At 66.5% G+C, this 55,751-nt stretch carries 51 protein-coding genes and 1 tRNA gene (2 of these 52 running past the window's edge); 38 read left to right on the forward strand and 14 right to left on the reverse strand.

Annotated features, from left to right (window positions below):
* From gcvA to NUV79_RS15145, 3 genes are all read left to right on the forward strand, one after another.
* On the forward strand, nucleotides 1–456 hold the final stretch of the coding sequence (gene gcvA / locus NUV79_RS15135) for a transcriptional regulator GcvA (protein ID WP_257733923.1). It extends 459 nt beyond the left edge of the window; 456 of the gene's 915 nt are visible here — the last part of the coding sequence; its start codon lies beyond the left edge, outside the window; its stop codon occupies nucleotides 454–456.
* 93 nt (nucleotides 457–549) lie between these two features.
* Nucleotides 550–1,773: an NAD(P)/FAD-dependent oxidoreductase gene (locus tag NUV79_RS15140; RefSeq protein WP_257733924.1), complete on the forward strand. Its 1,224-nt coding sequence runs from the start codon at nucleotides 550–552 to the stop codon at nucleotides 1,771–1,773.
* A gap of 79 nt (nucleotides 1,774–1,852) precedes the next feature.
* Complete coding sequence (locus NUV79_RS15145) at nucleotides 1,853–2,359, forward strand: DinB family protein (RefSeq protein ID WP_257733925.1); 507 nt, start codon at nucleotides 1,853–1,855, stop codon at nucleotides 2,357–2,359.
* On the opposite strand, the gene NUV79_RS15150 is transcribed toward NUV79_RS15145, so the two are convergent.
* Nucleotides 2,356–2,913 carry a GNAT family acetyltransferase gene (locus NUV79_RS15150; protein ID WP_257733926.1) on the reverse strand — a complete coding sequence of 186 codons (558 nt, stop codon included), beginning with the start codon at nucleotides 2,911–2,913 and terminating at the stop codon, nucleotides 2,356–2,358. The genes NUV79_RS15145 and NUV79_RS15150 overlap by 4 nt on opposite strands.
* A gap of 172 nt (nucleotides 2,914–3,085) precedes the next feature.
* Here NUV79_RS15150 and NUV79_RS15155 point away from each other — a divergent pair, with 172 nt between their 5' ends.
* The 5 genes from NUV79_RS15155 (at nucleotide 3,086) to NUV79_RS15175 (ending at nucleotide 9,048) form a co-directional block, all read left to right on the forward strand.
* The gene (locus NUV79_RS15155) at nucleotides 3,086–3,718 is read left to right on the forward strand and encodes a LysE family translocator (RefSeq protein ID WP_257733927.1); all 633 of its coding nucleotides are present in this window, start codon (nucleotides 3,086–3,088) and stop codon (nucleotides 3,716–3,718) included.
* Nucleotides 3,719–3,727: 9 nt separating this feature from the next.
* Entirely contained in the window at nucleotides 3,728–4,294 is a 567-nt protein-coding gene (locus NUV79_RS15160; protein WP_257733928.1) for a chromate transporter, read from the forward strand.
* Complete coding sequence (locus NUV79_RS15165) at nucleotides 4,294–4,833, forward strand: chromate transporter (RefSeq protein ID WP_257733929.1); 540 nt, start codon at nucleotides 4,294–4,296, stop codon at nucleotides 4,831–4,833. The genes NUV79_RS15160 and NUV79_RS15165 overlap by 1 nt, the downstream gene beginning before the upstream one ends.
* 116 nt (nucleotides 4,834–4,949) lie before the next feature.
* Nucleotides 4,950–7,718, forward strand: coding sequence for a tetratricopeptide repeat protein (locus NUV79_RS15170; protein WP_257733930.1), 2,769 nt, complete (start codon nucleotides 4,950–4,952; stop codon nucleotides 7,716–7,718).
* Nucleotides 7,719–7,839: 121 nt separating this feature from the next.
* Complete coding sequence (locus NUV79_RS15175; RefSeq protein ID WP_257733931.1) at nucleotides 7,840–9,048, forward strand: M20 family metallopeptidase; 1,209 nt, start codon at nucleotides 7,840–7,842, stop codon at nucleotides 9,046–9,048.
* Nucleotides 9,049–9,055: 7 nt separating this feature from the next.
* Here NUV79_RS15175 and NUV79_RS15180 read toward each other — a convergent pair whose 3' ends face one another.
* On the reverse strand, nucleotides 9,056–9,637 hold the full coding sequence (locus NUV79_RS15180) for a TetR/AcrR family transcriptional regulator (protein WP_257733932.1): 582 nt from the start codon (nucleotides 9,635–9,637) through the stop codon (nucleotides 9,056–9,058).
* 104 nt (nucleotides 9,638–9,741) lie between these two features.
* On the opposite strand from NUV79_RS15180, the gene NUV79_RS15185 reads away from it, so the two are divergent.
* Nucleotides 9,742–9,963, forward strand: coding sequence for a putative antibiotic biosynthesis monooxygenase (locus NUV79_RS15185; protein WP_257733933.1), 222 nt, complete (start codon nucleotides 9,742–9,744; stop codon nucleotides 9,961–9,963).
* A 23-nt stretch (nucleotides 9,964–9,986) separates the two neighbouring features.
* Here NUV79_RS15185 and NUV79_RS15190 read toward each other — a convergent pair whose 3' ends face one another.
* Nucleotides 9,987–11,828, reverse strand: a complete 1,842-nt coding sequence (locus tag NUV79_RS15190; protein WP_257733934.1) for a glycoside hydrolase family 15 protein — start codon at nucleotides 11,826–11,828, stop codon at nucleotides 9,987–9,989.
* Between the two features lie 6 nt (nucleotides 11,829–11,834).
* Entirely contained in the window at nucleotides 11,835–12,635 is an 801-nt protein-coding gene (gene otsB / locus NUV79_RS15195; RefSeq protein WP_257733935.1) for a trehalose-phosphatase, read from the reverse strand.
* Nucleotides 12,636–12,916: 281 nt separating this feature from the next.
* On the opposite strand from otsB, the gene NUV79_RS15200 reads away from it, so the two are divergent.
* The 6 genes from NUV79_RS15200 (at nucleotide 12,917) to NUV79_RS15225 (ending at nucleotide 20,677) form a co-directional block, all read left to right on the forward strand.
* Complete coding sequence (locus NUV79_RS15200) at nucleotides 12,917–14,482, forward strand: alpha,alpha-trehalose-phosphate synthase (UDP-forming) (protein WP_257733936.1); 1,566 nt, start codon at nucleotides 12,917–12,919, stop codon at nucleotides 14,480–14,482.
* Between the two features lie 183 nt (nucleotides 14,483–14,665).
* A complete protein-coding gene (gene ptsP / locus NUV79_RS15205; RefSeq protein ID WP_257733937.1) occupies nucleotides 14,666–16,933 on the forward strand; it encodes a phosphoenolpyruvate--protein phosphotransferase in 2,268 nt (755 codons plus the stop codon).
* A 56-nt stretch (nucleotides 16,934–16,989) separates the two neighbouring features.
* Nucleotides 16,990–18,075 (forward strand): peptide chain release factor 1, encoded by a 1,086-nt coding sequence (gene prfA, locus NUV79_RS15210; protein ID WP_257733938.1) that lies wholly within the window; start codon nucleotides 16,990–16,992, stop codon nucleotides 18,073–18,075.
* Between the two features lie 74 nt (nucleotides 18,076–18,149).
* Nucleotides 18,150–18,398 (forward strand): hypothetical protein, encoded by a 249-nt coding sequence (locus NUV79_RS15215; RefSeq protein WP_257733939.1) that lies wholly within the window; start codon nucleotides 18,150–18,152, stop codon nucleotides 18,396–18,398.
* Between the two features lie 35 nt (nucleotides 18,399–18,433).
* Nucleotides 18,434–19,273 carry a peptide chain release factor N(5)-glutamine methyltransferase gene (gene prmC / locus NUV79_RS15220; protein ID WP_257733940.1) on the forward strand — a complete coding sequence of 280 codons (840 nt, stop codon included), beginning with the start codon at nucleotides 18,434–18,436 and terminating at the stop codon, nucleotides 19,271–19,273.
* 405 nt (nucleotides 19,274–19,678) lie between these two features.
* Nucleotides 19,679–20,677 (forward strand): DUF4167 domain-containing protein, encoded by a 999-nt coding sequence (locus tag NUV79_RS15225; protein WP_257733941.1) that lies wholly within the window; start codon nucleotides 19,679–19,681, stop codon nucleotides 20,675–20,677.
* Between the two features lie 69 nt (nucleotides 20,678–20,746).
* On the opposite strand, the gene NUV79_RS15230 is transcribed toward NUV79_RS15225, so the two are convergent.
* Entirely contained in the window at nucleotides 20,747–21,532 is a 786-nt protein-coding gene (locus NUV79_RS15230) for an MOSC domain-containing protein (protein WP_257733942.1), read from the reverse strand.
* A gap of 139 nt (nucleotides 21,533–21,671) precedes the next feature.
* A complete protein-coding gene (locus tag NUV79_RS15235) occupies nucleotides 21,672–21,980 on the reverse strand; it encodes a DUF2293 domain-containing protein (RefSeq protein ID WP_047580851.1) in 309 nt (102 codons plus the stop codon).
* A gap of 175 nt (nucleotides 21,981–22,155) precedes the next feature.
* Between NUV79_RS15235 and clpB the strand changes: the two genes are divergently transcribed.
* On the forward strand, nucleotides 22,156–24,774 hold the full coding sequence (gene clpB / locus NUV79_RS15240) for an ATP-dependent chaperone ClpB (protein WP_257733943.1): 2,619 nt from the start codon (nucleotides 22,156–22,158) through the stop codon (nucleotides 24,772–24,774).
* Nucleotides 24,775–24,834: 60 nt separating this feature from the next.
* Here clpB and metW read toward each other — a convergent pair whose 3' ends face one another.
* Complete coding sequence (gene metW, locus NUV79_RS15245) at nucleotides 24,835–25,458, reverse strand: methionine biosynthesis protein MetW (RefSeq protein ID WP_257733944.1); 624 nt, start codon at nucleotides 25,456–25,458, stop codon at nucleotides 24,835–24,837.
* Between the two features lie 3 nt (nucleotides 25,459–25,461).
* Nucleotides 25,462–26,631: a homoserine O-acetyltransferase MetX gene (metX, locus tag NUV79_RS15250; RefSeq protein WP_257733945.1), complete on the reverse strand. Its 1,170-nt coding sequence runs from the start codon at nucleotides 26,629–26,631 to the stop codon at nucleotides 25,462–25,464.
* Nucleotides 26,632–26,800: 169 nt separating this feature from the next.
* On the opposite strand from metX, the gene NUV79_RS15255 reads away from it, so the two are divergent.
* The 4 genes from NUV79_RS15255 (at nucleotide 26,801) to NUV79_RS15270 (ending at nucleotide 29,863) form a co-directional block, all read left to right on the forward strand.
* A complete protein-coding gene (locus NUV79_RS15255) occupies nucleotides 26,801–27,634 on the forward strand; it encodes a chorismate mutase (RefSeq protein ID WP_257733946.1) in 834 nt (277 codons plus the stop codon).
* A gap of 33 nt (nucleotides 27,635–27,667) precedes the next feature.
* On the forward strand, nucleotides 27,668–28,768 hold the full coding sequence (gene hisC, locus NUV79_RS15260) for a histidinol-phosphate transaminase (RefSeq protein WP_257733985.1): 1,101 nt from the start codon (nucleotides 27,668–27,670) through the stop codon (nucleotides 28,766–28,768).
* Between the two features lie 5 nt (nucleotides 28,769–28,773).
* Nucleotides 28,774–29,712 carry a prephenate/arogenate dehydrogenase family protein gene (locus NUV79_RS15265; protein WP_257733947.1) on the forward strand — a complete coding sequence of 313 codons (939 nt, stop codon included), beginning with the start codon at nucleotides 28,774–28,776 and terminating at the stop codon, nucleotides 29,710–29,712.
* Nucleotides 29,713–29,787: 75 nt separating this feature from the next.
* A tRNA-Thr gene (locus NUV79_RS15270) sits at nucleotides 29,788–29,863 on the forward strand.
* 104 nt (nucleotides 29,864–29,967) lie between these two features.
* Here the strand turns inward: NUV79_RS15270 and NUV79_RS15275 are convergent.
* Nucleotides 29,968–30,231, reverse strand: coding sequence for a DksA/TraR family C4-type zinc finger protein (locus NUV79_RS15275; protein ID WP_257733948.1), 264 nt, complete (start codon nucleotides 30,229–30,231; stop codon nucleotides 29,968–29,970).
* A gap of 60 nt (nucleotides 30,232–30,291) precedes the next feature.
* Nucleotides 30,292–31,158: a DMT family transporter gene (locus tag NUV79_RS15280; RefSeq protein ID WP_257733949.1), complete on the reverse strand. Its 867-nt coding sequence runs from the start codon at nucleotides 31,156–31,158 to the stop codon at nucleotides 30,292–30,294.
* Between the two features lie 155 nt (nucleotides 31,159–31,313).
* Between NUV79_RS15280 and NUV79_RS15285 the strand changes: the two genes are divergently transcribed.
* Nucleotides 31,314–32,705 (forward strand): aminotransferase-like domain-containing protein, encoded by a 1,392-nt coding sequence (locus NUV79_RS15285; RefSeq protein WP_257733950.1) that lies wholly within the window; start codon nucleotides 31,314–31,316, stop codon nucleotides 32,703–32,705.
* A 106-nt stretch (nucleotides 32,706–32,811) separates the two neighbouring features.
* Nucleotides 32,812–33,750, forward strand: a complete 939-nt coding sequence (gene hemC, locus NUV79_RS15290) for a hydroxymethylbilane synthase (protein WP_257733951.1) — start codon at nucleotides 32,812–32,814, stop codon at nucleotides 33,748–33,750.
* Nucleotides 33,751–33,819: 69 nt separating this feature from the next.
* Here hemC and NUV79_RS15295 read toward each other — a convergent pair whose 3' ends face one another.
* Together NUV79_RS15295 and NUV79_RS15300 are read right to left on the reverse strand one after the other, a co-directional pair.
* Nucleotides 33,820–34,026: a hypothetical protein gene (locus NUV79_RS15295; protein ID WP_257733952.1), complete on the reverse strand. Its 207-nt coding sequence runs from the start codon at nucleotides 34,024–34,026 to the stop codon at nucleotides 33,820–33,822.
* An 82-nt stretch (nucleotides 34,027–34,108) separates the two neighbouring features.
* Nucleotides 34,109–35,131 carry a DNA topoisomerase IB gene (locus NUV79_RS15300; protein ID WP_257733953.1) on the reverse strand — a complete coding sequence of 341 codons (1,023 nt, stop codon included), beginning with the start codon at nucleotides 35,129–35,131 and terminating at the stop codon, nucleotides 34,109–34,111.
* 193 nt (nucleotides 35,132–35,324) lie between these two features.
* On the opposite strand from NUV79_RS15300, the gene NUV79_RS15305 reads away from it, so the two are divergent.
* The 6 genes from NUV79_RS15305 to NUV79_RS15330 all read left to right on the forward strand — a co-directional run bounded on the left by NUV79_RS15305 (nucleotide 35,325) and on the right by NUV79_RS15330 (nucleotide 43,049).
* Nucleotides 35,325–36,806, forward strand: coding sequence for a M81 family metallopeptidase (locus tag NUV79_RS15305; RefSeq protein WP_257733954.1), 1,482 nt, complete (start codon nucleotides 35,325–35,327; stop codon nucleotides 36,804–36,806).
* A 46-nt stretch (nucleotides 36,807–36,852) separates the two neighbouring features.
* Nucleotides 36,853–38,472 (forward strand): amidohydrolase, encoded by a 1,620-nt coding sequence (locus NUV79_RS15310; RefSeq protein WP_257733955.1) that lies wholly within the window; start codon nucleotides 36,853–36,855, stop codon nucleotides 38,470–38,472.
* Nucleotides 38,473–38,587: 115 nt separating this feature from the next.
* Nucleotides 38,588–40,174, forward strand: coding sequence for an ABC transporter substrate-binding protein (locus NUV79_RS15315; protein ID WP_257733986.1), 1,587 nt, complete (start codon nucleotides 38,588–38,590; stop codon nucleotides 40,172–40,174).
* Nucleotides 40,175–40,310: 136 nt separating this feature from the next.
* On the forward strand, nucleotides 40,311–41,246 hold the full coding sequence (locus NUV79_RS15320) for an ABC transporter permease (RefSeq protein WP_257733956.1): 936 nt from the start codon (nucleotides 40,311–40,313) through the stop codon (nucleotides 41,244–41,246).
* 13 nt (nucleotides 41,247–41,259) lie between these two features.
* Entirely contained in the window at nucleotides 41,260–42,081 is an 822-nt protein-coding gene (locus tag NUV79_RS15325; RefSeq protein WP_257733957.1) for an ABC transporter permease, read from the forward strand.
* Between the two features lie 11 nt (nucleotides 42,082–42,092).
* Nucleotides 42,093–43,049, forward strand: coding sequence for a succinylglutamate desuccinylase/aspartoacylase family protein (locus tag NUV79_RS15330; RefSeq protein ID WP_257733958.1), 957 nt, complete (start codon nucleotides 42,093–42,095; stop codon nucleotides 43,047–43,049).
* Between the two features lie 247 nt (nucleotides 43,050–43,296).
* On the opposite strand, the gene NUV79_RS15335 is transcribed toward NUV79_RS15330, so the two are convergent.
* Entirely contained in the window at nucleotides 43,297–44,475 is a 1,179-nt protein-coding gene (locus NUV79_RS15335) for a hypothetical protein (protein ID WP_257733959.1), read from the reverse strand.
* Nucleotides 44,476–44,733: 258 nt separating this feature from the next.
* Here NUV79_RS15335 and NUV79_RS15340 point away from each other — a divergent pair, with 258 nt between their 5' ends.
* The 5 genes from NUV79_RS15340 to NUV79_RS15360 all read left to right on the forward strand — a co-directional run bounded on the left by NUV79_RS15340 (nucleotide 44,734) and on the right by NUV79_RS15360 (nucleotide 49,515).
* Nucleotides 44,734–45,018: a hypothetical protein gene (locus NUV79_RS15340; RefSeq protein WP_257733960.1), complete on the forward strand. Its 285-nt coding sequence runs from the start codon at nucleotides 44,734–44,736 to the stop codon at nucleotides 45,016–45,018.
* A 157-nt stretch (nucleotides 45,019–45,175) separates the two neighbouring features.
* On the forward strand, nucleotides 45,176–46,309 hold the full coding sequence (locus NUV79_RS15345; RefSeq protein WP_257733961.1) for a GGDEF domain-containing protein: 1,134 nt from the start codon (nucleotides 45,176–45,178) through the stop codon (nucleotides 46,307–46,309).
* 99 nt (nucleotides 46,310–46,408) lie between these two features.
* Nucleotides 46,409–47,587, forward strand: a complete 1,179-nt coding sequence (locus NUV79_RS15350; protein WP_257733962.1) for an acyl-CoA dehydrogenase family protein — start codon at nucleotides 46,409–46,411, stop codon at nucleotides 47,585–47,587.
* Between the two features lie 158 nt (nucleotides 47,588–47,745).
* On the forward strand, nucleotides 47,746–48,345 hold the full coding sequence (locus NUV79_RS15355; protein WP_257733963.1) for a TetR/AcrR family transcriptional regulator: 600 nt from the start codon (nucleotides 47,746–47,748) through the stop codon (nucleotides 48,343–48,345).
* Nucleotides 48,346–48,471: 126 nt separating this feature from the next.
* A complete protein-coding gene (locus NUV79_RS15360; RefSeq protein WP_257733964.1) occupies nucleotides 48,472–49,515 on the forward strand; it encodes a histone deacetylase family protein in 1,044 nt (347 codons plus the stop codon).
* A gap of 364 nt (nucleotides 49,516–49,879) precedes the next feature.
* On the opposite strand, the gene NUV79_RS15365 is transcribed toward NUV79_RS15360, so the two are convergent.
* Entirely contained in the window at nucleotides 49,880–51,436 is a 1,557-nt protein-coding gene (locus tag NUV79_RS15365; protein WP_257733965.1) for an acetolactate synthase large subunit, read from the reverse strand.
* A 241-nt stretch (nucleotides 51,437–51,677) separates the two neighbouring features.
* Here NUV79_RS15365 and NUV79_RS15370 point away from each other — a divergent pair, with 241 nt between their 5' ends.
* The 5 genes from NUV79_RS15370 to NUV79_RS15390 all read left to right on the forward strand — a co-directional run.
* On the forward strand, nucleotides 51,678–52,637 hold the full coding sequence (locus NUV79_RS15370) for an ABC transporter substrate-binding protein (RefSeq protein ID WP_257733966.1): 960 nt from the start codon (nucleotides 51,678–51,680) through the stop codon (nucleotides 52,635–52,637).
* A 10-nt stretch (nucleotides 52,638–52,647) separates the two neighbouring features.
* On the forward strand, nucleotides 52,648–53,163 hold the full coding sequence (locus NUV79_RS15375) for a mismatch-specific DNA-glycosylase (RefSeq protein ID WP_257733968.1): 516 nt from the start codon (nucleotides 52,648–52,650) through the stop codon (nucleotides 53,161–53,163).
* Nucleotides 53,160–53,933, forward strand: a complete 774-nt coding sequence (locus NUV79_RS15380; RefSeq protein WP_257733969.1) for an ABC transporter permease — start codon at nucleotides 53,160–53,162, stop codon at nucleotides 53,931–53,933. Before NUV79_RS15375 ends, NUV79_RS15380 begins: the two co-directional genes overlap by 4 nt.
* A complete protein-coding gene (locus tag NUV79_RS15385) occupies nucleotides 53,930–54,709 on the forward strand; it encodes an ABC transporter ATP-binding protein (protein WP_257733970.1) in 780 nt (259 codons plus the stop codon). Before NUV79_RS15380 ends, NUV79_RS15385 begins: the two co-directional genes overlap by 4 nt.
* Before the next feature lie 173 nt (nucleotides 54,710–54,882).
* Nucleotides 54,883–55,751, forward strand: the 5' portion of a protein-coding gene (locus tag NUV79_RS15390; protein WP_257733971.1) for an SAM-dependent methyltransferase. Its footprint extends 337 nt past the window's final position; the window shows 869 of its 1,206 coding nt (coding positions 1–869); it begins with the start codon at nucleotides 54,883–54,885; its stop codon lies beyond the right edge, outside the window.

Below are 55,751 nucleotides of genomic sequence, written 5' to 3' on the forward strand. Positions count from 1 at the left end.
CATTTCGGCGCGGAGAACTGGCCCGGCGCAAGGCTCCACCGCCTGATGGGCGAGGAGGTTGTGCCGGTGGCCGCGCCCTCGCTGCTGGCGCGCATCGGGATCACGGAGGCGGCTGACATGCTGCGTGCGCCGCTGTTGCAGCAATCGACCCGGCCGCGCGCCTGGGCGAACTGGCTGGAGCAGCAGGGATTGGCGCCGGAGCGCGCCTTGATGGGGCCGCGCTTCGAGCAGTTCGCCATGATCGCGCAGGCTGCGGTGGCTGGCCTCGGGCTCGCCATCGTGCCGCGCTTCTTGGTCGAGGAGGAACTGCGCTCCGGTTCGCTCGTCATCCCGATCGACCGGCCTGTGACCGGCAAGGACGGCTACTATCTCGTCTATCCCGAAGAGAAGGCCAATCTGCCGACCGTGATCGCCTTCCGCGACTGGCTGCTCGGAGAATGCACGCCGCCGAACTGAGGCGCCTCTCGACAAGCGCCTCGCGCTCGTTCATTCATGCGCGAAATTCACCAACCCGGCTTTCCTGACCAAGCCGGCTGCGCGAGGCCTGCCATGCCGCCCGTCTCCGAAAGCGCCGATGTCGTGATCTGCGGGGGCGCCGCGATCGGCTCCTCCGTCGCCTATCATCTCGCCGCCGATCCCGGCTTCACCGGCAAGGTCGTGGTGATCGAGAAGGACCCGACCTACCGCTTCTCGGCCTCCGCGCTCTCCGCCGCCTCGATCCGGCAGCAATTCTCCAGTGCGGTGAATATCCGAATCTCGCTCTTCGGCATCGATTTCCTGCGCAGTATCGGCCAGCATCTCGCTGTCGACGGCGAGGTTCCGGCGATCGACCTGCACGAGGGCGGCTATCTCTATCTCGCGAGCGAGGCCGGCGCGCCGATCCTCGAAGCCAACCAGAAGCTGCAAGCTGCTGAGGGCGCCGATATCGCCCTCTACGATCCCGCGACGCTGAAGCAGCGCTTCCCCTGGCTCAATACCGAGGACCTCGCCTGCGGCACCTTCGGGGTCAGCGGCGAGGGCTGGTTCGACGGCTGGGCGCTGCTCCAGGCTTTTCGCAAGAAGGCCCGCAGCCTCGGTGTCGAGTACCGGCAGGGCGAGGTTGCCCGTTATGTCACGGAAGGCGGCCGCGTCACCGCGGTCGAGCTCACTGACGGTAGCCGCATCGCCTGCGGTGCTGTAGTCAATGCCAGCGGCACCTATGGCGCCAGGCTCGCCGCGACGGCGGGCGTCTCGATCCCTGTGAAGTCGATGAAGCGCTATGTCTTCTCCTTCACCTGCAAGGGCGATGTCGATGGCTGCCCGCTGCTGATCGACACGACCGGCGCCTGGTGCCGGCAGGAGGGCAAGCGCACGGCGGAAGGCCAGCTCTTTATCGGCAGTTGCTCGCCTTTGACACCGGAGCAGGATGTCGAATGGATCGAGAACGATCCGGCCGCCGAGGATGTCGACTGGGGCTTCTTCGAGGAAGTGGTCTGGCCCGCTCTCGCCACCCGCATCCCGGTTTTCGAGCAGATCAAGCCCGGCCGCGCCTGGGCCGGCCCCTACGACATGTGCGGGCTCGACCACAACGCCATCATCGGCCCGGCGGTCGGCCTGCCCAACCTCTACCTCGCCAACGGCTTCTCCGGCCACGGCCTGCAGCAGGCCCCCGCGGTCGGGCGTGGCCTCGCCGAGCATATCGCGCATGGCCGCTATCGCTCGCTCGACCTTGCCGATCTCGGCCACGAGCGCATCGTGGAGGGGAGGCCGCTCAAGGAGGCCAACGTCATCTGACCAGAGCATTTTCGAGCGAAGTGGATACCGGTTCGCATGAAGAAAATGCGGTAAACCGACTGCTTGAGAGGAGGCCGCCATGGTCGATCCCGCTTTCGTCCAGACCATGGCCCGCTACAATGCCTGGCAGAACCGCAGCCTGATCGCGGCTGCGGACGGGTTGACGGACGAGGCCCGCAAGCTCGATCGCGGCGCCTTCTTCAAGTCGATCCACGGCACCTTCAACCACATCCTCTGGGCCGACGAGACCTGGCTGAGCCGGCTGATCGGCAGCGAGAAGCCGGCTGTCGGCGGTCGCGACTCGGCTGTCTATTTCGAGGGCTGGGCGCAGTTCTGCGCGCGTCGTCGCATGCGCGATCAGGCCATGCTCGACTGGGCGGAGACCGTTACGGCAGATTGGCTGCGCGGCACGTTGATCTGGTATTCAGGCGCAGCCGGTCGCGAAATGGGCAAGCCGCGTGCCTTCGCGCTCGTGCACTTCTTCAATCACCAGACCCATCATCGCGGCCAAATCCACGCCATGCTCACGGCGGCTGGCGCAAAGCCTGACGATACCGATCTCTTCCTCGTCGACGAGCCGCGCTAAGCAGGCTCTGCGGCGGGCAAGCCATTCCGGCGCCTAGCGCGCGTGGCCGGCTTCTTCGCTCCGATCGGGCGATCGCCGGCATCTTGGCTATCGTCTTTCTCCCGATCTGGCGGCACGGCTGCGGTCGCGTTCTGACTGAGCTTCTGGAACAGGCCGAGCCCGATCAATGCCAGCACGGCGAGCAGCATCAGCAGGGCAGGATAGACCACATCTCCCATCGTCTCTCGCGAGGTCTTGGCGATCAGCACCAGCGATTCCAGCGAGAGCGCCACGATCATGATCGACATGAACTTGGTCAGCGATCCCCGCGCCTCGGCCGGGTGGCGCATCTCGCGGTCGGCGATGACTTCTTCTTCGAACAGGAACTTGCCGACATCGGCGACCGCGACCGCGATGATCACGAGGCCGATCCCGTCGAGCATCGTGTCGAGCGCGCCTTCGCCGGTCCAGAAGCCTTGAGACGTCCGCCAGACCGCGACGCCGATCAGGGCGATCGAGGCGCCCAGCAGCGCGAAGGCGATGACCGTGTAGAGAACGCGGCTGAACAGCGTCATGTCTTCCCCCCAACCCGCTTTGCAGGCGACAACCTCCAGCGAAGCTGCGGGTTCCGTTCGGGAGAAGCGGGGGCACGCATCGACGGTTTGCATAGCCGCTCCCATGGCGCAGCCGATTGCCGGCTATCGCGATCCATGGTCCAAGCGCTGAGTTCCGCCGGAGCGCTTGTCCATGCCCGAGACGACGACCCTCATCACCTTCTCGCTGATCGCGCTCGGCATGGTGCTGACGCCCGGCCCCAACATGATCTACCTGATCTCGCGCTCGATCGCGCAGGGCAGGGGCGCCGGCCTGATCTCGCTCGGCGGCGTCATCCTCGGCTTTTTCGTCTACATGTTCTGCGCCGCCTTCGGCATCACGGCGCTGCTCTTCGCCGTGCCCTATGCCTATGACGCGCTCAGGCTCGGCGGCGCGGCTTATCTGCTCTGGCTCGCCTGGCAGGCGGTGCGGCCGGGCGGCAGCTCGCCCTTCCATGTCCGCGATTTGCCCCATGACGGGCCGCGCAAGCTCTTCGCCATGGGCTTCCTGACCAGCCTGCTCAATCCGAAGATCGCGATGTTCTATCTCGCGCTCCTGCCGCAATTCATCGATCCGGCCGCCGGCAACGTGCTCTCCCAATCGGTCGTGCTCGGCTTCGTCCAGATCGCGATCAGCGGCAGCGTCAACGCCCTGATCGCGACAGCCGCCGGCAGCATTGCGGTGTTCCTGAAAACGCGGCCCTTCTGGTCGCTGGTCCAGCGCTGGCTCATGGGCACGGTGCTTGCCGGCTTTGCGCTGCGCATGGCGATGGAATCGCGGCGCTAGCCGTCCCGAATGTCGAGCCTCGACACCGCATCGGAAGCGCCCCGGCCGAGCCTGTCGGACCTGTTCACCGGCTTCCTCAAGATCGGGCTGATGGGCTTCGGCGGCGTCGGGCCGATCGCGCGCCACATCATTGTCACCGAGCGCAACTGGCTCGACGATCGCGGCTATGCCGAATTGATCGGGATCTGCCAGGCGTTGCCGGGCGCCAACACCGTCAATGCGGCGGTGATGCTGGGCGATCGCTTCCGCGGCGGCATCGGCGCCTTGACCTGCGTCTTCGCGCTGATGGCGATGCCGTTGCTCTGCCTCGTCGGGCTCGCGAATGCCTATGACGCGGTCTCCAGCCATCCGCTGGCGCAGGTCGCCCTGACCGGCGCCGCTGCCAGTGCCGCCGGGCTCATTCTCGGTACGGCCGTCCGGCTCCTGACGAAAGCAGGCCTCGCGCGCTGGGCCTGGATCATGGCCGCGGCCGCCTTTATCGCGGTCGGCCTGCTGCGCTTGCCGATGCTGCCGACCTTGCTGGTCCTCGTGCCACTCGGCCTCGCCGCGGCAACACTGGGAGTGCGGCGGGCCTGATGGAACACAGTGTCTTCCTCCAGCTGGTCGTAACCTTCGGCACGATCTCGTTGATGGCGATCGGCGGCGCCAATGCGGTCGTGCCGGAAATCCACCGCCAGGTCGTCGATCTCCTCGGCTGGATGGATGCGCCGACCTTCGCCCGTCTCTTCGCCATCGCACAGACCGCGCCCGGCCCCAACATCATGCTCGGCAGCATCATCGGCTGGCATGTCGCCGGCATGGCCGGCCTGCTGGTCGCGACGACCGCGCTTCTGCTGCCGTCCTGTCTGCTGGCGCTGGCCTCCAGCCGCGGCTTGCAGCGTTATGGCGGCAGCCGCCTCGTCCGGATCATGACGCTCGCGCTGGTGCCGATCGCGCTCGGCCTGATGCTGGCGAGCGGCGTGGTCGCGACGCTCGCCGCCGATGCCGGCCTCGCCGGCTACGCGATCACGGTCGCGACTGCGATCGTCACCTATCGCTCGAAGGTCAATCCGCTCGTGCCGATGGCGGCGGGCACGCTCGCCTATGTCCTCGCCTGGTATGCCGGCATCGCCTGAGCGGCTTCCTGTCTCCGGATCGTTCATTCGGGGGACGGCATGACGCCATCCCTGCAGCATGGTAGCCTCTCCAAACGTCATTCCGTCATCGGAGCGTTGTTGTCAGGGAGGTCGGCATGCCTTGCTCGCTCTGGCGGATGGCGCTCCTTGTCCTCGCCTTGTCGCTGCTCTGCGCTGTGGGCACCCGGCCGGCCTTCGCCCAGAAGGCGGGAAATGTCGCGCTCTGCAAGGATGACCGCACCGAGAAGGGGCTCGCTGCCTGCAACGCCATCCTGAAGGGGAGGGTCGATCGCAAGGTCAAGGCGATGGCCCATGTCGCGCGCGGCCATACCCAATTGTCGCTCGGCCGCCCGGCCGAGGCTGAGAAGGATTACTCGGAGGCGCTGGTCCTCGCGCCAAACTTTGCGGCGCTCTACCGGGATCGGGGCCGCGTCCGCTTCACCCTCGGCAACCGCGAGGGGGCGATGGCGGATTTCACCGCCGCCATCGAGAACGATCCCTTCGACCCGGACAACCATGCCAATCGCGGCTATCTCAGGCTGCTGCAATATGATTTCGCTGGCGCGGGCGAGGATTTGCGCAAGGGCCTGTTCTGGCAGAAGCAGCATCCGCGCAGCGACTATCTCCTCGGCCTGCTCGCCTATGCCACCGGCCGTTATACCGATGCCGTCGCGCATATCGACAAGGGGCGCGAGGGCGGGTTCCGCACCTCCGAGACCTTCATCACCCGTGCCCGCAGCCTGTACTATCTCGGCCTATTCGAAGCCGCCGCGAAGGAGGCGACCGAGGGGCTCGTCGCCTTCCCGAAGCAGGTCGACCTCATCGAAATCCGCGCCCGCGCGCGGCTGGCCCGCCGCGAATGGCCGGAAGCCCTCGCCGATGCGGAGGTGGTCGCCGAGGCTCAACCGCGCTTCGGCCGTGCCTATGCGACGCGCGGCGCGGTGAAGTTCGCGACAAAGGATATTGCCGCCGCCACCGCCGACGCCGACAAGGCGATCGAACTCGATCCCGGCCTGTTCGACGCTCATGAGCTCAAGGCGGACATCCTGCTCGCCTCGGGCGATCAGCCTGGCGCGCGCGCGATCCTCGCCCGCTCCGCGGCGCGGACCGACGCGAAGATGGCCTATGACATCGCCTCGCGGGAGCGCCATGCGACTCGCGTCGCTGAATTCGACAAGCCGAAGCCGATCGTCGTCACCGATCTCGACGAGGCCGAGCTGAAGAAGCGCTGCGCGACGCGCGACGATCCCTTGCGCATGCAGAGCTGCGACCGGCTCGTCGAAACCGCGACGACGCCGCAGGACAAGGCGGACAGGCTGATCGAGCGCGCCAAGGCCCGGCCTTTCGACAGTCAGATAGGCGATTTCGATCTGGCCGTGGCGGCGGCGCCCGACTATCTCCCGGCCACGCTGGCCCGCGCCTACGCGCATATGCAGGATTATCGCTACGGCAAGGACCTGACGCCTTTCGACCGGGCCTGGGCCGATGCCGACAGCGCTGTCCGGCGTTCGGGGGCGGACAAGGGCATTTGGGCGCAGGCCATGCTGGCGCGTGCCGCCGTCTCCCAGGGCAGGGGGAACTACGAGGCGGCGGTTGCTGACCTCACCGAGCTCGTCGCTAACGATCCGAAGGCACGGTTCTACCGCGAGGACCGCGCCAGCGCTTTCCTGATGGTTGGGAAGCCCGCTCAGGCGCTGGAGGATCTGCGTGAGAGGGCGCGTCTGCCGACGGACGTGCCTTCAGGGCTGCAGGGCGAGGATGATCTCGTCGTGGCGCTCATCGAAACCGGCGCGCTCGATGAGGCCGTCACAGTTCTCGACAACTGGCGGACCAATCGCTTGCCGGGTGCCTATGCCGAGCAGGCCCTGAGGGCGCGCGTTGCCTTGGCCCGGGGCGATATGGCGGCCGCGCGGGAACTGGCCGCTGCCGCGCTTGCCGATAACCGCTCGAACATCGCGGCACAGGCCGTGCGTGGGCTTGCCGCTGCCCGGTTGGGCGATGCGCTCGAAGCGGAATCGGACCTGAGCAAGGTCATCGACGATGCGGTGCCCATTCCTTTCCGGGCCCGGACCTCCGGCCTGACTCCGGGCCATGTCGCCGACCTCTTCCTGTGGCGCGGGATCGCTCGCGTACAATTGAACCGGGTCAATGCCGCGCGCACTGACTTCGCCGAGGTGATCAAACTGGCGCCGGACCGGGCGCGCGCCTATGCCGAGCGGGCCGCGCTGAACCTGCGCTCCGACAATCCGGCCGCCCTGAGCGATATCGCGATGGCCCTGCGGATCGAGCCGAACGAGCCGCGTTGGCAGGCGCTGGCAGCCCGGATCAATCTCGCGACCGGTGATCCCGCCGCCGCCGAGCGTTTCGCCACCGCCGCGCTCGCAGCCCCTTCGCCGGAAGCGGACCTGCTGCTGCTGCGCGCCAAGGCGAGGCTCGGCCTTGGGCGCTTTGCCGAGGCGGCGGCGGATGCGACGGCCCGGCTTGCGGCAGCTCCCGGCGATGCCGATGCCCTGTTGTTGCGCAGCGATGCCCGGCTCGGGCAGGGCGATGCGGCGGCCGCGCTCGTCGATGTCGAGGCAGCGCTCGGGGCGAGGGCCGGGGACCCCCGTCTTCTGCTTGCGCGTGCGGAGCTGAAGGCCAGGCTGGGCGACGTGCCCGGCGCGATCGGTGCCTTCGAAGCTGCTGCGGCAAGGTCGGAAGCCGCCGTTCAGGCCAATAGGCGGCTGGGCGACCTCTATGCGGGGATCGCTTCTGACCAGCTCGCGCTCGGCTACTACGCCAAGGCGCTGGAGCAGCCGGCACGCGGCCAACTCGATGAAGCTGCCCGTGAGGCCGCCCGTACCGCCCGCGACGCCCTGATCCGGCGGATGGCCGCGCCGAAATAGGCTTTCGGTCGAGGCCATGCGCAACATGAATTGCATGGCCGCCGCCGCCCGCCATTGCCGCTCGCGGCAATGGCGATAAGCTGCCCGTATTGTCCCATCCGGAACGAATGCGAGTGAGCTGATGAGCGCCCTGACCCCCGAGGAGAAGAAGGTCACCGAGTGGCTGGCGAGCCGCAAGGAGGGCATGGTCGCGCTGCTGCGCGAGCTGGTCGATACGGATTCCGGCTCCTACGACAAGGCCGGCGTCGACCGGGCCGGCGATGTCGTCGCCCGCTTCCACCGGGCGAACGGGCTCGAGGTCGAGGTCGTGCCGGATAGCCGCTTCGGCGATGCGGTTCGGGCGCGCCTGCCCAATCCAACGGCCAACGACCAGCGCCCGGTCATGCTGCTCGGCCATCGCGACACCGTCTTCCCGCAGGGCGAGCCGACGCGTCGGCCCTTCACCATCAAGGGCTCGCGCGCCTATGGGCCGGGCGTAGCCGACATGAAGGCGGGCGTGATGATCTCGGCCTTCGTCGCCGCGGCCTTTGCCGAATGCGGCGGCCTCGCAGCGCCGCTCCTGATGCTGACGACCAGCGACGAGGAAATCGGCTCGCCGTCCTCGCGCCCGGTCATCGAGGCTGCCGCGCGCGAGTCGCGCTGCGTCTTCAATGCCGAGCCCAGCCGCCTGCCGGCCGGCACCGATTTCGCGAAGGACCACAGGCAGTCCGTCACCAGCGGCCGCAAGGGCGGCGTCTTCATGCGCGCCGAATTCACCGGCAAGCCGGCCCATTCCGGCGCGAATTACGAGAAGGGCGCCTCGGCCATCGTCGATCTCGGCCACAAGATCCCGAAGCTCCAGGGCCTCACCGATCTTGAAAAGGGCATCACCGTCAATGTCGGCCTGATCGGCGGCGGCCAGACCGTCAACACCATCGCGCCCAGCGCCTGGTGCGAGATCGACCTGCGCTATGTCACCGCCGCCCAGCGCGACGAGATGGTCGGCAAGATCAAGGCAATCGTCGAGGCGCCGGAAGTTGCCGGTACCAGCGCCGTGCTCTCGATCAAGGGCGAGTTCCTGCCGCTGGAGCGCTCCTCGGAATCGGCTGCGCTTTACGACACCTACCGCGAGGCGGCGGCCGCTTTCGGCATCGGCGTCACCGCGGAATTCACCGGCGGCTGCGCCGATTCCGGCTTCACCGCCGCGCAAGGCACCCCGACCTTGTGCAGCGTCGGCCCGATCGGCGGCATGGCCCATACCCCGGACGAGTTCCTGGAGGTCGAGAGCATCGTCCCGGCGGCGCAGACGTTGGCGCTTGCCGTGATGCGCGCGGCAGCCAGGGTGGAATGACCGGGCACTAACGGCAGAGCAGGTCGATCTTGCGGCTGAGCGAGGGCTCGTCTTCGTTCAGCCGGTCAGTCAGCGCATGCAGCCAGTTGAAGGCGACCCATAGCTCCAGCCGGTCGTCGATCTCATCGGGCTCGAATTCGCCACGCTCGGCAGCACGCACGAAGATCTCCCGCGGAGCCGCCAGCCGTTCCGGCATGAACTTGAAGCGCAGCGCGTCGAGCGCGCTGTCGCTGGTCTGCGCTTCGGCGATCAGCCCCTTGAAGACGCGTCCGGCGGTATCCTCGCGCCAGAAGCGCCAGAGATCCCTCGTGTAGCGCAGCAGATCGGCGCGCAGCGAGCCCTCGTCCGGGACGGGGATGGCCGCATCCTTGTTCGCTCCGTAGATCGCGATGAACAGGTCGGCCTTGTTCGGCCACCAGCGATAGATCGTCGGCTTGCCGGCGCCTGCACGGCGCGCGACCTCCTCGATCGAGAAGCCCGCATAGCCCTTCTCCGCCAGTACGGCTCTGGCGGCGTCCTTCACGGCTGCCTCGGTCTCGGGGCTACGACGCGCGCCGATCGAGGCGCGGCGCTTTGGCTTCGTCTCCATTCCCTCGAACCTCGCCAGTCCATCGCTTCGATCTTTGACATAACGAAACGGTCCGTTTAAATCAACAAATAGAAACGAAACGTTTCGTTAAATGGAGAAGCCCGATGGCTCTTTCACTCTGGTCCCGCTTTGTCTCGCGCCTGCGTTTCCTGATGGTAGCGACCGTTGGGGCTTATGCGGCGATCAATCTGATGCTGGCCTTGCTCTCGCCCTTCACCGCGGGCTGGCCCATTTTTGGCGTCACGGCTTTGGCCGTGCCGCCGATGGTGCTTGCGATGGTCTATGGGGTGATCCCGATCGCCTTCCGCTTCGGTACGCCGCGCTGAACGATCACCTACCGGGGAGGGGATCAGAACGCCTCTTCCCAATCCCGGCTCAGGCGCATCGCGCAGTTGATCAGGCCGACATGCGAATAGGTCTGCGGGAAATTGCCCCAGAGCTCGCCGGTCTTCAGGTCGGCATCCTCCGAGAGCAGGCCGAAGCTGTTGCGTCGCTGCAGGATGCGCCCGAATAGCTCTTTCGCTTCCTCACTGCGCCCGATGGCGTTCAGCGCATCGACATACCAGAAGGCGCAGATCAGGAAGCCGGTATGCATGTAGCCGAAATCGTCCTGCGTGGCGTAGCGCAGCAGGAGGTCGCCGCGCTTGAGGTCGCGGCCGATCGCCTCGACGGTGGCGACGAAGCGGGCATCGTCCGGCTTGACGAAGCCGAGCTCGGCCAGCAGCAGCAGGGTGGCGTCGAGGTCCTCGCCGCCGAAGGTCGAGACGAAATGGCCCTTGCCCTCGTTCCAGATCTGCTCGGCGATGGTGGCCTTCAGCCGCTTGGCCTCGCCCTTCCAGTATTCCTTCCGGTCGGCGCGACCGAGCGTGCCGGCGATGCGGGCGAGCCGGTCGCAGGCCGCCCAGCACATCACGCTGGAGAAGGAATGCACCGCCTCCTTCTCGCGCAGCTCCCAAGGGCCGGCATCGGGCTTGTCGAAATAGGCGATGGCAAGCTCGCCCATGCGTTCGAGCTGCCCGAACAAGGCCTCCTTGCCTGGCTGGATCAAGCGCCGGTCGAAGAAGGAATGCGTCGCCGCCAGCACGACCGCTCCATAGCCATCGTTCTGGATCTGAGTCGCCGCGCCGTTGCCGAAGCGCACCGGCTGGTGCCCGCGATAGCCTGACAGGTTGCTGGCCTCGAACTCGGTGAGCGTGCCGCCGCGCGTGATCGGATAGAGCGGCGGCAGGTGCTCGGCACCACTCTCGGAGAAGGTGTCGACGATATTGGTGATGAAGCCGAGATAGTCCTCCATCGTCCGCGTCGTGCCGAGCCGGTTCAGCGCATGCACGACGAAATAGGCGTCGCGCAGCCAGCAATAGCGGTAGTCCCAGTTGCGCTGCGTGCCCGGCGCTTCTGGAATCGAGGTGGTGAGAGCCGCGACGATGGCCCCTGTCTCCTCGAAGGAACAGAGCTTCAGCGTGATCGCGGCCCGGATCACCTCCTTCTGGTACTCGAAGGGGATCGAGAGCGAACGCACCCAGTCGCGCCAATAGTCGGTGGTCTTGTCGAGGAACTCGCGCGAGGTCGTCTCGATCTCGGCGCGCAGCGCCTCGTCCGAGCCGATGAAGAAGGAATAGGCCTGGTCTACGGCGAAGGGCGTGCCTTCGACGACATAGGACAGCGGCGCATTGGTCGTCAGCCGGATTGTCTGATCGGCGCCGACATAGCGGACATGGTTGGAGCCGCGCGTGATCTCATCGGGCTCCTCGCCGATGCCGAGGCTAGGCTTGACCAGCACACGGATGCGTGGCCGCCCGGAGACGCGCCGGACCCGCCGCACCAGCTGCGGCGGCCGGAAGAAGCGCTCGTAGCGCACGAAGCGCGGCGCGAAATCGAGGATCTCGATCGCATTGCCCTGGTCGTCCGAGAGCACGGAGGACAGGATCGCGGTGTTGTCGAGATAGCCCTGCTCGCAGCGCGTCATGCCGACGAGCTCGATGCCGAAGAAGCCCTTCTCGGGCTCGGCATCGCCATCCTCGGCCTGGTTGTCGATCAGCGAGCAGAACACTGGATCGCGGTCGAAGCGCGGGAAGCAGCCCCAGACGATCCGGGCGCGGCGGTCGACGAGCGCGGCGATCGAGCAATTGCCGATCACGCCGAGGTCGAGCGAGGCGGAGTGATGCCCCGCAGTCGAGGTCGTAACGGTCATGGTCGGTCAGTCCTGCTTGAAGCTGGCAGCGGAAAGATGGCCGCTTTCGGCGGCTTCGAGAAGGATGTGACGCAGCACCGTCGGCGAGGCGAGCCGGCAGGTGGCGTGGCTCTCGCGGTCCGCGCCGATGCGCACGGAGACGCCGCCCATGGCGTTGACGGCCTCGAATCCGTCCTCATCGGTGATGTCGTCGCCGATGAAGACCGGCTGGCGCCCGGCATAGGTCGGGGTCGCCATCAGCCAGGCGATGGCGCTGCCCTTGCTGGCGCCGGCCGGAACCAGCTCCGCGACGGACTTGCCTTCCTGCAGGCGCATGCCCGGCCCCATCCGCGCGGCAATGCCGCGCATCAGGGTGAGCGCCTCCTCTTCCAGCGCGGGAGCGAGGCGCCAATGCAGCGCAACGGAAATGCGCTTGTCCTCGACGATGATGCCGACATGGCTGTTGGCGAAGCGGACGAGATCGCGCAGGGTCGCGCGCATGCCCTCATGCGTATCGGCCTGCGAGCGGATTTCGTCGTCGACCCGGATCTGGGCGCCATGCAGCCCGGCGATGTCGAAGCGGTGCGGGGCCAGCACGCCGTCGAGAAAGCCGATCGGCCGGCCGGAGACGAGGGCGAGCGCGCCGCCGAGCTGGGCCCGCAGCGCTGTCAGCGCTGGAGCGACCCGCCGGTCGAGGCGGACATCGTCCGGCGAAGGCGCGATTTCCACAAGCGTTCCGTCGAAATCGAGGAATAGAGCGATTTCGCGGTCGATGGGAGCGATCTCGTGAGAGCTCGCGGCGATGTCGGGTTCGATCAAGGTGGTCATCATCTCGTATCTGGGCAGAGAAGGCGGCAGAAGCGCGGCCAAGCAGCCGGGGGCATCCTTTTCTGTCTTATCGCGCGGCGGCCGCCGCGTCGAAAATAGGGTTCGAGGGGTTGCCTCGATCTGTCGAAAGCCTACCATGGCGGTCGCGATTTCACCGCACGGCTGCCACAGCGCTGCCATGTGACCGCGTCCGCACCACGGAAACATTACGCTTTCGGAAGCGTTCTGTTCCTGCCGCCGATGGCGAAATGCGGGCGGCCCCTGCCGGAGAATGCTCGTCCATGCGTCTTGTCATCGTTTCCAACCGGGTCACGATTCCCGATCGCCATGAAAAGGTGATGGCGGGAGGGTTGGCGGTTGCCCTGCGCGAGGCGCTGGAGCAGCGCGGCGGCCTCTGGTTCGGCTGGAGTGGCGGCGTCAGCGAGAGCGCCCAGACACAGGTCCGGCAGGTCGAGCACGGCAATGTCACCTATGCCGTGACCGATCTCAGCGAGGCCGAGCGCCAGAGCTATTATCTCGGCTTCTCGAACCGGGCGCTCTGGCCGCTGATGCATTACCGGCTTGGCCTGACCGAGTTCCAGCGCAGCGACTACATGGGCTATCTCGGCGTCAATCGCCGCTTCGCCCGTGCGCTCGCCGGGCTGATCAAGCCCGACGACCTCATCTGGATTCACGACTACCACCTGATTCCGCTGGCGGCGGAACTGCGTCGGCGCGGCGTCACCAACCGGATCGGCTATTTCCACCACATCCCCTGGCCGGCGGCCGATGTCGTCGGTGCCTTGCCCTTCAGCGCGACCCTGATCCGCACCATGGCGGCCTATGATCTCGTAGGGATGCAGACCGAGGTCGATGCCCGCAACCTGATCGGCGGGCTGGTTTCACTCTGCGGTGCCCGCTCGCACGGAAAGCGCATCAGGCTGGGTACTCGCGAGACGTCCGTGCAGACCTTCCCGATCGGCATCGATGTCGAGGGCTTCCGCAAGCTCGCGGCCGCGTCCGTTCGTCAGGCGGCGACGCCCTTGCGCGCGACGCGGGAATCGCTCGGCGAACGCAAGCTCGTCATCGGCGTCGACCGGCTCGACTATTCCAAGGGCATCGTGCAGCGCCTCGAAGCCTTCGGTGAGTTTCTGCGCAACCACCCCGAGGATCGCGGCCGGGTCAGCCTGTTGCAGATCGCGCCACCCTCGCGCAGCGACGTGCCGGAATATGCCGAGCTCGACCGCCAGTCGGACGAGGTCGCCGGGCGCCTCAACGCTCAGCTCGGCGAATTCGACTGGACGCCGATCCGCGTCGTCAAGAAAGCCTATTCGCGCAAGGCGCTGGCTGGCTTCTACCGCCGCGCGCAGGTCGGGCTGGTCACGCCGATGCGCGACGGCATGAACCTCGTCGCCAAGGAATATGTCGCGGCCCAGGACCCAGCCGATCCCGGCGTGCTCGTGCTCTCGCGCTTCGCCGGCGCCGCCCAGCAGATGGGCGAGGCGCTGATCGTCAATCCCTTCGATTCGCACGAGGTGGCGGAAGCGATCCGCACCGCGCTGGCCATGCCGAAGACGGAGCGCATCCGGCGCTTCGAGCGGCTTTATTCCATCATTGCAGCCACCGACATCGACTGGTGGACGCGGCAATATCTCGCGGCATTGGCCGGAGAGGGCGCAACATCCGAAGCCATGGCCGTCGATGGCGCACGCAAGGAGCCGCGCCCCGGGGCGCGGCGAGGTGCTCGGAACGAGGCATCGGCCGCGTCATCGGGGCCTTCCGAAGCCGGTGTACGCAAGATGTCGGCAGGATCGCGCGGCAAGCGAGGCGCTGCGAGAGCCTCTCATCTCGCGCTTGTGCGCCCTTGAGACTTGGCCGTTAGGTCAGGGAAACGACCGAAATCTTGGGGTGATGCTGCGCGCCCGCTTCTCCGCCCTTGCCGAATAAGGTCTTTGGTCGCTAGAAGGCAGCAGGATCGGAGTGGGCGACTCAGGGTCCGGACAGGCATCGTATCGTCGATGGCTGAGGAGGCGGGCGGAGGGCTGAGATCGATGCGAGGCGCTCTCGGAGGACCGGGCGTTCTGTTGCGCCGTCTCCGCGAGGTCATGGCGGCATCGATCAGCCCGCAGGAGCGGCTGGATCGGCTCGTCGTGCTGATCGCCGGCAATCTCGTCGCCGAGGTCTGTTCCGTCTACGTCCTGCGCGAGGACGGCTCCCTTGAATTGTACGCCACCGAAGGCCTCAACCGCGAAGCGGTCCACCTCACGACCATGCGGGCGGGCGAGGGCCTCGTCGGCCTGATCGCGAGCGAGGCCGAGCCGTTGGCGCTCTCGGATGCGCAGGCGCATCCCTCCTTCTCCTACCGTCCGGAAACGGGCGAAGAGGTCTATCGCTCCTTCCTCGGCGTGCCGATCCTGCGTGGCGGCGCCGTGATGGGTGTGCTCGTCATTCAGAACCGCGCCTCGCGACTCTATTCCGAAGACGAGATCGAGACCCTCCAGACAACCGCCATGCTGATGGCGGAGATGATCGCGGCGGGCGGTCTCAAGTCGCTGGCGGCTCCGGGCGCCTCGATCGGCCTCGACCGTCCCATTCACGGCGTCGGCGTGGCCTTGGCGGATGGCGTCGGCCTCGGCCATGCCGTGCTGCACGAGCCGCGTGTGGCGATCACCAATCTCATCGCCGAGAATCCGGCAGCCGAGGTCGGGCGCCTCGAAGCGGCGATCGGCGAGATGCGCGCCTCAATCGACGAACTGGTCGAGCGCGGCGACGTCGCCCATACCGGCGAGCATCGCGACGTGCTCGAGACCTTCCGCATGTTCGCCCATGACCAGGGCTGGCTGCGCCGCATGCGCGAGGTCGTGATGACCGGCCTCACCGCGGAGGCGGCGGTCGAGCGCGTTCAGTCCGACACTCGCGCCAAGATGCTGCGCCAGACCGACCCCTATTTGCGTGAGCGGTTGCATGATCTGGACGATCTCGCCAACCGCCTGCTGCGCACCCTTGTCGGCAAGGCCAACGGCGTCGCCCGCGAGAACCTGCCGGAGAATGCCATTCTCGTCGCGCGTTCGATGGGGCCGGCGGCGCTGCTCGACTATGATCGCGCCCATCTGCGCGGGCTCGTGCTGGAGGAGGGCGGCCCGACCAGTCATATCGCCATCGTCGCGCGTGCGCTCGGCATTCCCGCTGTCGGCGAGGTCGTCAACGCGACGGCTTTGGTCGAAGGCGGAGACGCCATCATCGTCGACGGCCAGGCCGGCGAGGTGCAGATCCGCCCGCAGCCCGATGTCGAGAACGCCTACAAGGACAAGGCGCGTTTGCGCGCCCGCAAGCAGAAGCAGTACCAGAAACTCAAGGAACTCCCGGCGGTCACCCGGGACGGCGTCGACATCACCTTGCAGATCAATGCGGGCCTGATCGTCGACATGCCGAATATCGAGGCGACCGCCGCTTCCGGCATCGGCCTGTTCCGCACCGAACTGCAGTTCATGGTGGCGCAGCACATGCCGACCACTGGCGAGCAGCAGGCGCTCTATGCCGCTGTGCTGGAAGCGGCGGCCGAGCGGCCGGTCACCTTCCGCACCCTCGATATCGGCGGCGACAAGGTGCTGCCCTATATGGAGCGCGTCGAGGAGGAAAACCCTGCACTCGGCTGGCGCGCGATTCGCATCGGCCTCGACAAGCCGCGGCTGCTCAGGGCGCAGGTGCGCGCGATGCTGCGGGCCGGCGCCGGCCGCGACCTCAAGATCATGCTGCCGATGGTCGCGACCACCGAGGAGTTCCGCCGCGCCCGCATGATCATCCGCCGCGAGCAGGTGATGCTGGAGAAGCAGGGCGTGACTCCGCCGCGTGACCTGCGGGTCGGCGTCATGGTCGAGGTGCCCTCGCTGCTGTTCGAATTGCCGGAGATCGCGCGCGAGGCCGATTTCCTCTCGATCGGCACCAACGACCTCATGCAGTTCCTCTTCGCCGCCGATCGCGAGAACAAGCGCGTCGCCGATCGCTTCGATCCGCTCGGCGTCGGCCCGCTGCGGGCGCTCAGGCGCATTGTCGAGGCTGCCGCCGAGACCGGCTGCCCGGTCACTGTCTGCGGCGAGATGGGCGGCAAGCCGCTGGAGACCATGGCCCTGATCGGTCTCGGCTATCGCGGCTTCTCGATGTCGGCGGCCTCGATCGGGCCGGTCAAGGCGATGCTGCGCGCGCTCGACACGGCCAAGCTGCGCGAGCGCATGGACTGGATGCTGGCCTCGCCGGAGGGCGCCACCAATCTGCGTCCGCAGCTTGCGGCCTTCGCGACCGAGTTCAAGGTCCCGGTCTAGCGACGCTACCCTTTGCGTCCGCTGCCGCTTTTCCCTTTCGTTCCACGAGTTCACCGATGTCCCTCCAGCTTCCTCAGGATCGTCTCGACGTCATCGTCGCGCGCCATGCCGCAGCGACCGACGAGATCAACCATGCGACCGAGGCGGCGCGCACCGTCGAACTCGCCAAGGAACTGGCGGAACTCGATCCCGTCGTCGCGGCGATCGCCTCCTGGCGGCAGGCGCAGGTCTCGCTGGAAGAGGCCGAGGCGCTGATCGCCGATCCCGCGACCGATGCCGAATTCCGCGATCTCGCCTATGAGGAGCGCGATGCCGCCCGCGCCGAGATCGAGGCGCGTGCCCGCGAAATCCTCGTCGCCCTGCTGCCGAAGGACGCTGCCGACGAGCGCGGCGTCATTCTCGAAATCCGGGCCGGCACCGGCGGCGACGAAGCCTCGCTCTTCGCCGGCGACCTGCTGCGCATGTACCAGCGCCACGCCGCCCAGAAGGGCTGGAGCGTCGATATCCTCTCCGAGAGCGAGGGCACGGTCGGCGGCTTCAAGGAGGTCATCGCCGAGATCAACGGGCGCGGCGTCTATGCGCGGCTGAAGTTCGAGTCCGGCGTCCATCGCGTCCAGCGCGTGCCGGATACCGAGGCGAGCGGGCGCATCCACACCTCCGCCGCGACGGTGGCGACCTTGCCGCTCGCGACCGATGTCGACGTCACCCTCAACGATGCCGATATCCGCATCGACACGCTGCGCTCCGGCGGCGCCGGCGGCCAGCACGTCAACAAGACCGAATCGGCGGTGCGCCTCACCCATATCCCGACCAACACCGTCGTGCTGGTCCAGGACGAGCGTTCCCAGCACAAGAACAAGGCGCGCGCCTATGAATTGCTGCGCGCAAAACTCTTTGACATGGAGCGCCTGCGCATCGATGCCGAGCGCTCGGCGGACCGGCGCTCGCAGGTCGGCTCCGGCGATCGTTCCGAGCGCATCCGGACCTATAATTTCCCGCAGGGCCGCGTCACCGACCACCGCATCAACCTGACACTCTACAAGCTCGACGAGATGATGCAGGGTCTCGTTCTCGATGAGATCATCGACGCGTTGACCGCCGAGCATCAGGCCAAGCTGCTGGCGGCCGAGGGCATGGCGTAAGGCGGGCGCGATGAAACAAAAAGCTCCGTCCCGCGTTGATAGGACATCGACACCAGCAAAGGGGGGACCCTCTCATGATCAAGATGTTCTCGACGATAGCGGTGACCGGTCTGATGGCGCTGGCGATGAGCGGCGTCTCGCAGGCTCAGGAACGCACTTTCAAGAAGATCACCGCCGGCCAGCCGGCCGCGCTGCAGGGCTCGATGACCCAGGCGCAGGCGCGCAAGGCCTGCCGGATGGAGATGAGCGGCAGCCGCGAAAGCAAGGCCTCGCTCAACAAGAAGATGAAGACCTGCATGGATCTCAAGATGAACGGCAACTAGTCGCCGTTCCGGGAAACGCACGAGGGGAGGGCGCCGTGCCGACCGTAAGGGAGGCGCGGCGTCTTGTTGCGCAAAGCTTGATGCGCGCGGGCTCGGCCAGCCCCGGGCTCGATGCGCGTTTGCTGGTCGAAGGCAGTCTGGGCGTTGAGAGCGCCGACCCCGATCTGATTCTGACGGCACAAGCGCTTGCTCGGTTGGACGATTTCGCAGCCCGCCGTGTTGCGGGCGAGCCGGTCTGGCGCATTCTCGGCGAGCGTGAGTTCTGGGGGCTGCCCTTCCGCTTGTCGCCTGCGACGCTTGAGCCGCGCCCCGACAGCGAAACTATCGTCGAGACGGCTCTGGCCCGGCTCGCCGGGCGCCGCGAAGAGAATCTGCAACTGCTCGATCTCGGCACCGGCACGGGCTGCCTGCTGATCGCACTCCTCAGCGAGTTGCCGCAGGCGCGAGGCCTCGGCATCGACCTGTCCGAAGAGGCTTGCCGGACTGCCGCGGCGAATGCTGCTCTCAACGGCGTTGACGGGCGGGTGACTTTTCGGCAGGGCAGCTGGACCGAGGGGCTGAGCGGCCGCTTCGACCTCATCGTCTCGAATCCGCCCTATATCCCCTCGGCCGAGATCGCGACGCTCTCCGTCGAGGTGCGCGAGCACGATCCCTTGCTCGCCCTGGACGGCGGTGCCGACGGGCTCGGCCCCTATCGCCTTTTCGTGTCCGCCCTGCCGCCCCTGCTGGCGCCCGGCGGCGTCATCATTTTCGAGATCGGTGCGGGACAGGGGCCGGATGTCGTCGCCCTGATGCGGGCGGGCGGACTTGAATTCCGTGGCAGCCGCAACGATCTCGGAGGGCATGAGCGGGCGTTGATCTTCACGCTCGCTTGAGAATGCACAGGCTTTTGGTCGATTTCGCTTGGAGAAGCGGCCAAAAGCAGCTATGCAGCATCCAGCCGAAGCTGGTGGCGTCAGAGCCGGGCCTCTGGGCAGTTCCCGATCGTACAGGATTTGCTCGAGTTCGGCATCGTTTGCGGGCGTGTTCCCGAGACGGTGCAGCTGACAAGCCGGATGGAGCCCCGAAGGCGCGTGGCGCCGATCGGCTCATGGGGTTGAAACCCCCTTTTTGGAAAAGAGCGCGTGAAGACCAGGAACGGCGTATCGCCCCTTCAGGTCACCTTCGTCCGACACAGCGTCGCAACCCGCTGTGCATCGCAACGCGCATGACGGCACCACGGTTGCTTTGAACACAGAAGCGCGAGACAGACGCGAATGAGACCAGGTCAGAACCGGCGTATGCGCGGCCGCAACAATAACGGCGGCGGCAACAATAACGGCAACCGCAAATCTCCCAATCCGTTGCAGCGTAGCTACGAATCCAACGGCCCGGACGTAAAGGTTCGCGGCACGGCGCAGCATGTCGCCGAGAAGTATCTGCAGCTTGCGCGGGACGCCCAGTCTTCGGGTGATACCGTCGCTGCCGAGAGCTATTTCCAGTACGCCGAGCATTATTATCGCATCCTGCTCGCGGCGCAGGAGCAGATGGCTCAGCAGTTCGGCCATTCCTTCCCGCCGAATCGCGCCTTCGTCGAGGATGCGGACGAGGGCGAGGAAGAGGGCGACGAGGAGGGCCAGTCCTTCCAGCCCGGCACCGGCCCCCAGCCGGAGATGCGCGCCAACGGTTATGGCAACCCCAATGGCTATAACGGCCATGGCGGCGGCCAGCGCACTGAGGGCGAAGGCGGCGAGGGCCAGCAGCAGGGTGGCCAGCGCTTCGACCGCAACAACCGCCGCGAGCGTTTCAACAACGACCGCAACAACAATAACAACGAGCGCCGTTTCGATCGTCAGGATCGTGGCGAGCGTCGCTTCGACCGCAACGCCGAAGGCGGCCAGGGCGCGCCCGGCGGCTACGCTCCGCGCCCCGATGCGCCGCGTTCGGACATTCCGGTCAGCGAAGGCGGTGCCGTCGAGGCTGCTCCCGAGCAGGCTCAGGGCGAACAGCGTCGCTTCGAGCGCCCCGAGCGGGGCGAGCGTCCCCAGCGCGAGCGCCGTCCGCGTCGTGAGCGCGAGGTCGAGGCCGATGCGGGCGATGACGTCGCCGCCGCGCTGCCGTCCTTCCTGACCAACCCCGTGCGCGTCCCTGCGCCGGAGCCGGTCGAGGCTCCCGCAGCCGCGCCGGTAGCTGCGGCCGAGCCTGTGGAGGAAGCCGCTCCCAAACGCACGCGTCGTCGCCGCTCGCCCCGCGAGGTCATGGACGCGCTGGGCTCGGAGACGGATAGCTCGGCCGAGTAATCCGCCCCGGCATCAGCCACTGGATATGGAAAAGGGCCCTTTCGGGCCCTTTTTCTTTATCTGCCCGGATCAGGCGATGCCGAGTGCGGCGGGTGCATCCGCGACGGTCAGGCTGTCGCCCTCGACCAAGGTGCCGTCCGCGAGAATGCGGCAATAGATGCCGCAATCGACATGGCCGTAATTCTTCATCAGCGCCTTGGGGATCTGCATGTCGCGCGCGCCGGTCTCGGGATCGACATTGGTCGCGGCGCAGCGCTCGATCCGCTTGATCACCTGCAGGCGCAGGCCGCCGGGGCCGGTCAGTTCCCGGTCGACGAGATCGTTCTCGGCCCAGGCCGCGAGCCCGCTGACCATCAGGTTGCCGCGGAAGCGCAGCGGATCGACCGGCTGTCCAAGACGCCCTTCGAGATCGGCGACGCTGGCGAGGTTGATGATCGAGACGAAGCCCGAGCGCGAGTCGGTGAAACGATAGGTCGAGGGCGCCGTCAGCAGCTTCGGTTCGCCGCGCAATTCCCCGGGCATGAAGCCGGTGAAGAAGCGCGAGATCGCGGCATGGCCCTGGTCGCTGGTGGTCGCCGCGCGCAGCACCTCCTGCCCGCCCTCGTGGATGACGAGATCGCCGCTGGCATCGTCGTAGCGTGTCTTGAGCCGCGCCAGCGACTCGTTGCGCATCAGCATCAGGTACTTGATCTTGGGCTGGTGCACGGGCTCGGCCGGATCGAAGCCGGAGGGCCCGTTCTCGATGGCGAAGAGCCGATCACCGGGGAAGAAGCCGCCGGCCGGCAATGCCGCCCGCTTCAGCCGCTCTGGCGAGAGGCCCTTCACGGGATAGCGGTAGAGTGTCTCGATGCGCATGGGCGGGTCCGTTCAGGCAAGGTCGCGGACCATAGCCGTAGTAGGCGGTCCTGACAGATCAAATCTTGTATCCGTTTCGATCAGTCCTCGGCATCGGCCCGAAAAGTGGGAACCGGTTTTCGGGAAAGCCGATGCCGCATCATTCGTCTTCGCCGTCGCTGACGGAGCGCTGGCAGCCCCAGCCGGCCAGCACGGCATCGGTCTCGTCGGCAACGAAGAAGCGGGCGGCGTCGCGGTCGTAGCCTTCGCCCAGCAGCCGCTCGTAATCGGTATGGACGTGGCGGACATGGCTGCCGAGCGCGAGCCAGAGCGCGGTCGAGGGCGGCAGGTCCTTCATGTGGCGCCGCTCCGCCAGCGTGACCACGGCCTCGGCGTCGGAGAGCGGGATACCGGGCGCCAGCGCCCTGAGCGCTTTGCGAATCGCCTGCTGTCGCTTGGTCCCGGCCATGCCCGATCTGTGCCTGCCCTTTGCGTCAGGTCAATTCTGCGCCGGGCCTCTTCCGTTGCGTGAAAGCCACACTATCTTGGAGGGCGAGGGGCGGCCCATTGCGGCGCTCCATCCTGATGAAAGGGCAGCGGGTTCGCGTCGCTACGGGGCGTGACCTGCGGGCGGAGTGACTTGAATGAACATTGAGAAATATACTGATCGCGCGAAGGGCTTTCTCCAGGCGGCGCAGACGATCGCCTTGCGGGAGGGGAACCAGCAGTTCACCCCCGAGCATCTTCTGAAGGCCCTGCTCGATGACAATGAAGGCATGGCGGCCGGTCTGATCGACCGAGCCGGCGGCCAGTCGCGCGTCGCGCTGCAGCTCGTCGACCAGGCCCTGGCCAAGCTCCCGAAGGTCTCGGGCGGCTCGGGCGGGCTCAACCTGACGCCGGGCCTCGCCCGCGTCTTCGACACCGCCGAGAAGGCGGCCGAGAAGGCCGGCGATAGCTTCGTCACGGTCGAGCGGCTGCTGCTCGCGCTCGCGATCGAGAAGGACAGCGAAGCCGGCAAGGCGCTCTCCAAGGCCGGTGTCACCCCGCAGGCGCTGAATGCTGCGATCGAGGCGATCCGCAAGGGCCGCACCGCCGATTCGGCATCGGCCGAGCAGGCCTATGACGCGCTGAAGAAATACGCCCGCGACCTCACCGCCGCGGCGCGCGAGGGCAAGCTCGACCCGGTGATCGGCCGTGACGAGGAGATTCGCCGCACCATCCAGGTGCTGTCGCGCCGCACCAAGAACAACCCCGTCCTGATCGGTGAGCCCGGCGTCGGCAAGACCGCAATCGCCGAGGGCCTCGCGCTACGCATCGTCAATGGCGACGTGCCCGAGAGCCTCAAGGACAAGGAATTGCTCGCGCTCGACATGGGCTCGCTGATCGCCGGCGCGAAATATCGCGGTGAGTTCGAGGAGCGGCTGAAGGCCGTGCTGACCGAGGTCTCGTCCTCGGATGGCGGCGTCATCCTGTTCATCGACGAGGTGCACACCCTCGTCGGCGCCGGCAAGACCGATGGCGCGATGGATGCGTCCAACCTGCTGAAGCCCGCTCTGGCGCGCGGCGAACTGCACTGCGTCGGCGCGACCACGCTCGACGAGTACCGCAAATATGTCGAGAAGGACGCGGCTCTGGCGCGGCGCTTCCAGCCGGTCTTCGTCGAGGAGCCGACGGTCGAGGACACCATCTCGATCCTGCGCGGCCTGAAGGAGAAATACGAGCAGCACCACCGCGTCCGCATCACGGATTCGGCGCTGGTCTCGGCCGCGACCCTGTCGAACCGCTACATCACCGACCGCTTCCTGCCGGACAAGGCGATCGACCTCGTCGACGAGGCCGGGGCACGCCTGCGCATGCAGGTCGATTCCAAGCCCGAGGAACTGGATTCGATCGATCGCGAGATCGTCCGTCTCAAGATCGAGCAGGAGGCGCTCAAGAAGGAGAGCGATGCCGGCTCGAAGGAGCGGCTGAAGCGGCTCGAATCCGAACTGGCCGATCTGGAGACGCGCTCCGACACCATCACGACCAAGTGGAAGGCTGAGAAGGACAAGCTCGGCCACGCCGCGGAGATCAAGACCAAGCTCGATAATGCCCGCAACGAATTGGCTCAGGCGCAGCGCAAGGGCGAGTACCAGCGCGCGGGCGAGCTCGCCTATGGCGAGATCCCGCAGCTTGAGAAGAAGCTGGCCGAGATCGAGGAGAAGGGCGAGAGCGCCGGCATGGTCGAGGAGGCGGTGACGCCCGATCACGTCGCCGCCGTCGTCTCGCGCTGGACCGGCGTGCCGGTCGACCGGATGCTCGAAGGCGAGAAGGAGAAGCTGCTCCGCATGGAGGAGGTTCTCGGCTCCCGCGTCGTCGGGCAGAAGGAGGCGGTGGAGGCGGTCTCGACCGCGGTCCGCAGGGCGCGCGCCGGGTTGCAGGACCCGAACCGTCCGATCGGCTCCTTCATGTTCCTCGGGCCCACCGGCGTCGGCAAGACCGAGCTGACCAAGGCTTTGGCCTCGTTCCTGTTCGACGACGACACGGCGCTCGTGCGCATCGACATGTCCGAGTACATGGAGAAGCACTCGGTCGCCCGGCTGATCGGCGCGCCTCCCGGCTATGTCGGCTATGAGGAGGGTGGGGCGCTGACGGAGGCCGTGCGGCGCCGGCCCTATCAGGTCGTGCTCTTCGACGAGGTCGAGAAGGCGCATCCGGACGTGTTCAACGTCCTGCTGCAAGTGCTCGACGACGGCCGCCTGACCGATGGCCAGGGCCGCACGGTCGATTTCCGCAACGTGCTGATCATCATGACCTCGAATCTTGGTTCGGAGTTCCTGGTAAACCAGCCCGAGGGGCAGGACAGCGATGCGGTTCGCGACGAGGTCATGGGCGTGGTTCGCCACGCCTTCCGGCCCGAGTTCCTGAACCGGATCGACGACATCATCCTGTTCCATCGCCTGCGGCGGAAGGACATGGACGCGATCGTCGATATCCAGATGGCCCGGCTCCAGAAGCTGCTGACCGATCGCAAGATCACGCTCGAGCTCTCGAAGGAGGCGCGCGAGTGGCTGGCGGACAAGGGCTACGACCCGGCCTATGGCGCGCGCCCGCTGAAGCGCGTGATCCAGAAGTCGGTGCAGGACCCGCTGGCGGAAGCAATCCTCGCGGGCGACATCGTCGATGGCGAGGACGTGCCGATCACCGTTGGCCCGGGCTCGCTGATGCTCGGGGCCGTTCCCGGCGTGAAGGAGAAGCGGCCGGCTGGCGTGGCGTTGAACTGACGCCCGCCGAACCGATAGATGAGGAAAGGGCCGCGTGAGCGGCCCTTTTTCTTTGGTGTCTTATCCCCGCTTCAGCAGAAATACCGCCTGTGCGCCGAACAGGTTCCAGAACCACCAAGGCGCATTGACGCCGACGCGGCCACCGGCCGCGTCGAGCGCGACCGCACGCTCCTTGCGGGCGCCGATCTGGTCGCACAGTGTGACGAAATCCCGGATCGTGCAGAAATGGATGTTGGGCGTGTCCCACCAGGCATAGGGCAGGGAATCCGTCACCGGCATCCGCCCCTGGAAGAAGACCTGCGAGCGCATCCGCCAGTGCCCGAAATTCGGGAAGGAGACGATGGCGTGCCGGCCGATGCGCAGCATCTGCTCCAGCACAAGGCGCGGATTGCGCGTCGCCTGGATCGTCTGGGAGAGGATGACGTAGTCGAACGAGTCGTCCGGGTAGTCGGCGAGATCGGTATCGGCGTCGCCCTGGATCACCGAGAGCCCGCGCGCCACGCAATCGGCCACGCCTTCGCGCGACAATTCGATGCCGCGCGCATCGACCTGGCGGGTCTCGGCCAGCAGCGCGAGCAGGGCGCCGTCGCCACAGCCGACATCGAGCACGCGCGTGCCGGGCTGCACCATCTCTGCGACGAGCCGGAGGTCGATGCGGTTGGTCTGGTTGTCGCTGAAGGCCATGGTCTAAAGTCCGCGTGCCCGGGCCGCCGCGCCGATGAAGCCGCGCGTCGTGGCGAAGAGGTTGGGCTCTTCCAGCAGGAAGGCGTCGTGGCCCTTGTCGCTCTCCAGCTCGACGAAGGAGACCGAGGCGCCGGCCGCGTTGAGCGCATGCACGATCGCGCGCGAATCCGCCGTCGGGAACAGCCAGTCCGAGGTGAAGGAGGCCACGCAGAAGCGCGTCTTCGTACCCGCGAAGGCGCGCGCCAGCACACCGTCATGGTCGGCGGCGAGGTCGAAATAATCCATCGCGCGCGTCACGTAGAGATAGGAATTGGCGTCGAAGCGCTCGACGAAGCTCAGCCCTTGATGGCGGAGGTAGCTCTCCACCTGAAAGTCCGCGTCGAAGGAGAAGGTCGGAGCCGCCCGGTCTTGGAGCTTGCGGCCGAACTTGCGGTGCAGCGCCTGCTCCGACAGATAGGTGATATGCGCACCCATCCGCGCGACCGACAGCCCCTTGGCCGGGCGCGTGCCCTCTTCGAGATAGCGCCCGCGTCGCCATTCGGGATCGGCCATCACGGCCTGCCGACCGACCTCATGGAAGGCGATGTTCTGGGCCGAATGCTTGGCGCCGGTCGCCAGCGGCAGCGCCGAGAACACGCGGTTCGGATAGCTCGCCGCCCATTGCAGCACCTGCATGCCGCCCATCGAGCCGCCAGCGACACAGAACAGCGTCTCGATGCCGAGTGAGTCGATAAGGGCGGCCTGCGCCCGCACCATGTCCCGTATGGTGACGACCGGGAAGGACAGGCCCCAGGGCTTGCCCGTCTCCGGATTGGTCGAGGCCGGCCCGGTGGTGCCGGTGCAGCCGCCGATGACATTGGCGCAGATCACGAAGAAGCGGTCGGTATCGATCGGCTTGCCCGGCCCGATCATCGCCGTCCACCAGCCGCCCTTGCCGGTGATCGGGTTGCGGCTCGCGACATACTGGTCGCCGGTCAGGGCGTGGCAGACCAGCACCGCGTTCGATTTTGCGGCGTTCAATGTGCCGTAGGTCTGGTAGGCGATCTGCCAGTGGTCCAGCACCACGCCGCAATCCATCAAGAGCGGCGTATCGGGCCCGAAGCGCGCGACCGGGCTCGAAGGCTCGTTCGCCTCCTTCTGCGGATCGGCCAGGCTGGGGGAGAGATCGCTCATGTCGTCCGCTTCGGCAGTAGGATTTGTCTTGCCGGTCCAGGCGTTCGGAAAATCGAACTCTAGCGATGCCGCGCCGCAGCGCTTCTGTCAACGCAGGACTGCGCAGCCGGCTTTGCCAAGGCGTTGCGGGAGCGCTAAGGAGCGTGGCCTTGCCGGAAAGTGCGTTGCCATGACCGAAGCCGCCCCGACCTCCCTTGCCGATCTGCGCGGTGAAATCGACCGCATCGACAGCGCGATGCACGCGCTGCTGATGGAGCGTTCGCAGGTTATCGAGACGCTGATCTCGATCAAGAAGACGCAGGCCTCGGGCTCCGCCTTCCGCCCCGGCCGCGAGGCCGACATCATGAAGCGGCTCGCGCTCAGCCATAAGGGCCTGCTGCCGCTCGACACCGTCGAGAGCGTCTGGCGCATTATTATCGCCACTTTCACCTATGTGCAGGCGAACTATTCGGTCCATGCCGACACCTCCGGCGGCGACCCGGCAATGCGCGATTCCGCCCGCTTCCATTTCGGCTTCACGGTGCCCTACATCCCGCATGAGGATGCCCGCTCCGTCATTCGCGCGGTGGCGGAATCGGCCGGCGATCTCGGCATCTTCCGCATGGACCAGGGCGCCAGCGCCGGCATCTGGTGGCGCGACCTGATCGGGGCCGATGCTCCGAAGATCATCGCGCGGCTGCCCTTCATCGAGCGTCCGAACCACCCGGCGGGAACTCCGGTCTATTGCATCGCCAAGCCGCTGGCGGACGCCGCCGTGCGCGAGATCGTGCTCTATGCCGCCCGCGTCGAGCGCTGGTCTGAAAGCTTGCGCCATGGCCTCGCCGAGCACCTGGCCGAGGTCTCGGCCTCGGCCGCCGATGGCTCGCATCTGTCGCTGCTCGTCGCGGCTTCCGGCGAGGTCGACCAGGCCGCGATCCGCCAGGCGCTCGTGCCGGCGGGCCTCAGCGACTTCGCTGAGATCGGCAGTCACGCCGCCCGCTTCTCCGTCAAATCCGCCCGCTGAACCGGGCTCGCTCCGTTTCCTGCTGCAAGGTCAATCGTCATGGCGACCCGTCCCACCCCGCGTCCCGGCGTCCTCGATATCGAGGCTTACGTTCCCGGCAAATCCGCCGCGCCCGCTGGCGTGAAGTTGCACAAGCTCTCCTCCAACGAGACGCCGCTCGGCCCGAGCCCGAAGGCGATCGCCGCCTTCGAAGGACTCGCCGCCAAGCTGGAGCTTTATCCCGACGGCACCTCGACCAAGCTCAAGCAGGCGATCGCCGGCCGTTACGGTCTCGATCCCGCGCGGATCATCTGCGGCAACGGCTCGGATGAACTGCTGGAACTCGTCACCAAGGCTTATCTCGGCGCGGGCGATGAGGGCATCTTCAGCCAGTACGGCTTCCTGGTTTATCGCATTGCGATCCTCGCTATGGGCGGCAAGCCGGTCGTCGTGCCCGAGAAGAACTACACGGCCGATGTCGACGGCATCCTGGCGGCGGTGACGCCGAAGACGAAGATCGTCTTCCTCGCCAATCCCAACAATCCGACCGGCACCTATCTGCCCTTCGACGAGGTCAAGCGCCTGCAGGCCGGCCTGCCGCCGCATGTCCTGCTCGTGCTCGATGCGGCCTATGCCGAGTACGTCCGCCGCAACGACTACGCCTCCGGCATCGAGCTCGTCGCCGAGAGCGAGAATGTCGTGATGACCCGCACCTTCTCGAAGATCTACGGCCTCGCCAATCTGCGGATCGGCTGGATGTATGCCCCGGCCCATATCATCGACGCGCTCGAACGCATCCGTGGCCCCTTCAACGTCAACGGCGCAGCCATCGAAGCGGGAGCTGCCGCTGTCGCCGACGAGGCCCATGTCGCCGCAGCCCTTGAGCACAACGAGAAGTGGCTCGCCTGGACCACGGCGGAGCTGGAGAAGCTCGGTCTCACGGTCACGCCCTCGGTCGGCAATTTCGTGCTGATCCACTTCACCAAGACGCCTGGCAAGACCGCCAAGGAGGCCGATGCCTTCCTGACCCAGCGCGGCCTCATCCTGCGCGCCGTCGGCGGCTATGGCCTGCCGGATGCGCTGCGCATGACCATCGGCTCCGAGGAGGCGAACCGCCTCGTCGTCGCCGCGCTCGCCGATTTCCTCAAGGCGTGACCGAGATGGCGGAAAGCTTCGCGCCGCGCCGCTCCGAGCCGGTCTTCGCCCGCCTCGCCATCATCGGCATCGGGCTGATCGGCTCCTCGATCGCGCGTGCGGCCAAGGAGCTGAACCTCGCCGGCACGATCGTACTGGCCGACCGCGACGAGGCCGTGCGTAAGCGGGCGCGCGAGCTGGGTCTTGGCGACACGGTTGCCGAGACGGCGGCGGAAGCAGCCCGCGATGCCGATCACATCATCTTCTGTGTGCCGGTCGGCGCCTGCGGGCCGGTCGCAGCCGAGATCGCGTCTTCGCTGAAGCCCGGCGCGATCGTCTCCGATGTCGGCTCGGTCAAGGGCTCGGTCGTCGATGCCGTCCTGCCGCATCTGCCTGAGGGCGTCGCCTTCGTGCCGGCCCATCCGGTCGCGGGCACGGAGAATTCCGGCCCCGATGCCGGCTTCCCCAGCCTTTTCCTCAACCGCTGGTGCATCCTGACACCGCCCGAGGGTACGGACCCGGCGGCCATCGCGAAAACCCGCCAGTTCTGGGAGGGGATGGGCGCGCTGGTCGAGGTGATGAGCGCGCAGCATCATGACCTCGTGCTCGCCGTCACCAGCCACCTGCCGCATCTGATCGCCTACAACATCGTCGGCACGGCCGAGGATCTGGAGGCGGTGACGCAGTCGGAGGTGATCAAGTTCTCGGCCGGCGGCTTCCGTGATTTCACCCGCATCGCGGCCTCCGATCCGACCATGTGGCGCGACGTCTTCCTCCACAACAAGGAAGCGGTGTTGGAGATGCTCGGCCGCTTCAACGAGGACCTCGCCCTGCTCACCCGCGCCATCCGCTATGGCGACGGCGAGACCTTGCACAAGCACTTCACCCGCACCCGCGCCATCCGCCGCGGCATCGTCGCGCTCGGCCAGGAGAAGCCGGAGACGGAGAAGCTGCGCAAGGATTGAAACCGGCGAACCCTGTGAAACCAGCGCGGTTGCGGCTTGCCAAGCCCGGCGCCTGCTGGTACAGCGCCACCCGTTGCCGCAATAGCTCAGCTGGTAGAGCACCTCATTCGTAATGAGGGGGTCGGGGGTTCGAATCCCTCTTGCGGCACCACGATCCTTCCCCGACATCGCTGCGCTTCGTGACCACCGCTTTCGATGGCCGTCGATTGTCGAATTCCGTCAGCACAGTGCGACCGCGTTTCCGCGCGTAAAGGCTCACTTCAACTGGCTGTCCTTGCTGCCGCGCCGGTTGTAGCTGGAGTGCGCCGCCGAGCGGTCATGGCCGGACTGGCAGGCGACGCAGAGCCGGGCGCCGGGCATGGCGAGCCGCCGCGCTTCGGGAATCTCCTCACCGCATTCCTGGCAATGGATCTCGCCCGGCCCGCTTGGCAATCGCGAGCGCGCCAACCGGACTGCGTCCGAGATCGAGCCGTCGATCTGGTCCTGAACCGCGCCGTCCGGAGCCCATCCGCTTGCCATCACGCAACCTCCATCGCCCATAAGATGGCCTTGGGTCGCACGAAATCCAAGAGCTCCTGATCAGGCGAAGCGTTTCGCCCCGGCGACGCAGAGCACGACCACGGCGGTCGCGGCGATCATCGTCCAGGCGATCGGCTCGCCGAGCAGCCAGCCTGCCAGCATCAGGCCGAAGAAGGGTTGCAGCAGCTGAAGCTGGCCGACCGTCGCCGTGCCGCCGATCGCCAGCCCCCGGTACCAGAACACGAAGCCGACGAGCATGCTGAAGACCGAGACGTAAGCAAGCCCGATCCAGGCCGGCGTGCCGATGCCCTGCCAGGTCGTGGGCCAGAACAGCAGCGCGACCACCGCCATCGCCGGCAATGACAGCAGCAGCGCCCAGGAGATCACCTGCCAGCCACCGAGCCGGCGCGACAGGCTCGCCCCCTCGGCATAGCCGAGCCCGCAGAGCAGCACCGCCGCGACCATCAACAGGTCGCCCGTCAGCGAACCGCTGTCGCTATTGGCCAGCGCGAAGCCGACGACGGTGGCGCTGCCGAGACCCGAGAACAGCCAGAACACGGGCTTCGGTCGCTCTCCGCCGCGCAGCACGCCGAACAGCGCGGTCGCGAGCGGCAACAGGCCGATGAAGACGATCGAGCGCGCCGAGGGAATATGCTGGAGGGCGAGCGCGGTCAGCAGCGGAAAGCCCAGCACGACACCGAGCGCGACGATCGCGAGCGGGCGGATATCCGCCTTCTGCGGCCATTGCTGGCGCAGCAGCATCAGGCAGGCGGCGCCGAGCAGGGCTGCGATGGCGGCGCGGGCGCCGGTCAGGAACAGCGGCGAGAAACCGGCCACCGCGACGCGCGTCGCCGGCAGCGAACCGCTGAAGATCAGCACGCCGATCAGCCCGCTACCCCAGCCTTTGCCACCCCAGTTGTTCGACATCCGATCCGTCCTGCTGCTTCGCCGGAAGCCGTGCTCTAGGCGCAGCTGTCCAACTAAGCCAGCGACAGACCGATACATTCATGGCAAACTGTATGGCTATGGATATCCATACACTCGACGGAGGCGAGCCTGCCGCGACGCGGACGGAGACCGTGATGGCGTCGATCCGTGGCCGTCTCGCGGCACGGACGCTGGCGCCGGGGGATCGCCTGCCCTCGATCCGTGGCTTCGCCGCGACGATGAAGGTTTCGCCCTCCACCGTCGTCGAGGCCTATGACCGCCTCGCGGCTGAAGGCCTGATCCGCGCCCGGCAAGGCTCCGGCTTCTATGTGACGGGCGGCGGCCTGCCACCTTTGGCGCTGACACAAGCCGCCTCGCCGCAGGAGCTGGTCGTCGACCCCTTCTGGGTCTCGCGCCAGTCGCTCGATGCCGAGCCCGGCGCGCTGAAGCCGGGTTGCGGCTGGCTCCCGGCCGACTGGATGCCGGACGAGGCCTTGCGCCGCGGCTTCCGGGGGCTGGCGCGGGCCGATGGTGCAATCCTCACCGATTACGGCGGCACGCGCGGTGCTTCCGTGCTTCGCCGTCTGCTGCTCGGGCGCTTCGCCGAGGCCGGGCTTGCCGTGACGCCCGAACAACTCATGCTGACCGGCTCGGGCACGCAGGCGCTGGATCTGATCTGCCGCTTCCTGCTCCGGCCGGGCGATGCCGTGCTTGTCGACGACCCCTGCTATTTCAACTTCCAGGCCTTGCTGCGGGCGCATCAGGTGCGTGTGCTGAGCACACCCTATACGCCGACAGGTCCGGATATCGCGGCCTTCGAGTCAGTGGTCGCGGCCGAGCGCCCGCGCCTCTACCTGACCAATTCCGGCTTGCACAATCCGACCGGCGCCGGCCTGTCGCCGCAGGCCGCCTATCGCGTGCTGAGCGCTGCCGCAGCCAACGATATGGTCATCGTCGAAGACGACATCTTTGCCGACTTCGAGCCCGAGCCATCGGCGCGACTGGCGGCGCTCGACGGGCTGGAGCGCGTCATCCGGATCGGCAGCTTCTCCAAGACGCTCTCGGCTGCGGTTCGCTGCGGTTATATCGCGGCGCGGGCCGATTGGATCGAAGGCCTGGTCGACCTGCAGGTCGCGACCAATTTCGGCGGCCCCAGTCCGGTCTCGACGGAGCTGCTGGCGGGCGTCCTCGCCGGCGGCAGCTACCGCAAGCATATGGAGGAATTGCACCGTCGTCTGGCGCAGGCGCGGCGGGAGGTCGCGGCGCGGCTGGAGACCTTGGGGATCCGCCCGTGGCTGATGCCGCGCGGCGGCTTCTATCTCTGGTGTCGCCTGCCGGAGGACATCGATTCCGCCGAGCTGGCTCGCTTGGCGGTGATGCAGGGCGTGGTGCTGGCGCCGGGCAACGTCTTCAGCGTCGCACAGGCGGCTGGCCATTTCATGCGCTTCAATGTCGCCCAGTCGCGCGACCCGCGCGTGTTCGAGGTGCTCGGGCAGGCGATGGCGGTCATGCGGCAGCGGGGCGGGGCGGCAGCCGCGCGCGATTGATCCAGCGCAGTCTCGGCTCGCGTTGCACTCGTCAGCCCGGCGGCCCCCTGTTATAGACCGCGGCAATAACCGGCCCGGCCGGACAGGACCCGAAAGTTTCGAGATCATGCATCTGAGGATCGGCACGCGCCGCAGCCCGCTGGCGATGGCCCAGACCAACCACGTCATGGGCCTGATCCGGGAGAAGTTCCCGCAGGCGGAGTTCACCCTCTGCCAGATCGCCACCATCGCCGATCGCGACCGCGTCTCCGAGTTCCACCAGTTCGGCATGGTCGGCGTCTTCGCCGTTGAGCACGAGCAGCAACTGGTCAAGCGCGAGGTCGATTTTGTCGTCCATTCGCTGAAGGACCTGCCGACGACCTTGCATGAAGGGCTCGTCCTCGCCTCGGTGCCGCCGCGCGAGGATCCGCGCGATGCGCTCTGCGGCTCGACCATGGCCTCGCTACGCCAGGGCGCGCGTGTCGGCACGGGCTCGCTGCGCCGTCGTGCCCAGATCCTGAACCTGCGTCCGGACGTCACCGTCGTCCCGATCCGCGGCAATGTCGGCCCGCGCCTCGCCAAGATCGGCGGCGAGGATGCGCTCGACGCCGTCATCCTCGCCCATGCCGGCCTGCGCCGCCTCGGTCTGGACGACGCCTCTTCGGAAGTGCTTGCGCCGAGCCTGTTCCCCTATGCCGTCGGGCAGGGCGCGTTAGGACTCGAGGCTCGCGCCGAGGATACCGCCGTGATCGAGGTGCTCCAGGCGATCGAATGCTCGAAGGCTCGCGCCGAGGCCGAGGCCGAGCGCGAGATGATGCATGCACTCGGGGCCGGCTGCAGCCTGCCCGTCGGCGCCTGCGCGACATGGCGGGACGGCCAATTGACGCTGCACGCGCAGGTAACCTCGATCGAGGGTACGGAACGCGTCGTCGCCGACCAGAGCGCGGCGCCGGAACACGCCCGCGAGCTCGGCCTCTCGGTCGCGCAGATTCTGAAGGAGAAGGGCGGCGTCGCGATCCTGGAAAAGAGCTATCGCGGCCATTATCCGAGCTTCAAATCGATCTAGCCGTCCTGCCCCCGATACGTCCGGCCTGCTCGGTGAGTGCAGGGCTTTCGGTGCCTGGTCGGGCGACGTTCAGAGCCTGACGGCGACCTCGCGGTGGCGCGAGGCGAACAGCGCAGCCTCCCGGCGGAACAGCATCCAGGCGGGCTGGGGCGTCTCATGGCCCGGCTCACGCATCGACATCGTATAGGGACCGGCATTTCCGGCCGGCTTGTCGGGGTCGAGCCGCGCCGCCCGGCACATCGCCCGTGCGATCCGGGTGATCCGTTCCTCGTCCATCTGCACCTCCGCCGCGACGATCCAGCGGCGACGGAACGTCGAATCGGTCTTTCCGGTTCCGCCAGCAGCCCCCTCTTTTTCGTCAGGCTGCCAGCAGCCCCAGCGCCCGCTCGATGCGCGAGCAGCCGGGCTTGGCGCGGGCCTTCGCATAGCTCTTCTGCAAGCGGCCGCTGGCATAGGCGTCGATGACGATGGCATGGACATAGCTTTTGCGGACGACCGCCGGCGTATTGACCAGCTTCTCCGAGATCGAGCGCATGATGTCGGCGAGCTGGCGCTTACGCCCCGCCTCGCTCGCCACCGCCTCGCCGGCGAGCAGAAGCTCGGCGGCAGCCGCGTTGGCGGCCAGCATGCGCAGGTCCTTGCTGCTGATGGGCAAGCCGCAGGCACGCTTGAGATAGGCGTTGATCTCGGCTGCGTGGATCGGCGAGACCACGCCGTCTTCGTTCCGGTATTGCAGCAGACGCCGGCCGGGCAGGGTGACGATCCGCGCGATCGCGCGGGCGAGTGGCGCATCGTCGATGGCGCAGGAAATGTCCTTGCCGCTCTTGCCGCGGAAATGTAGCGCGATCCGCGTTCCCGTCAGCGTGACGTGGCGCTTGAGCAGCGTCGAGGTGCCGTGGCTGCCGTTTGCTTTGGCATAGGTCTCGTTGCCGACGCGCAGATGGCCGCGGTCGATGATGGTCGCGGCGCAGGCCAAGGCCTTGTCGCGGGAAAGCGTCCGCGCCTTGGCGTCCGCCGCGATGCGAGCACGCAGTTCCGGCAGGGCCTCGATCAGGCGTGCCAGCCGCTTGAGCTTGCGTCGCTCGCGCACCTTCTCCCAATCCGGATGGTAGCGATGCTGGATACGGCCGGCCTCGTCGCGGCCCACGGCCTGGAGATGCGCGCGCGGATCGGCGGCGATGCGGACATCCTGATAGGCGGGCGGGATGGCCAGCGAGCGGATGCGATCGAGCGTCTCCGCCTGCGTGATCTTGCCACCGGCCGCGTCGCGATAGCCGAAGGAGCGGCCATGGCGGACGCGGCGGATCGTGAGTTCGTCGGACGAAACGCGCCGCAGTCGCGTCGCGGCGGACGGGCGTTTAGCGTGTCGGGAAACCGGCATGACGCGGGCTCGCAGCAATTTGCTGCGAAGAATGCGCGGTCCATGGAATTGGTTCCGCGCAGTCGAGCATATTCACCACGCTACGACAAGCGCGTAGGTTTCTGGGGATGCATGCACGAAAATCAGTGGCCAGAACGCAGGTGTCCCGCCAAAACTGTCAAAAAAATTGAACGATATGTTTGGGGAGATGACGGTGCCGCGCGTTTTGATCGCCGAGTTCATGCATGAGACGAACACCTTCAGTGTTCAGCTCACGGACGAGGCTACCTTCAGGGCCCATGGCGCCTTTCGCGACAACGAGATCCCCGGCGCCTTCCGTGGCACGCGCACCTCGATGGGCGCGGCTTTTGAGGCGGCCGACAAGTTCGGCTGGAATCTCGTCCATCCGCTGGTGACCGGCGCCAATCCGTCCGGCCGCGTCACCGATCACGCTTTCGAACTCTTCGCCGGCCAGATCGTCGATGCTGCCTCGGGTGTCGACGGCGTGCTGCTGCATCTCCACGGCGCCATGTCGACCGAAAGCTCGGATGACGGCGAGGGCGAGTTGCTGGCGCTGCTGCGCAAGCGCATCGGCCCTGACGTGCCTGTCGTCGCGGTGCTCGACCTGCATGCGACGGTCACGCAGCTCATGGCCGACAACGCCAATGCGCTGATCTCCTACCGGACCTACCCGCATATCGACCAGTACGAGCGGACCTGGCAGGCGGCCGAATTGCTGCAGCGCGCGATCAAGGGCGAGATCAGGCCGAAGGTCGCACTCGCCCGCCGCCCGATCCTCTACGCGCTTGATGGCGGGCGCACGACCTCGCCGCCTTTCCTCGAATTGCTGCGCCGTGGCGATGCGCTGGAAGCCTCCGGCGACGCGCTCGTGGTCAGCGTCCAGGCCGGTTTCTCCTCGGCCGACGTCCACGATATCGGCCCCTCGATCGCGGTCACGGCCGATGATCGCGGTAAGGCGCAGGCCATCGCCGAGGAGCTGATGGACTATGCCTGGGAGCAGCGCCGCTTCTCCTCGATCCATTTCACGCCGCTGGCTGAAGCCATGGCCCGCGCCAAGGCCGGCGAGGCCGACGCGGGCAAGCCCGGTTACAAGCCGGTGGTGATCTCGGATTATTCGGACAATCCCGGCTCCGGCGCCTATGGCGACGCCACCAATCTGCTGCGTGCCGTGCTCGATGCCGGGCTGAAGAATGTCGGCTTCCATGCGATCAACGACCCCGAGGTGGTGCTGGCCGCTCAGGCGATCGGCGTCGGCAAGCGCGGCCGGATCAGGCTCGGCGGCAAGGTCGATCCGACCATGGGCGGCGGGCCGCTCGATCTCGACGCCCATGTCGTCGCGATCACCGACGGCTATTTCCTCTGTCACGGCCCGATGGCCGGCGGTGTCTGGCGCAATTACGGGCTCTCGGCCCTGCTGCGCGTCGACGATGTCGAGATCATCGTCATCACCCATAACGGCCAGGCGACCGATCTCGCGCAGTTCACCTCGCTCGGCGTCGATCCGACCCGCAAGTCGACGGTGATTGTCAAGTCGATGCAGCATTTCCGCGCCGCCTTCGAGCCGATCGCGCGCGAGGTGCTGGAGGTCGATACCGGCGCGCTCTCGACCCGCAATTTCAAGGAGCGGCCCTACAAGAAGGTCCGCCGCCCGATCTTCCCGCTCGACGATATCTGACCGCCGCTCGTAAGCGCCGGCGACGACTGGACTTGAGGAGAACACCATGGCGATTCAGGCCGATATCGTGCTGCGTAACGGACCGATCTGGTGCGGCCGTGAGGAGGGCGTCGTCGAGGCGCTGGCGATCTTCCGGGACAAGGTGCTGGCCGCCGGCAGCGATGCCGAGATCAGGCCGCTGATCGGACCGAAGACCCGCGTCATCGACCTGAAGGGCCGGCTCGCGACGCCGGGCCTGAACGACTCCCATCTCCATCTCGTCTCGCTCGGCATGACCATGGGCTGGGTCGATTCCAAGCCCGAGAGCGCGCCGACGTTGGAAGCCCTGCTCGGCGCGATTTCGGCCCGTGCCGCACAGTCGAAGCCCGGCGAATGGATCCTCTCGCGCGGCTACGACCAGACCAAGCTCGACACCGGCCGCCATCCCTATCGCGAGGAGCTGGACCGCGCCGCGCCGAACAATCCGGTGATGCTGGTGCGCGCCTGCGGCCATATCGCGATCTGCAATTCCGAGGCGCTGCGCCTCGGCGGCATCGACGAGACGTCCCCGACGCCGCAGGGCGGTCTGATCGAGCAGCAGAATGGCCGCCTCACCGGCCTGCTCGCCGAGAACGCCCGCGCTCCGGTCCAGGCTGCGATTCCGGCTGCAACAGAAGAAGACATCATCGCCGGCATCGAGCGCGGCGGGCAGTATCTGCTCTCGCTCGGCATCACCAGTTGCATGGATGCCGCCGTCGGCCAGAAGGGCGGCTTCCGCGAGATCGCAGCCTATCATCGCGCCAAGCGTGACGGCCGCCTGCCGGTCCGCACCTGGCTGACGCTGCTCGGCGACGATGGCCGCTCGATCGTGCCCGAGTGCTATGCGGCCGGCCTGATCTCCGGCACCGGCGACGAGATGTTGATGATCGGCGGCGTCAAGCTCTTCCTCGACGGCTCGGCCGGCGGCCGCACCGCCTGGATGACCGAGCCCTATCTCGGCGATGACAAGACCACCGGCGTCTGGATGTGGGAGGATGCCGAGCTTGAGCGCATGGTGCTCGACGCCCACAGGAAGGGCTACCAGCTCGTCTGCCATGCCATCGGCGATGCCGCGATCGAGCAACTCATCACCGCCTATGAGAAGGCGCTCGCCGCCTATCCCGACCCGCACCGGCGCCACCGCATCGAGCATTGCGGCTTCTCGACGCCGGCCCAGCACGAGCGCATGGTCAAGGCCGGCATCTATCCCTGCCCGCAGCAGGTCTTCATCCATGATTTCGGCGATGCCTATGTGAAGGTGCTCGGCCCCGAGCGGGCGATGCCGAGCTATCCGTTCCGCACCTGGTTCGACCTCGGCCTGAAGCCGGCGACGGGCAGCGACGCCCCGGTCTGCGACCCCAACCCCTTCCCGAATTTCCACACCATGCTGACGCGTGAGACCTGGAAGGGCACGGTGATGGATGAGAGCCAGCGCGTCTCGATCGAGGAGGCGCTGCAGGCCTATACTGAGTTCGGCGCCTTCTCGCAGAAGCAGGAGAAGGTGAAGGGCCGGCTCGCGCCGGGCTTCCTGGCCGATGTCGCGGTGTTCTCGCGCGATCTCTTGAGCGCTGCTCCGGCCGATATCCTCAAGGATACGCGCTGTGATCTCACCATTCTCGGCGGCGAGGTGGTGTTCGAACGTTCGTAGGATCGGATTTGACCGCGCAGGGGAAGACAAGCGCGGCAAAGCCGCTATGGTTCCACTTGGAAGCAAACAACTCCGGATCAGCCGGAGCGGATAAACGGGAGGAGTGATCGTGTTGTTGAAGAAATTGGCCTTCGCTACCGCGCTGACGCTGGTAGCCTTCACCGTATCTGCACAGGCCCAGGAGCCGCGTCGCGGCGGAACGATCCGCTTCACGGCGCCCTACGGCGCCTCCTTCGTCAGCAATGACAGCCACGTCTCGAACCAGATCCAGGACGAGATCTACGGCTATGCGCTGCACGGCATGCTGTTCCGCTGGGATTCCAATACCGGCAAGCCGGAGCCCGAGCTGGTCGAGTCCTTCTCGACCTCGGCCGACGGTCTGACGCATACGCTGAAGCTACGCGAGGCTTATTTCCACAATGGCCGCAAACTGTCGGCCGATGACGTGATCTGGTCGTTCACCCGCCTCGTGGACGGATCGAAGAGCTATCCCGGCGCGCGCCACGTCTCGCGCATCAAGGGCGGCGCCGAGGTCCGCGAAGGCAAGGCGAAGGAAATCTCCGGCCTGAAGAAGATCGACGATCGCACCATCGAGATGACGATGACCGACGCGGTCGATCCGGGTTTCCTGTTCTTCAGCGCTCCTACCGCGATCCTGCCGGCCAAGGAGGCGCAGGAGGCGGACTTCTTTAACAAGCCGATCGGCCTCGGCCCCTTCAAGTTCGTCGAGCACGTTCCCGGCTCGCGCATGGTCTTCGAGCGCTGGGAGAAGTACTACAAGGCCGGCAAGCCCTACGCCGACAAGCTCGTGATCTCGCCGATGGGCGAGGCCGCGGCCCGCGACGTCGCCTTCCGGAACAAGGAGATCGACGTCTCCATCCTGGGTTCGACTCAGTATGTCGCCTACAAGGCCGATCCGAACCTCTCCAAGGGAATCCTTGAGGTCGCGGAAGTCTTCACCCGCAACATGGGAATGAACCCGGAGTTCAAGCCCTTCTCCGACAAGCGGGTGCGCCAGGCGATCAACCATGCCATCGACAGCGAGCTGATCATCAAGCGCCTGGTGCGGGACAAGGCCTATCGCGCCGTGAGCTGGCTGCCACTGTCTTCGCCGGCTTTCGACAAGGGCGCCAAGCCCTACGCCTTTGACCCGGATAAGGCGAAGAAGCTCCTGACCGAGGCCGGCTATCCGGACGGATTCGAGTTCGAGTGGACCGCTACGCCGAACGAGAGCTGGGGTATCCCGATCGTCGAGGCGACGATCCCGATGCTCGCCAAGGTCGGCATCAAGGTGAAGGTCAAGCCGGTGGAAACCTCGGCTCTCGGTGGCGTTGTCGCTAAGGGCGATTTCCAGGCCTATATCTGGTCGAACACGTCCGGACCGGATCCGCTGACCTCGCTGAAGTGCTTCCATTCGGCGACGCCGCGCTCGTCCTGTAACTACACCGGCTTCAAGAACCCGGCCTACGACAAGGTGCTGGACGATGCTGCCGCAGAGAAGGACGCTGCCAAGAAGCTCGAGCTGCTGAAGAAGGCCAACGCCCTCCTGCAGGACGAGGCTCCCGTCTGGTTCTTCAACTACAACAAGGCGGTGCTGGCCTATCAGCCTTGGCTGCATGGCCTGCAGGCGAACGCGACGGAGCTCGCGCTCCAGCGCTACGAGGATCTCTGGGTCGACGCGACTTCGCCTGCGGCGAAGTAAGCGCGCCTCAGCGGAGGTTCTCGCCAGCTCGATGACACCCGTACCCCGGACCGGCGGCGATGCTGCCCGTCCGGGGTGACGGCGATTTTCGAGCCTTGACCTGAGTCCGCCCCGCGGCGGCGATCAGGAGTTGACCATGCTGCCCTATGTCATCCGCCGCCTGCTGCAGGCCATTCCGATCCTGCTTGCGGTCGCCGGGCTGATCTTCGTGATGTTCAGCGTCATTCCCGGCGATTTCGCATCGACCCAGATGTCCGACGGCCGCTCGGTCGTCGATGCCGAGCAGGTCGCACGCATGAACAAGCAATTCGGCCTCGACGATCCCGTCCATGTTCGCTTCGCGAATTATGCCGTGAAGCTTGCGACGTTCGATCTCGGCACCTCGTTCCGCACCCGCCAACCGGTGATCAATTCACTGGTCGAACGGATCTGGCCCAGTCTTCAATTGGCCATCGCTGCCATGACGTTCGCGATCGTCCTCGGCGTTCCGCTCGGCTTCCTGGCGGCACTGAAGCCGGGTGGCTGGCTCGACATGCAGTCGATGTTCGTCGCCGTGTCGGGCCTGTCCCTGCCGCAGTTCTGGCTCGGGCTGATGCTGATGTATGCCTTCGCGCTGGTGCTCGGCTGGTTCCCGAGCTTCGGCTATGGCGACGGCAACCCGCGCTATATCGTGCTGCCGGCGGTCGCGCTCGGCGTGGCACCGCTCGCCTTGCTGGCCCGCACCACACGCGCCGCCGTGCTCGAAGTCATGAACGCCGACTTCGTCCGCACCGCCCGCGCCAAGGGCAACAGCGAGGTCCGGGTGATGCGCTGGCATGTGGCGCGCAACGCGATGGTCATCGTGCTGACGACGCTCGGCCTGCAGTTCGGCTCGATCATGGGCGGCGCCGTGGTGATCGAGAAGCTTTTCGCCTGGCCGGGTATCGGCTCGCTCCTGGTCGACAGCGTGTCGCTGCGCGACATTCCAGTCGTCCAGGCCTGCATCCTGCTGCTCGTGCTTTTCTTCCTCGTCGTGAACATCATCGTGGACGTGCTCTGCGCTCTGATCGATCCGCGCATCAAGTACACCTAGGGACGGGGCACCGATGAAACTCCGAGCTAATCTTTGGATCGGCGGCGTGCTCTTCGCCGCCGTCGTCGTCGGCGGGACGCTGGCGCCCTGGCTGGCGCATACCGATCCCGTCATGGACGCCAATCTGATGAATGCCGAGGTTCAGCCCGGCGCCGAGTTCTGGTTCGGCACGGACGCGCAGGGCCGCGACATCTACAGCCGCGTGCTCTACGGCGCGCGCATCTCGCTGACGGTCGGCATCGTCTCGCAGTTGATCAACACCGTGATCGGCGTGGCGCTGGGCATGTCGGCGGGTTATTTCGGCGGCTGGTGGGACGATTTCGTCAACGGCTTGACCAACCTCATGCTGTCGATCCCCTCGCTGGTCTTCGCGCTCGCCATCATGGCGATCCTCCAGCCAGGCCTGACCAGCCTGCTGATCGCGCTCGGCCTGACCAACTGGTCCTATACCTGCCGGCTGTCGCGGGCTGCGACGCTGTCGATCAAGCAGCAGGGCTATGTCGAGGCGGCGCGCTCCTTCGGCTCGAGCAACCTGCGCATCATGCTGCTGCAGATCCTGCCGAACATCGCTGGTCCGATCATCGTGATCGGCACGCTCGGCATGGGCGGCGCCGTGCTGGCGGAGGCGGCGCTATCCTTCCTCGGCCTCGGCATCCGCCCGCCCTTCCCGAGCTGGGGCTCGATGCTCTCCGATGCGCGCGACCAGATCACCACGGCACCCTGGATTTCGATCTTCCCGGGCCTCGCCATCTTCATGACCGTGCTCGGCCTGAACCTGCTGGGTGACGGCCTGCGCGACATCCTCGACCCGCATTCGCAGCTACGCAAAGCCTGACAGCAGAGACTATGACGACCCCAGACCTGATCGATCCGCCGCTCGAGACCATCCGCTTCCACGGGCTGAAGGCGGGGCCGAAGCTCCTCGTCTTTGGCGCCGTCCATGGCAACGAGACCTGCGGGCCGAATGCCATCGCTCGCGTGATCGAGGATTGCCGGGCTGGCCGTGTCGTAGTCCAGCGTGGCGAGGTCACCTTCCTGCCGGTCGCCAATCCCAAGGCTTACAGGCAGAACACCCGCGAGGGCGACCGCAACCTCAACCGTGATCTGCGCGAGCGGCCGCAGCCTGTCGATAACGAAGACAGGCTCGGCAACCCCCTCTCCGCCATCCTGCGCCAGCACGACATGCTGCTCGACATCCACTCCTTCACCGGAGAGGGCGTGCCCTTCGTCTTCTTCGGGCCTGATGACAATCGCGGCACGCTCGAACCCTTCCGCCACGGTGCGGCGGAAGCAGCCTTTGCCGCCTGTCTCGGCGTCGACCTGATGATCCATGGCTGGCTCGACATCTATGTCCGGCTGATCGCGGCGCGCGAGCGCTTGAACCTGCCGCGCCTCGCCGTGACCGAAGGCTTCGGCACGACCGAGTTCATGCGCTTTGCCGGCGGCTATGGCGTGACGCTCGAATGCGGCCGCCACGAGGATCCGGCTTCCGTCGATGTCGGCTACAAGGCGATCCGCAATGGGCTTGCCCATCTCGGGCTGACCGACGAGGCGCCGCCGGCGCCTGAGAAGCGCGTCGTCGTCCATATGGACGATCTCGTCATCTGCGAGGCCGAGGGCGATCGCGTCGAGGGCAATTGGAAGACCGGCGACCGCGTCGCGAAGGGCACGCCGATCGCCCGCCGCGCCGACGGCACGGTGGTGACGATGCCCCGCGACGGCTTCATCATCTTCCCCAATCCCAAGGCCAAGCCCGGCGAGGGCATCTGCTATCTCGGGACGGAGAGCACTCGCCGGTTCTGAGCGCGACCACGCTTGTCATTCTGGAGCGCGCCGCAGGCGCGAATCCGGAGCACATGAACACGACCTTTGCGTCATGGTCGGGCTTGTCCCGACCGTCCACGTCTTTGCTGGTTGAGAGCTGGACTTGAGACGTGGATGCTCGCCACAAGGGCGAGCATGACGAACTGAAGTAAGGTCGCGCCCATAGGTTCCGGGTTCTTCGCTGTGCGAAGCTCCGGAATGACGAGGGGGCTGCCAGGCCAAGGCTCTATCCGCCGCTCTTCTCGGGCTTGCCGATGCGGCTGAGGTCGATCTGCTTCTGCAGGCCGAGCATGACGCTGAACGAGGTCACGGGCGTGAGCCCGGTCTCCTTGGTCTTGCGCCAGGCGCCGGAGGCGGTGGCGGTGAAGCCCTTTCCCAGTCCACGCTGGTAGTCGATGCCGATGCCCTTCTGGTCCGAGCGGGCATCGAGGCCGACATAATCGTCGGTTTTGCGCCGAGCGATGAGGCTGACGGCATTGTCGTCGTCGATCCGCGCGGTCAGCTTCGCCTCATGCGCCGTCGTCACGTTGATGACGGAGAAGGGCAGGGTGGTGTCCTCCACCATGCGGGCCGAACCGAGATCGAGCGTGAAGCGCTCATAGGGCACGCGTAGCTTCGCGGTGTAGAGCAGGCTTTCGACCGCATCGAACTCCTTCTCCGGGAAATAGGCGCGGAACGGCGAGAGCGAGCCCTCGATTGTGGCGCCGCCCAGCGCCGTCGAGAAGAACAGGTTCGGCTGCAGGCGGTTATGGTCGCGCCGGAAGCCGAGATAGTCGACGCCTTCGATGTAATGGATGCGTGAGGCGCTGAAGGAGAGGCCGATCTCGGTCTCGCCCGAGCGCCAGGCCGCGCCCGTGGTCAGCCCCAGCGTGCCGAAATTCTCGTCGCGCGGCAGGAAGTCGCCGAGATTGAAGACATTGCGCTCGTTCAGCGCGGTGATGCGCGCTTCGCCGCTGACGAAGAGGCGGAAGGGGCCAATGCCATGATCGAGGCGCTCGCGCCAGGCGAGGCTGCTCCTCCGGCGCGACCAACTCTGTTCGGCGCCCATTGTGACCGAGGATTGCAGTACGGTTGAATCGCCGAGGCTGATGGCGTGCTTGAGCGCCAGCGAATGGGCGCGGGCCGAGGCGAGCGCGCGCGGATCGTAATGTGTTTCGACCAGAGACAGGTTGAGGCCGTAGCCGTCCTGCAACGTGCCGTGAAGATAATCCCAGGTTGCATAGGTTGTGACGACGGGTGTGCCGTTCGCCCCCTGGATACCCGCCGGGTTGCTGTCGAAGCCGCCGCGAAGCCCGATGACGGCGATCGAACTCTCCTTCTCTTCGGCGGCTTTCTCTGTCGCAAGGGCGAGTGAGACGTGAAAGACCAGTGAAGGCAGGATGATGATGCGCGTCAGAATCGTCATGATATCACCAATTCTTCCGGCAATATGGAAGATATTGGTTAATAATTTACGAATAATGCGAAATTTGTTGAGTTTGAAATAGGGCTAATCTCGAATGAAATGGCAGTGAATTCGTGTATTCGGCGAAAATATACTTATGTGCGTCGATTAAGTTTACCTGGTATGGTTAATGTCGGGATAAGGTTGTTGGTATCGGTTTCTGCAACTTATACGTGCTTTATCGCTTCCGCGTCGGAGGCGAAGACAGGGAGAAGCACAATGAAATACGCGATTATTCTCGCTACGGTTGCGGCTTTCGCCGTTTCCCCGGCCATGGCGGGCGGGCGGGGCGGTTCTCTTCTCGGCGGTATCATCGTTCCGGTGACGACGGCGGTGTCGGGCGTCAAGATCAATGCGCTCAACAATGTCAGCGTCCTCAGCGGCAACGGCATCGCCAACGGCAACAAGATCGGCGTCGTTGCCCCGGTGAAGGCGATCGTCAGCAAGAACGGCATCGTCGGTGGCCTGCTCGGCGGTCTCGGTCACGGCTGCGGCTGCAACTGATCCACCCGCTCCCGACCTCTCCATCTGCAACTTGGAACGGGGCTGGCCTTGCCGGCCCCTCTTTTTTGTGGCGGGGGCGGCCATCGGCGCTCGATCCTTAAAATGCCGGGGATCGGGCTGACGGGTTCTTAGAGCCTCGCGCGTAGAGCCATGCGCCATGCATCTGCTGATGAGGCCCCGCAAACGCGCCGCGCAGTTGCCCGCGGACATCGAGATCGAGATCATCTCGCGTCTCTTCGCGGCCCTGCCGCAGATCCTCTGCATCGCGGCCGGGCTGATCGTCGGCTCCGCCATCATGGCCGTGCAGACGGGCCAGGCAATCTTCTGGTGGCTGACCGGAGCTGGTATCCTCACAACGTTGGCGCGCCTCGCCAATATCGTCGGCTTCAAGCGGCGCGACGCCGCCCGTAAGCTGACCCTGACAGAGGCGCGGCGCTGGGAGGCGGGCTACGCCTATACCGCCTTCGCCTTCACGCTTGTCATCGCCGCGTTGACCCTGGCCGCTGCTGCAGCCGACCATGCCGGCGGCTTCGTGCTCAGTCTCGGGCTGACCATGGCGCTGACGGCCGGCTCCTATCTGCGCACGCTTCGCTACTGGATCTGTGCCGTGCTCTCGACCATCGCGATCGGCACGCTGGTCGTCGCCTTCCTGGTCTCGGGCGATCCGCTCTATCAGGCGCTTAGTGTCCTGCTGCTGGTCTATCTCTACTCGATCTATGAAAGCTCCGATTACATCATCGGCCAGTTCGAGGAATTGCTGATGGTGCGGCGTGAACTCGACTTCGCCGCGAGCCATGACCCGCTGACCGGCCTCCTGAACCGCCGTGGACTCGATCGCATTCTCGACGAAGCCGGCGAAAGCGGCGAGGCCTTGGGGCTCCTGCTGCTCGATCTCGATGGCTTCAAGCTGATCAACGACCGTTACGGCCATCAGGCCGGCGACGACCTGCTCAAGCAGGTCGCGATGCGCCTGAAGGGCGTCGTCCGGCCGGGCGATATCGTGGCGCGGCTGGGTGGAGACGAATTCGCCCTGCTTGTGCGCGGCGTCGAGGATGCAGTCGCACTTTCCGAGGTTGCCGATCGGGCAGTGTCGGTCGTCAGGGCGCCGATCATGCTGATGGGGCAACTCGTCACGGTGGGTGCCAGCGTCGGTGTCTCCGTCAAGCCGGAGCAGGATGCCGGCCACTGGACGGCCGAGGTGCTGACGCGCGCGGCCGATCAGGCGCTGTATGGCGCCAAGCGCGCCGGCAAGGGCCGCAGCATGGTCGCCCACTGGGACGATGTCGCCTGACAGCGCCGCGAACTGCGGGTAGCTTGATCTCGGCGAGTCATTCACCTACCGTCCGGCAGGTAGCTCGCCGATGGCGCTGCGTGGAGACGGGAGAAGGCGATGTCATCGGGCGGAAAGCTTGTCGCGGAGGGCGCGCGCCGCTCGCCTTACTTCACCGAGGAGCATGAGGCGCTGCGCGACCAGGTCCGCCGCTTCGTCGAGACTGAGATCAAGCCGCACGCCCTGCAATGGGAGGAGGACGGCTTCGTCCCGCGCGACGTGCTGCGAAAGATGGGTGAGCTCGGCTTCTTCGGCATCCGCTATCCCGCCGAGTATGGCGGCTCCGAGATGGACACGATGGCGACCGTCGTGCTGGCCGAGGAACTCGGCCGCTCGACCTTCTCCGGCGTCGCGATCACGGCGCTGGTCCATACCGACATGGCCTCGGTCCATATCGCCAATGCCGGCAGCCAGGCCCAGAAGGACAAGTACCTGCCCGGTATTATCGCGGGCGAGAAGATCGTCGCGGTCGCCGTCACCGAGCCCGATGCCGGCTCGGATGTGAAGGGCATCCGCACCACGGCGCGGCGCGAGGGCGACCATTACGTCCTCAACGGCGCCAAGATGTTCATCACCAATGGCGTCCATGCCGATCTCTATTGCGTCGCCGCCAAGACGGACCCGCAGGGGCGGCCCTCGCAATCGGTCTCGATCTTCGTGGTCGAGAAGGGCACGCCGGGCTTCTCGGTCTCGCGCGCCCTCGACAAGCATGGCTGGCGCTCCTCGGACACCGCCGAGCTTTCCTTCGTCGATTGCAAGGTGCCGGCCGAGAACCTGCTCGGGCAGGAAGGGCGCGGCTTCTACGCGATCATGAGCAATTTCCAGAACGAGCGCACTGTGATCGGCGCGATGGCGATGGGCGAGGCGCAGGCCGCCATCGACCTGACGCTGGACTATGTCCGGACGCGCAAGGCTTTCGGCGCGCCGCTCTGGGAGAAGCAGGCGATCCGCCAGCGTCTGGCCGAGCTTGCCGGCAAGGTCGAGGCCGGCCGCCAGCTCGTCTACCACGCCGCCTGGCTCGACGCGCAGGGCTTCGACGCCACCCGCGAGGTCTCGATGGCCAAGGCCTATTGCGGCGAGCTGGTCAACGAAGTCATGTACGACTGCCTGCAGTTCCATGGCGGCATGGGCTACATGCGCGAGAGCGCGATCGAGCGCATGACCCGCGATGCCCGCGTCCAGGCCATCGGCGGCGGCGCGACCGAAGTCATGCTCGAGGAAGTGGCGAAGCGGCTGTGATCGGAACGTCACTCATAGAGTGTCTTCCCGTGCGCGCTGCGGCGCGCAGTGCCGCTGCGCAGACACGGGACCGCGTGACGAGAGGGCGCCTTTCCGGAGGACGGTCCCGTGTCAGCGCAGCGGCATTACATGCCGCAGCGCGCACGGGATGACACCCTATGAATGACGCCCCAACCACCGCCCGGTCGACCACCGAAGGCGGCTCACGCCGGCTGATCCTCGACCATGCCGCGCGGCTGCTGCGCGGCGGCGGCTACCATCAGACCACCTTGCGCGAGATCGCCGAGGCCGTCGGCATCCGCAAGGCGAGCCTCTACTACCATTTCGGCTCGAAGGAGGAGATCGTTGAGGAGGTCGTCAACGATGGCGTACGCTTCGTCCATGAGGCCGTCGTCGCGGCGCTGGCGGCGGAAGAGGGCGCCTCGCCGCGCCAGCGGCTGGAAGCGGCGATCCGCGCGCATCTCTCGGCGCTGCACGGCCATGGCGATTACACCTCGGCCAGCATCAAGGTCTTCACCTTCGGCGCGGCGCCCGTGCCGGAGAGCGTGCGCGCCGTGCGCCGTGCCTATGAGGATGTCTGGCGCCGCCTGATCGCCGAGTGGCAGGAGGCGGGCGGCATGCCGGCTGGCAATTCGCCGGATGTGCTCAGGCTCTTCCTGCTCGGCGCGCTCAACGGCTCGACCGACTGGTACCGGCCGGAGCGCCATGCGATCGACGCCCTCGCACGCGAATTCGTGGCGCTGCTCTCGCCGCATTGAGCGCCAGCCCCGCCTCCCACGCAGGGGCGGACGGCATCGTCATGGCTGACCGGCGCGGCGGCGGTTGCTAGCATCCCTTCGCGGGGCTGATGGTCGCCTCGCGATCTGACGAGGATTCTTCGCCTGATGCGCGCCTTCTATCACCCCGACCAAGCCCTTCACGATCCCCAGCAATATATGCGCTTCGGCAAGGTCGTGGCTCCCAAGGACCTGCCGGAGCGGACGGAGCGCTTGCTCAGCGCGCTCAGGAAGCACGGCATCACGCCGGAGAAGCCGGCGGCGCATGGCACGGACCCGGTCCTGGCGATCCATGATGCCGGCTTCGTCAAGTTCCTCGAAACCGCCTGGGCGCGCTGGCAGGACCTGCCGGCCGAGCGCGGGCCGGAAGTCTGGCCGAGCACCTTCCCCTATTGGAGCGGCCGCCCGGACGAGGATGTCCGCCCGCCTTGCCGCCCGACCGGCTTCATCGGCCAGCTCGGCTGGTATCTCGGCGATCTCTCGGTGCCGATCGGCGAGCATTGCTGGCATTCGACGCTGCGCTCCTCGGAAACCGCCGTCTCCGCGGCCGACGCGATCCTGGCCGGCGAGCGCGCCGTCTATTCGCTCTGCCGCCCGTCCGGCCACCATGCGCGTGCCGATCGCGCCACCGGCTTCTGCTATCTCAACAACACGGCGATTGCGGCCCAGCGCCTGCGCTCGAAATTCGGCAAGGTCGCGATCCTCGATGTCGACGCCCATCACGGCGACGGCACGCAGCAGATCTTCTATCGCCGCAACGACGTGCTGACGATCTCGGTCCATGCCGATCCCACCAACTACTACCCGTTCTTCACCGGTTATGCCGACGAGCGCGGCAACGGCCCGGGCGAGGGCTTCAACCTGAACCTGCCGCTGGCACATGGTGCGGGTGGCGCCGCGATGGAGACAGCCGTCGCCGAGGCCGGCAAGGCGATCCGCGATTTCGGTGCCGAGGTCGTGGTGATTGCGCTCGGCTACGACGCCCACAAGGACGACCCGATCGGCGTGTTGAAGCTGGAGGCTTCGGATTTCGGCACGATCGGCCGACAGGTGAAGGGTTTCGGCCTGCCGACGCTGGTGGTGCAGGAGGGCGGCTACGCTATCGAGGCGATCGGCGATTGCCTTGACGCTTTCCTCGGTGGCTTCAAGTAACGCCTCTCTTCGCGACAACGCGTGTCATCCCGTGCGCGCTGCGGCATGCAAATGCCGCTGCGCAGACACGGGGCCGCGTGACGAGAAGGCGCCTCTTTCTGATGACGATCCCGCATCTGCGTTGCAACACTACGTGTTGCAACGCAGATGCGGGATGACACGCTACCTCGCCTGCTTCTTCCACATCTCGTCCGTGACCACACGCGTCATCCCGTGCGCGCTGCAGCGTAGAACGCTGCTGCGCAGACACGGGACCGCGTAACGAGAAGGCGCCTTTTCCGGGGAACGATCCCGCATCTGCGCCGCAGCACTGACGTGCCGCAGCGCGTGCGGGATGACACCCTTCAGCGCAGCTTGAAGCGCTTCAGATCGCCGCTTCGATCAGGAACGGCCCCTTCCGGCTCAGCGCCGCCTTGAACAGGCTCGCAAACTCCTCAGCCGTTGTCGCCCGCGCGGCTTCGACGCCCATGCCCTTGGCCATCATCACCCAGTCCAGAGCCGGCTCGTCGATGTTCAGCATCAGCGTGGCGTTGCGGCCGAAATCGTTGACGCCGACGGCGCGCATCTCGCCATGCAGGATCTGGTAGGTCCGGTTGGCGAAGACGACGGTGACGATGTCGAGATTCTCGCGCGCCTGTGTCCACAGGCCCTGCACCGTGTACATGCCCGAGCCGTCCGCCTGCATGCCGATGACCTTGCGGTCGGGGCAGGCGACGGCCGCGCCGATGGCGAGCGGGATGCCTTCGCCGATCGCGCCGCCGGTGAGCTGGATATAGTCGTGCTGCGGCGCGCTGTGGCAGTCGTAATAGAAGCTGCGCCCGGACGAGACCGACTCGTCGCAGACGATGCAGTTCTCCGGCAGCAGGGCCGAGACGATGGCGCAGGCCTTGTCCGCATCGAGCTTGCCGGTCGGCAGGCCGGGCTGCTCCTTCCGCGTCGAGGCGATGTAGAGCGGGGCGGTCTTGGCCGCGCCCATCTCCTCGGCGAGCGCGGAGATTGAGGCCGGCAGGTCGTCGCCGGGGATCGACAGCGTCGCGACCTCGCAGCCGTCATGGATCAGGCGGCCGGGCTTGCCGGGATAGGCGAAGAAGCCGACCGGGACCTGCGCGCCGACCAGCACGAGATAATCGACGTCCTTGAGCTGCTCGAGCGCCTTGTCGATCGGATAGAACACCTTCGGCATGGCGACGCGGCCGGCGCCGCGCTGGATGCGCCCGTTCGACATCTGGCTGAAGATCTGTGCGCCGGTCACCGCGCAGATGCGGGCGGCCATCTCCATCGGCTTCTCGCGGAGCGCGAGGCCCGTCAGCATGATCGCAGCCCGCGCGCCATGCTTGCGCAGGCCGGCCGCGACCTCGCGGATCGTGGCGCTTTCGACGCTCTTCAGCGCCGGCAGTTCCGTCGGCTTCAGCGTGGCGGGCTCGACGCTGCCCCAGGCGCAGTCGGCCGGCAGGATCACGGTGGTGACGCCGGGCAGCGTCAGCGAGGCGACATAGGCTTCCCCGATCGCCGGGCCGACATCCTCCGGCGTCGCGATGCGGCGGACGAAATGCGACATCGGCTCCGCCAGGCTCTCGATATCGCTGGTCAGCGGCGCGTCATGCTGAAGATGGTAGGTCGCGTGGTCGCCGACGACATTGATCATCGGCGTGCGGGCGCGCCGTGCATTGTGCATGTTGGCGAGCGCGTTCGCCATGCCCGGCCCGCAATGCAGCAGCGTCGCCGCTGGCTTGTCGGCCATGCGGGCATAGCCGTCGGCCGCACCGGTCACCACGCCCTCGAACAGGCCGAGCACGCAGCGCATTTCCGGCTTGCGGTCGAGCGCCGCGACGAAATGCATCTCCGACGTGCCGGGATTGGCGAAGCAGGTATCGACGCCGTTGATCAGAAGCGTGTCGCAAAGGCGGTCGGCGCCGTTCATCGGAAAACCTCGACTCAAAGAAATAAGGGCGTCTGCGCGCCGGCGGGCGAAAGAGGAGGAAATTCCCTCTGCCCTGTCAAACGAGAGAATGTCATGACTTCCCCAAGCGGCGCTGATCGGCCGCTTGACGTGTTTGCATATGCAATTAGGTTGATCTGGAACGAAGGTTGCATCGCAGCACGAAGGGCGTTTAGGCGTCTGGGTGAGGCATCAGCCGAAAAACAGGGGAAGGGTTTCAACCATGGCAGTTTTCAAGCGCGCCGGCGCCGCGGTCGGTTTTGGCCTCGCGGCGCTTCTTGCGGCGGGCGGCGCCCAGGCGCAGACCAAGGTCAATATCGGCATTTCCGGCTGGACCGGCTTCGCGCCGCTGGTGCTCGCCAAGGAGGCCGGCATCTTCGCCAAGAACGGCCTCGACGTGACCATCAAGAAGATCCCGCAGAAGGATCGCCACCTCGCCATCGCCTCGGGCGACATCCAGTGCGCCGCGACCACGGTCGAGACCTGGATCGTCTGGGATGCGGCCGGCATCAAGACCAAGCAGATCTTCCAGCTCGACAAGAGCTACGGCGCCGACGGCATGGCCGTGCGCAAGGATGTCGCCGCGATCAAGGACCTGAAGGGCAAGACGGTCGCGGCTTCCGCGCCCGGCACCTCGCCCTATTTCGCGCTGGCCTGGATGCTCAAGGAGAACGGCCTCTCGGTGAAGGACGTCAAGGTCGTCAACATGGAGCCCGGCCCGGCCGCACAGGCCTTCATCGCCGGCCAGAATGACGCCGCCATGACCTATGAGCCCTATCTCTCCAGCGTCCGCGACAAGCCGGATGCCGGCAAGATCATCGCGACGACCCTCGACTATCCGATGGTGATGGACACCTTCGGCTGTACCCCTGCCTTCCTCGTCAACGACAAGGCCGCGGCCGCGCTGACACAGAGCTATTACGAGGCTCTGGACATGATCAAGAAGGATCAGGCCAAGGCCTACGAGATCATGGGCGCCGACGTGAAGCAGACCGGCGAGCAGTTCGGCAAGTCGGCCGGCTACCTGCGCTGGTCGGATGCCGAGGGTAACAAGAAGTTCTTCTCGGGCGACTGGCAGGCCTTCTCGGCCAAGGCTGCCGACCTGCTGCTCGAGATCGGCCTGATCAAGGCCAAGCCCGATCTCGCCACGCTGGTCGACACGAAGTTCGTCGCCGGCAAGTAACAGCGACTGCGTGACCGGCGACATCCTCCCGGATGTTCTGGAGCCCGGCCTGCGCGTCGTCTTCTGCGGCACGCAGGCCGGCGCTGCCTCGGCCAGGCGCGGCGCCTATTATGCCGGGCCGGGCAACAAGTTCTGGCCGGTGCTTCATGAGATCGGGCTCGTTCCGGTGAGGCTCCTGCCGGAGGAATTCCGGACCCTGCCGCGTTACGGCATCGGCCTGACCGACGTCGCCAAGCGCACATCGGGACCGGATTCCGCGCTGCGCGGCGGCCATTTCGACGTGGCCGGCTTCACGGCGAGGATCGCTGCGAACCGGCCCCGCATCCTCGCCTTCAACGGCAAGCGTGCGGCGCAGGCCGCTCTCGGGATCAGCGAGGGGCGGCTCGCCTACGGGCCGCAAGCGCATGGACTGGCCGATGCCGACATCTACGTCCTCCCCTCGACCTCCGGCGCCGCTGCCGGCTTCTGGTCGATCGAACCCTGGAAGCAACTGGCCATGGCCGTGACCGGAATCCTATCCCGATGAGACCTTTGCAGCCCGTCTCGGCCTCGGCCCGCATCGGCTATGGCCTGGCCTTCTTCGCGCTCTTCGTCGCGCTCTGGTCGGTGGCGACCTTCGGCGGCTATGTCCAGCGCCTGTTCCTGGCCGATCCGCTGACCATGGTCGGCGAGGGCTACAACCTGATGGTCCGCTACGGCTTCAGCTTCGACATCATGATGACGATCTGGCGTGTCGTCGGCGGGTTCATCCTCGCCGTTCTCGTCGCGCTGCCGATCGGCATCCTGATGGGGGCCTACAAGCCGATCGAGGCGTTCCTGGAGCCTTTCGTCTCCTTCGCGCGCTATCTGCCGGCCTCGGCCTTCATCCCGCTGCTGATCCTCTGGGCCGGCATCGGCGAGACGCAGAAGCTGCTCGTCATCTTCATCGGCTCGGTCTTCCAGCTCATCCTGATGATCGCGGTCTCCGTCGGCTCGATCCGGCGCGATCTCGTCGATGCCGCCTATACGCTGGGCGCGACCGACAGCTCGGTGGTGCGCCGCGTCATGCTGCCGAACGCGGCGCCGGAGATCGCCGAGATCTTCCGCCTCGTGCTCGGCTGGGCCTGGACCTATGTCATCGTCGCCGAGCTGATCGGCTCGTCCTCCGGCATCGGCCACATGATCACCGACAGCCAGGCGCTGCTGAACACCGGGCAGATCATCTTCGGCATCATCGTGATCGGCCTCATCGGCCTCGTCTCCGATTTCCTCTTCAAGGCGGTCAACCAGCGCCTGTTCCCGTGGGCGCGCACATGAGCAAGCTTCTCGTCGAGAATGTCGGCAAGGTCTTTCCGGCGCAACGCGGCGGTGAGCCGACGCGCGCCCTGATGCCGACCTCGCTCAGCGTCGCCGACAATGACTTCATCACCATTCTCGGCCCCTCCGGCTGCGGCAAGTCGACCTTGCTGCGCATCATCGGCGGGCTGGAGACGGCGAGCGAAGGGCGCGTCCTGCTGGATGGCGCAGCCGTTGCCGGGCCGGGCGCCGATCGCGGCTTCGTCTTCCAGAGCTATACGCTCTTCCCCTGGCTGACGGTGCAGCAGAACATCGCTTTCGGCCTGCGCGAGAAGGGCGTGTCCGAAGTCGAGCGCCTGAAGATCGCCCGCGACTGGGCGGTGCGCGTTGGCCTCGGCAGCTTCGTCGACCACTTCCCCAAGCAGCTCTCGGGCGGCATGCAGCAGCGCACGGCGATCGCCCGCGCGCTTGCCAACGATCCCAAGATCCTCCTGCTCGACGAGCCCTTCGGCGCGCTCGACAACCAGACCCGGGCGCTGATGCAGGAAATGCTGCTCGGCATCTGGGAGCGCGAGCAGAAGACCGTGCTCTTCGTGACCCACGATATCGAGGAGGCGATCTTCGTCGGCTCCCGCGTCGTGGTGATGAGCGCGCGTCCCGGCCGGATCAAGGCCGATATCCCCGTCGATCTGCCGCATCCGCGGCCCTACACCATCAAGACGACGCCGGAATTCGTCACCCTGAAGGAGCGCCTGGTCGAGGAAATCCGCGCCGAGGTCATCGCCGCGGATCACTAACCTGCCGCTGGCCATGCTTCCCTAGCGGAACCGAACCGCATCGCCTGCATTGTCATGTCGCAGGCGTGTGGCTGCCTTGCGCTGAGGGGCCGTTACGACGGCGCATTGCGTTGCCATCTTCAGCGAAAGGGGCGCTGCCGAAGGTGGGGCCAATGCATTCGCTGATAGCCAGGATGTTGTCTCGGCTCGCGATCGAGCCACGTATCGATGTCGTATTTCCCGATGGTACCTTGCAGTCGGTCGGGCAGGGTGCCGCGCCGCGCTTGCGGATGCGCATCGTCGATTCCCCGACGGAACTGAAGCTTGCGCTCAATCCCGAGCTCGCCCTCGGCGAGGCCGTGATGGACGGGCGCGTCGTCGTCGAGCAGGGCTCGCTCTATGACCTGCTCGACGCGCTGGTCGCCGCCGTTCATCGCGCGCGTCCCAAAGGCTGGGGCAAGGTGCTGGAAGGCCTCCGCACGGCGGTGCGGCGTTTCCACCAGCACAACACGCCGACGCTCGCCCGGCGCAATGTCGCGCATCACTACGATCTCAGGAGCGATTTCTTCCGGCTCTTCCTCGATCCGGACATGCAGTATTCCTGCGCCTATTTCGCCGAACCCGGCATGAGCTTGGCCGAGGCGCAAGTCGCCAAGAAGCGCCACATCATGGGCAAGCTCGACCTGGCGCAGGGGCAGCGCGTGCTCGATATCGGTTGCGGCTGGGGCGGCATGGCTTTGTCCATTGCTGACGAGACCGGTGCCTCGGTGACCGGCATCACGCTCTCCGAGGAACAGCTCGCCATCGCCCAGCGGCGCGGCGCCGAATCCGGCCTGCCGGTCGAGTTCCGGCTGCAGGACTACCGCCACCTGAACGAGCCCTTCGACCGCATCGTCTCGGTCGGCATGTTCGAGCATGTCGGCGTCGGCTATTACCGCGAGTATTTCCGCAAGATCCGGGAGTTGCTGAGCGATGACGGCGTGGCGCTGGTCCATACGATCGGCCGCTCGTCACCGCCGGGCGCAACCAATCCCTTCATCGCCAAGTACATCTTCCCGGGCGG

Origin of the sequence: Allobosea sp. 47.2.35 (genome assembly GCF_024655635.1) — a bacterium.
In the GTDB taxonomy this organism is placed as follows: domain Bacteria; phylum Pseudomonadota; class Alphaproteobacteria; order Rhizobiales; family Beijerinckiaceae; genus Allobosea.

What these genes read in the sequence shown, in the direction of transcription:
- metX (WP_257733945.1), bottom strand. Translation starts at nt 26,631, where the DNA reads ATGAGCGATCTCTCCCCCAGCCTGGCCGATCCGCAGAAGGAGGCGAAC.
- NUV79_RS15295 (WP_257733952.1), bottom strand. Translation starts at nt 34,026, where the DNA reads ATGGACGAGGAACGGATCACCCGGATCGCACGGGCGATGTGCCGGGCG.
- NUV79_RS15265 (WP_257733947.1), top strand. Translation starts at nt 28,774, where the DNA reads ATGGCGGAAAGCTTCGCGCCGCGCCGCTCCGAGCCGGTCTTCGCCCGC.
- NUV79_RS15160 (WP_257733928.1), top strand. Translation starts at nt 3,728, where the DNA reads ATGTCGAGCCTCGACACCGCATCGGAAGCGCCCCGGCCGAGCCTGTCG.
- NUV79_RS15175 (WP_257733931.1), top strand. Translation starts at nt 7,840, where the DNA reads ATGAGCGCCCTGACCCCCGAGGAGAAGAAGGTCACCGAGTGGCTGGCG.
- NUV79_RS15170 (WP_257733930.1), top strand. Translation starts at nt 4,950, where the DNA reads ATGCCTTGCTCGCTCTGGCGGATGGCGCTCCTTGTCCTCGCCTTGTCG.
- NUV79_RS15165 (WP_257733929.1), top strand. Translation starts at nt 4,294, where the DNA reads ATGGAACACAGTGTCTTCCTCCAGCTGGTCGTAACCTTCGGCACGATC.
- NUV79_RS15230 (WP_257733942.1), bottom strand. Translation starts at nt 21,532, where the DNA reads ATGCGCATCGAGACACTCTACCGCTATCCCGTGAAGGGCCTCTCGCCA.
- ptsP (WP_257733937.1), top strand. Translation starts at nt 14,666, where the DNA reads ATGCGAGGCGCTCTCGGAGGACCGGGCGTTCTGTTGCGCCGTCTCCGC.
- NUV79_RS15350 (WP_257733962.1), top strand. Translation starts at nt 46,409, where the DNA reads ATGTCATCGGGCGGAAAGCTTGTCGCGGAGGGCGCGCGCCGCTCGCCT.
- NUV79_RS15325 (WP_257733957.1), top strand. Translation starts at nt 41,260, where the DNA reads ATGAAACTCCGAGCTAATCTTTGGATCGGCGGCGTGCTCTTCGCCGCC.
- NUV79_RS15285 (WP_257733950.1), top strand. Translation starts at nt 31,314, where the DNA reads ATGGCGTCGATCCGTGGCCGTCTCGCGGCACGGACGCTGGCGCCGGGG.
- NUV79_RS15140 (WP_257733924.1), top strand. Translation starts at nt 550, where the DNA reads ATGCCGCCCGTCTCCGAAAGCGCCGATGTCGTGATCTGCGGGGGCGCC.
- NUV79_RS15180 (WP_257733932.1), bottom strand. Translation starts at nt 9,637, where the DNA reads ATGGAGACGAAGCCAAAGCGCCGCGCCTCGATCGGCGCGCGTCGTAGC.
- NUV79_RS15330 (WP_257733958.1), top strand. Translation starts at nt 42,093, where the DNA reads ATGACGACCCCAGACCTGATCGATCCGCCGCTCGAGACCATCCGCTTC.
- prfA (WP_257733938.1), top strand. Translation starts at nt 16,990, where the DNA reads ATGTCCCTCCAGCTTCCTCAGGATCGTCTCGACGTCATCGTCGCGCGC.
- NUV79_RS15190 (WP_257733934.1), bottom strand. Translation starts at nt 11,828, where the DNA reads ATGACCGTTACGACCTCGACTGCGGGGCATCACTCCGCCTCGCTCGAC.
- NUV79_RS15145 (WP_257733925.1), top strand. Translation starts at nt 1,853, where the DNA reads ATGGTCGATCCCGCTTTCGTCCAGACCATGGCCCGCTACAATGCCTGG.
- NUV79_RS15360 (WP_257733964.1), top strand. Translation starts at nt 48,472, where the DNA reads ATGCGCGCCTTCTATCACCCCGACCAAGCCCTTCACGATCCCCAGCAA.
- NUV79_RS15185 (WP_257733933.1), top strand. Translation starts at nt 9,742, where the DNA reads ATGGCTCTTTCACTCTGGTCCCGCTTTGTCTCGCGCCTGCGTTTCCTG.
- NUV79_RS15280 (WP_257733949.1), bottom strand. Translation starts at nt 31,158, where the DNA reads ATGTCGAACAACTGGGGTGGCAAAGGCTGGGGTAGCGGGCTGATCGGC.
- NUV79_RS15150 (WP_257733926.1), bottom strand. Translation starts at nt 2,913, where the DNA reads ATGACGCTGTTCAGCCGCGTTCTCTACACGGTCATCGCCTTCGCGCTG.
- NUV79_RS15235 (WP_047580851.1), bottom strand. Translation starts at nt 21,980, where the DNA reads ATGGCCGGGACCAAGCGACAGCAGGCGATTCGCAAAGCGCTCAGGGCG.
- NUV79_RS15300 (WP_257733953.1), bottom strand. Translation starts at nt 35,131, where the DNA reads ATGCCGGTTTCCCGACACGCTAAACGCCCGTCCGCCGCGACGCGACTG.
- NUV79_RS15370 (WP_257733966.1), top strand. Translation starts at nt 51,678, where the DNA reads ATGGCAGTTTTCAAGCGCGCCGGCGCCGCGGTCGGTTTTGGCCTCGCG.
- NUV79_RS15225 (WP_257733941.1), top strand. Translation starts at nt 19,679, where the DNA reads ATGCGCGGCCGCAACAATAACGGCGGCGGCAACAATAACGGCAACCGC.
- NUV79_RS15255 (WP_257733946.1), top strand. Translation starts at nt 26,801, where the DNA reads ATGACCGAAGCCGCCCCGACCTCCCTTGCCGATCTGCGCGGTGAAATC.
- NUV79_RS15310 (WP_257733955.1), top strand. Translation starts at nt 36,853, where the DNA reads ATGGCGATTCAGGCCGATATCGTGCTGCGTAACGGACCGATCTGGTGC.
- NUV79_RS15200 (WP_257733936.1), top strand. Translation starts at nt 12,917, where the DNA reads ATGCGTCTTGTCATCGTTTCCAACCGGGTCACGATTCCCGATCGCCAT.
- NUV79_RS15345 (WP_257733961.1), top strand. Translation starts at nt 45,176, where the DNA reads ATGCATCTGCTGATGAGGCCCCGCAAACGCGCCGCGCAGTTGCCCGCG.
- NUV79_RS15340 (WP_257733960.1), top strand. Translation starts at nt 44,734, where the DNA reads ATGAAATACGCGATTATTCTCGCTACGGTTGCGGCTTTCGCCGTTTCC.
- clpB (WP_257733943.1), top strand. Translation starts at nt 22,156, where the DNA reads ATGAACATTGAGAAATATACTGATCGCGCGAAGGGCTTTCTCCAGGCG.
- NUV79_RS15335 (WP_257733959.1), bottom strand. Translation starts at nt 44,475, where the DNA reads ATGACGATTCTGACGCGCATCATCATCCTGCCTTCACTGGTCTTTCAC.
- hemC (WP_257733951.1), top strand. Translation starts at nt 32,812, where the DNA reads ATGCATCTGAGGATCGGCACGCGCCGCAGCCCGCTGGCGATGGCCCAG.
- NUV79_RS15215 (WP_257733939.1), top strand. Translation starts at nt 18,150, where the DNA reads ATGATCAAGATGTTCTCGACGATAGCGGTGACCGGTCTGATGGCGCTG.
- otsB (WP_257733935.1), bottom strand. Translation starts at nt 12,635, where the DNA reads ATGACCACCTTGATCGAACCCGACATCGCCGCGAGCTCTCACGAGATC.
- NUV79_RS15380 (WP_257733969.1), top strand. Translation starts at nt 53,160, where the DNA reads ATGAGACCTTTGCAGCCCGTCTCGGCCTCGGCCCGCATCGGCTATGGC.
- metW (WP_257733944.1), bottom strand. Translation starts at nt 25,458, where the DNA reads ATGGCCTTCAGCGACAACCAGACCAACCGCATCGACCTCCGGCTCGTC.
- NUV79_RS15365 (WP_257733965.1), bottom strand. Translation starts at nt 51,436, where the DNA reads ATGAACGGCGCCGACCGCCTTTGCGACACGCTTCTGATCAACGGCGTC.
- NUV79_RS15385 (WP_257733970.1), top strand. Translation starts at nt 53,930, where the DNA reads ATGAGCAAGCTTCTCGTCGAGAATGTCGGCAAGGTCTTTCCGGCGCAA.
- NUV79_RS15320 (WP_257733956.1), top strand. Translation starts at nt 40,311, where the DNA reads ATGCTGCCCTATGTCATCCGCCGCCTGCTGCAGGCCATTCCGATCCTG.
- NUV79_RS15275 (WP_257733948.1), bottom strand. Translation starts at nt 30,231, where the DNA reads ATGGCAAGCGGATGGGCTCCGGACGGCGCGGTTCAGGACCAGATCGAC.
- NUV79_RS15155 (WP_257733927.1), top strand. Translation starts at nt 3,086, where the DNA reads ATGCCCGAGACGACGACCCTCATCACCTTCTCGCTGATCGCGCTCGGC.
- NUV79_RS15355 (WP_257733963.1), top strand. Translation starts at nt 47,746, where the DNA reads ATGAATGACGCCCCAACCACCGCCCGGTCGACCACCGAAGGCGGCTCA.